The 57,191-nt window shown below is 62.9% G+C and carries 55 protein-coding genes and 1 tRNA gene (2 of these 56 cut by a window edge); 14 read left to right on the forward strand and 42 right to left on the reverse strand.

What is annotated here, in order from left to right; genetic code table 11:
• Both galK and BMY91_RS06070 read left to right on the forward strand, forming a co-directional pair.
• On the forward strand, positions 1-305 hold the end of the coding sequence (galK, locus tag BMY91_RS06065) for a galactokinase (protein WP_090819866.1). 856 nt of this gene lie to the left of the window's left edge; only the last 305 of its 1,161 coding nucleotides appear in the window; its start codon lies off the left edge, out of view; its stop codon occupies positions 303-305.
• A gap of 55 nt (positions 306-360) precedes the next feature.
• Complete coding sequence (locus BMY91_RS06070) at positions 361-1,599, forward strand: acetyl-CoA C-acetyltransferase (protein WP_090819868.1); 1,239 nt, start codon at positions 361-363, stop codon at positions 1,597-1,599.
• A gap of 127 nt (positions 1,600-1,726) precedes the next feature.
• Here BMY91_RS06070 and BMY91_RS06075 read toward each other — a convergent pair whose 3' ends face one another.
• Positions 1,727-2,638, reverse strand: coding sequence for a Bax inhibitor-1/YccA family protein (locus tag BMY91_RS06075; RefSeq protein ID WP_090819870.1), 912 nt, complete (start codon positions 2,636-2,638; stop codon positions 1,727-1,729).
• Positions 2,639-2,992: 354 nt separating this feature from the next.
• Here BMY91_RS06075 and BMY91_RS06080 point away from each other — a divergent pair, with 354 nt between their 5' ends.
• Genes BMY91_RS06080 through BMY91_RS06095 form a run of 4 tightly spaced genes read left to right on the forward strand, consistent with a single transcriptional unit; the run spans position 2,993 to position 7,124 of the window.
• A complete protein-coding gene (locus BMY91_RS06080) occupies positions 2,993-4,390 on the forward strand; it encodes a branched-chain amino acid ABC transporter permease (RefSeq protein WP_090819873.1) in 1,398 nt (465 codons plus the stop codon).
• Between the two features lie 9 nt (positions 4,391-4,399).
• Positions 4,400-5,368: a branched-chain amino acid ABC transporter permease gene (locus BMY91_RS06085; RefSeq protein WP_090819876.1), complete on the forward strand. Its 969-nt coding sequence runs from the start codon at positions 4,400-4,402 to the stop codon at positions 5,366-5,368.
• Positions 5,365-6,357, forward strand: coding sequence for an ABC transporter ATP-binding protein (locus BMY91_RS06090; RefSeq protein ID WP_090819878.1), 993 nt, complete (start codon positions 5,365-5,367; stop codon positions 6,355-6,357). The genes BMY91_RS06085 and BMY91_RS06090 overlap by 4 nt, the downstream gene beginning before the upstream one ends.
• Positions 6,354-7,124 (forward strand): ABC transporter ATP-binding protein, encoded by a 771-nt coding sequence (locus tag BMY91_RS06095; protein ID WP_090819881.1) that lies wholly within the window; start codon positions 6,354-6,356, stop codon positions 7,122-7,124. Before BMY91_RS06090 ends, BMY91_RS06095 begins: the two co-directional genes overlap by 4 nt.
• Positions 7,125-7,181: 57 nt before the next feature.
• Here the strand turns inward: BMY91_RS06095 and BMY91_RS06100 are convergent, their stop codons facing one another.
• From BMY91_RS06100 to BMY91_RS06220, 25 genes are all read right to left on the reverse strand, one after another.
• Positions 7,182-8,120: a lipid kinase gene (locus tag BMY91_RS06100; protein ID WP_090819884.1), complete on the reverse strand. Its 939-nt coding sequence runs from the start codon at positions 8,118-8,120 to the stop codon at positions 7,182-7,184.
• A gap of 123 nt (positions 8,121-8,243) precedes the next feature.
• On the reverse strand, positions 8,244-9,602 hold the full coding sequence (locus BMY91_RS06105) for an ABC transporter substrate-binding protein (RefSeq protein WP_090819887.1): 1,359 nt from the start codon (positions 9,600-9,602) through the stop codon (positions 8,244-8,246).
• 265 nt (positions 9,603-9,867) lie between these two features.
• Positions 9,868-9,941 (reverse strand) — tRNA-Leu (locus BMY91_RS06110).
• A gap of 21 nt (positions 9,942-9,962) precedes the next feature.
• The gene (locus BMY91_RS06115; RefSeq protein WP_090819890.1) at positions 9,963-10,883 is read right to left on the reverse strand and encodes an N-acetyltransferase; all 921 of its coding nucleotides are present in this window, start codon (positions 10,881-10,883) and stop codon (positions 9,963-9,965) included.
• A 106-nt stretch (positions 10,884-10,989) separates the two neighbouring features.
• Positions 10,990-12,444 carry an NAD(P)/FAD-dependent oxidoreductase gene (locus BMY91_RS06120; protein WP_090819893.1) on the reverse strand — a complete coding sequence of 485 codons (1,455 nt, stop codon included), beginning with the start codon at positions 12,442-12,444 and terminating at the stop codon, positions 10,990-10,992.
• Positions 12,445-12,482: 38 nt separating this feature from the next.
• Positions 12,483-13,874, reverse strand: coding sequence for a S8 family serine peptidase (locus tag BMY91_RS06125; RefSeq protein WP_090819896.1), 1,392 nt, complete (start codon positions 13,872-13,874; stop codon positions 12,483-12,485).
• Complete coding sequence (locus tag BMY91_RS06130; protein WP_090819899.1) at positions 13,871-14,827, reverse strand: Ppx/GppA phosphatase family protein; 957 nt, start codon at positions 14,825-14,827, stop codon at positions 13,871-13,873. Before BMY91_RS06130 ends, BMY91_RS06125 begins: the two co-directional genes overlap by 4 nt.
• Positions 14,824-15,507 (reverse strand): DUF501 domain-containing protein, encoded by a 684-nt coding sequence (locus BMY91_RS06135; protein ID WP_175538543.1) that lies wholly within the window; start codon positions 15,505-15,507, stop codon positions 14,824-14,826. Before BMY91_RS06135 ends, BMY91_RS06130 begins: the two co-directional genes overlap by 4 nt.
• Before the next feature lie 68 nt (positions 15,508-15,575).
• Positions 15,576-16,352, reverse strand: coding sequence for an FtsB family cell division protein (locus BMY91_RS06140; RefSeq protein ID WP_090819905.1), 777 nt, complete (start codon positions 16,350-16,352; stop codon positions 15,576-15,578).
• A gap of 133 nt (positions 16,353-16,485) precedes the next feature.
• The gene (eno, locus tag BMY91_RS06145) at positions 16,486-17,766 is read right to left on the reverse strand and encodes a phosphopyruvate hydratase (RefSeq protein WP_090819908.1); all 1,281 of its coding nucleotides are present in this window, start codon (positions 17,764-17,766) and stop codon (positions 16,486-16,488) included.
• Between the two features lie 116 nt (positions 17,767-17,882).
• Positions 17,883-18,563 (reverse strand): MazG nucleotide pyrophosphohydrolase domain-containing protein, encoded by a 681-nt coding sequence (locus BMY91_RS06150; protein ID WP_090819911.1) that lies wholly within the window; start codon positions 18,561-18,563, stop codon positions 17,883-17,885.
• Entirely contained in the window at positions 18,541-19,683 is a 1,143-nt protein-coding gene (locus tag BMY91_RS06155) for an adenosine deaminase (protein WP_090819913.1), read from the reverse strand. Before BMY91_RS06155 ends, BMY91_RS06150 begins: the two co-directional genes overlap by 23 nt.
• Positions 19,684-19,711: 28 nt before the next feature.
• A complete protein-coding gene (locus BMY91_RS06160; protein ID WP_090820664.1) occupies positions 19,712-20,395 on the reverse strand; it encodes a DedA family protein in 684 nt (227 codons plus the stop codon).
• 193 nt (positions 20,396-20,588) lie between these two features.
• Entirely contained in the window at positions 20,589-21,239 is a 651-nt protein-coding gene (locus BMY91_RS06165) for a DedA family protein (RefSeq protein ID WP_090819916.1), read from the reverse strand.
• Positions 21,240-21,326: 87 nt separating this feature from the next.
• Positions 21,327-22,637: a thymidine phosphorylase gene (locus tag BMY91_RS06170; RefSeq protein ID WP_090819919.1), complete on the reverse strand. Its 1,311-nt coding sequence runs from the start codon at positions 22,635-22,637 to the stop codon at positions 21,327-21,329.
• The gene (locus BMY91_RS06175; RefSeq protein WP_090819922.1) at positions 22,634-23,038 is read right to left on the reverse strand and encodes a cytidine deaminase; all 405 of its coding nucleotides are present in this window, start codon (positions 23,036-23,038) and stop codon (positions 22,634-22,636) included. The genes BMY91_RS06170 and BMY91_RS06175 overlap by 4 nt, the downstream gene beginning before the upstream one ends.
• Before the next feature lie 2 nt (positions 23,039-23,040).
• Positions 23,041-24,330: an ABC transporter permease gene (locus BMY91_RS06180; RefSeq protein WP_090819925.1), complete on the reverse strand. Its 1,290-nt coding sequence runs from the start codon at positions 24,328-24,330 to the stop codon at positions 23,041-23,043.
• Positions 24,327-25,667, reverse strand: coding sequence for an ABC transporter permease (locus tag BMY91_RS06185; protein ID WP_090819928.1), 1,341 nt, complete (start codon positions 25,665-25,667; stop codon positions 24,327-24,329). The genes BMY91_RS06180 and BMY91_RS06185 overlap by 4 nt, the downstream gene beginning before the upstream one ends.
• Positions 25,660-27,177: an ABC transporter ATP-binding protein gene (locus BMY91_RS06190; RefSeq protein ID WP_090820666.1), complete on the reverse strand. Its 1,518-nt coding sequence runs from the start codon at positions 27,175-27,177 to the stop codon at positions 25,660-25,662. The genes BMY91_RS06185 and BMY91_RS06190 overlap by 8 nt, the downstream gene beginning before the upstream one ends.
• A gap of 133 nt (positions 27,178-27,310) precedes the next feature.
• Positions 27,311-28,549: a BMP family lipoprotein gene (locus tag BMY91_RS06195; RefSeq protein ID WP_090819930.1), complete on the reverse strand. Its 1,239-nt coding sequence runs from the start codon at positions 28,547-28,549 to the stop codon at positions 27,311-27,313.
• Between the two features lie 112 nt (positions 28,550-28,661).
• Positions 28,662-29,675 (reverse strand): NADP-dependent oxidoreductase, encoded by a 1,014-nt coding sequence (locus BMY91_RS06200; protein WP_090819933.1) that lies wholly within the window; start codon positions 29,673-29,675, stop codon positions 28,662-28,664.
• The gene (locus BMY91_RS06205; protein WP_090819936.1) at positions 29,672-30,103 is read right to left on the reverse strand and encodes an organic hydroperoxide resistance protein; all 432 of its coding nucleotides are present in this window, start codon (positions 30,101-30,103) and stop codon (positions 29,672-29,674) included. Before BMY91_RS06205 ends, BMY91_RS06200 begins: the two co-directional genes overlap by 4 nt.
• Positions 30,104-30,156: 53 nt before the next feature.
• The gene (locus BMY91_RS06210) at positions 30,157-30,591 is read right to left on the reverse strand and encodes a MarR family winged helix-turn-helix transcriptional regulator (protein WP_090819939.1); all 435 of its coding nucleotides are present in this window, start codon (positions 30,589-30,591) and stop codon (positions 30,157-30,159) included.
• A gap of 121 nt (positions 30,592-30,712) precedes the next feature.
• Complete coding sequence (locus BMY91_RS06215) at positions 30,713-31,918, reverse strand: amidohydrolase (protein WP_090819941.1); 1,206 nt, start codon at positions 31,916-31,918, stop codon at positions 30,713-30,715.
• A 110-nt stretch (positions 31,919-32,028) separates the two neighbouring features.
• On the reverse strand, positions 32,029-33,126 hold the full coding sequence (locus BMY91_RS06220) for a mannose-1-phosphate guanylyltransferase (RefSeq protein WP_371261027.1): 1,098 nt from the start codon (positions 33,124-33,126) through the stop codon (positions 32,029-32,031).
• Positions 33,127-33,415: 289 nt separating this feature from the next.
• Here BMY91_RS06220 and sdhC point away from each other — a divergent pair, with 289 nt between their 5' ends.
• From sdhC to BMY91_RS06245, 5 genes are all read left to right on the forward strand, one after another.
• A complete protein-coding gene (gene sdhC / locus BMY91_RS06225; protein ID WP_089594138.1) occupies positions 33,416-33,796 on the forward strand; it encodes a succinate dehydrogenase, cytochrome b556 subunit in 381 nt (126 codons plus the stop codon).
• A gap of 3 nt (positions 33,797-33,799) precedes the next feature.
• The gene (locus BMY91_RS06230; RefSeq protein WP_090819946.1) at positions 33,800-34,276 is read left to right on the forward strand and encodes a succinate dehydrogenase hydrophobic membrane anchor subunit; all 477 of its coding nucleotides are present in this window, start codon (positions 33,800-33,802) and stop codon (positions 34,274-34,276) included.
• A gap of 100 nt (positions 34,277-34,376) precedes the next feature.
• A complete protein-coding gene (gene sdhA / locus BMY91_RS06235) occupies positions 34,377-36,176 on the forward strand; it encodes a succinate dehydrogenase flavoprotein subunit (RefSeq protein ID WP_090819949.1) in 1,800 nt (599 codons plus the stop codon).
• Positions 36,176-36,958, forward strand: coding sequence for a succinate dehydrogenase iron-sulfur subunit (locus BMY91_RS06240; RefSeq protein ID WP_090819952.1), 783 nt, complete (start codon positions 36,176-36,178; stop codon positions 36,956-36,958). The genes sdhA and BMY91_RS06240 overlap by 1 nt, the downstream gene beginning before the upstream one ends.
• Positions 36,959-37,071: 113 nt before the next feature.
• On the forward strand, positions 37,072-37,848 hold the full coding sequence (locus tag BMY91_RS06245; protein WP_090819955.1) for an alpha/beta hydrolase: 777 nt from the start codon (positions 37,072-37,074) through the stop codon (positions 37,846-37,848).
• A gap of 83 nt (positions 37,849-37,931) precedes the next feature.
• Here the strand turns inward: BMY91_RS06245 and BMY91_RS06250 are convergent, their stop codons facing one another.
• The gene (locus BMY91_RS06250) at positions 37,932-39,230 is read right to left on the reverse strand and encodes an ABC transporter substrate-binding protein (RefSeq protein WP_090819958.1); all 1,299 of its coding nucleotides are present in this window, start codon (positions 39,228-39,230) and stop codon (positions 37,932-37,934) included.
• Between the two features lie 109 nt (positions 39,231-39,339).
• On the opposite strand from BMY91_RS06250, the gene BMY91_RS06255 reads away from it, so the two are divergent.
• Positions 39,340-42,453 carry a family 43 glycosylhydrolase gene (locus BMY91_RS06255; protein ID WP_256212617.1) on the forward strand — a complete coding sequence of 1,038 codons (3,114 nt, stop codon included), beginning with the start codon at positions 39,340-39,342 and terminating at the stop codon, positions 42,451-42,453.
• Positions 42,454-42,481: 28 nt separating this feature from the next.
• Here the strand turns inward: BMY91_RS06255 and BMY91_RS23085 are convergent, their stop codons facing one another.
• From BMY91_RS23085 to BMY91_RS06285, 7 genes are all read right to left on the reverse strand, one after another.
• Positions 42,482-42,634 carry a glycine zipper domain-containing protein gene (locus tag BMY91_RS23085; protein WP_172323851.1) on the reverse strand — a complete coding sequence of 51 codons (153 nt, stop codon included), beginning with the start codon at positions 42,632-42,634 and terminating at the stop codon, positions 42,482-42,484.
• Positions 42,635-42,658: 24 nt separating this feature from the next.
• Positions 42,659-43,744 carry a YihY/virulence factor BrkB family protein gene (locus BMY91_RS06260; RefSeq protein WP_090819960.1) on the reverse strand — a complete coding sequence of 362 codons (1,086 nt, stop codon included), beginning with the start codon at positions 43,742-43,744 and terminating at the stop codon, positions 42,659-42,661.
• Positions 43,671-44,348 carry a 2'-5' RNA ligase family protein gene (locus BMY91_RS06265; RefSeq protein ID WP_090819963.1) on the reverse strand — a complete coding sequence of 226 codons (678 nt, stop codon included), beginning with the start codon at positions 44,346-44,348 and terminating at the stop codon, positions 43,671-43,673. Before BMY91_RS06265 ends, BMY91_RS06260 begins: the two co-directional genes overlap by 74 nt.
• Positions 44,349-44,352: 4 nt before the next feature.
• On the reverse strand, positions 44,353-45,471 hold the full coding sequence (gene trpS, locus BMY91_RS06270) for a tryptophan--tRNA ligase (protein ID WP_090819966.1): 1,119 nt from the start codon (positions 45,469-45,471) through the stop codon (positions 44,353-44,355).
• A gap of 20 nt (positions 45,472-45,491) precedes the next feature.
• On the reverse strand, positions 45,492-46,331 hold the full coding sequence (locus BMY91_RS06275) for an exodeoxyribonuclease III (RefSeq protein WP_090820670.1): 840 nt from the start codon (positions 46,329-46,331) through the stop codon (positions 45,492-45,494).
• Between the two features lie 10 nt (positions 46,332-46,341).
• On the reverse strand, positions 46,342-46,908 hold the full coding sequence (locus BMY91_RS06280) for a hypothetical protein (RefSeq protein ID WP_090819969.1): 567 nt from the start codon (positions 46,906-46,908) through the stop codon (positions 46,342-46,344).
• Positions 46,909-46,973: 65 nt separating this feature from the next.
• Positions 46,974-48,026, reverse strand: a complete 1,053-nt coding sequence (locus BMY91_RS06285; RefSeq protein ID WP_090819972.1) for a LacI family DNA-binding transcriptional regulator — start codon at positions 48,024-48,026, stop codon at positions 46,974-46,976.
• A gap of 166 nt (positions 48,027-48,192) precedes the next feature.
• Between BMY91_RS06285 and BMY91_RS06290 the strand changes: the two genes are divergently transcribed.
• Together BMY91_RS06290 and BMY91_RS06295 are read left to right on the forward strand one after the other, a co-directional pair.
• A complete protein-coding gene (locus tag BMY91_RS06290; protein WP_090819975.1) occupies positions 48,193-49,278 on the forward strand; it encodes a C45 family autoproteolytic acyltransferase/hydrolase in 1,086 nt (361 codons plus the stop codon).
• A 48-nt stretch (positions 49,279-49,326) separates the two neighbouring features.
• Positions 49,327-50,652 (forward strand): MFS transporter, encoded by a 1,326-nt coding sequence (locus BMY91_RS06295; RefSeq protein ID WP_090819978.1) that lies wholly within the window; start codon positions 49,327-49,329, stop codon positions 50,650-50,652.
• 28 nt (positions 50,653-50,680) lie between these two features.
• Here BMY91_RS06295 and BMY91_RS06300 read toward each other — a convergent pair whose 3' ends face one another.
• From BMY91_RS06300 to glyA, 8 genes are all read right to left on the reverse strand, one after another.
• Positions 50,681-51,514: an ABC transporter permease gene (locus BMY91_RS06300; protein WP_090819981.1), complete on the reverse strand. Its 834-nt coding sequence runs from the start codon at positions 51,512-51,514 to the stop codon at positions 50,681-50,683.
• A complete protein-coding gene (locus tag BMY91_RS06305; RefSeq protein WP_254779615.1) occupies positions 51,511-52,245 on the reverse strand; it encodes an ABC transporter permease in 735 nt (244 codons plus the stop codon). The genes BMY91_RS06300 and BMY91_RS06305 overlap by 4 nt, the downstream gene beginning before the upstream one ends.
• A gap of 136 nt (positions 52,246-52,381) precedes the next feature.
• Positions 52,382-53,311, reverse strand: a complete 930-nt coding sequence (locus BMY91_RS06310) for an ABC transporter ATP-binding protein (protein ID WP_090819988.1) — start codon at positions 53,309-53,311, stop codon at positions 52,382-52,384.
• A gap of 148 nt (positions 53,312-53,459) precedes the next feature.
• On the reverse strand, positions 53,460-53,780 hold the full coding sequence (locus BMY91_RS06315) for an SHOCT domain-containing protein (protein WP_143054040.1): 321 nt from the start codon (positions 53,778-53,780) through the stop codon (positions 53,460-53,462).
• Positions 53,781-53,930: 150 nt separating this feature from the next.
• On the reverse strand, positions 53,931-54,596 hold the full coding sequence (locus BMY91_RS06320; RefSeq protein ID WP_090819991.1) for a response regulator transcription factor: 666 nt from the start codon (positions 54,594-54,596) through the stop codon (positions 53,931-53,933).
• Positions 54,593-55,753: a sensor histidine kinase gene (locus tag BMY91_RS06325; RefSeq protein WP_090819994.1), complete on the reverse strand. Its 1,161-nt coding sequence runs from the start codon at positions 55,751-55,753 to the stop codon at positions 54,593-54,595. Before BMY91_RS06325 ends, BMY91_RS06320 begins: the two co-directional genes overlap by 4 nt.
• 98 nt (positions 55,754-55,851) lie before the next feature.
• Positions 55,852-56,745, reverse strand: coding sequence for a bifunctional methylenetetrahydrofolate dehydrogenase/methenyltetrahydrofolate cyclohydrolase (locus tag BMY91_RS06330; protein WP_090819999.1), 894 nt, complete (start codon positions 56,743-56,745; stop codon positions 55,852-55,854).
• Positions 56,746-56,877: 132 nt separating this feature from the next.
• Positions 56,878-57,191, reverse strand: the final stretch of a protein-coding gene (glyA, locus tag BMY91_RS06335; protein ID WP_217639209.1) for a serine hydroxymethyltransferase. The gene runs 979 nt beyond the window's last position; 314 of the gene's 1,293 nt are visible here — the last part of the coding sequence; its start codon lies beyond the right edge, outside the window; its stop codon occupies positions 56,878-56,880.

Raw genomic sequence — 57,191 nt, forward strand, 5'->3', positions numbered from 1 at the left:
TCCTGGGCACTCAGGGACCCGCCAGCATCGGTGCGTTGCTGGACGCCAGCCATGTGTCCATGCGGGACGATTTCGAGATCTCCTGCCCGGAGCTGGACCTGGCCGTAGATACCTCCCGCGCGAACGGAGCTATCGGTGCCCGCATGACCGGCGGCGGTTTTGGCGGTTCTGCCATCGCACTGACCCCGGTAGGCCAAGAGCAGCAGGTGCGGGACGCCGTCGTGCGTTCATTTGCAGAGGCAGGCTACGCGGCCCCGGACATCTTCACCGTGACCCCGGCCGCCGGCGCACTTCGCCTGGCCTGAAGCCCTCCCGGCCTACGCCCGGCGTCCGCCCAGACGCCGGGCGTAAGCTGGGGCCATGACTGAGGCCGTCGTAGTTTCCACAGCCCGAAGTCCTATTGGCAGGGCTTTCAAAGGCTCCCTCAAGGACGAACGCCCGGACGATCTGGCCACCGCCATGGTGCAGGCGGCCCTCGACAAGATCCCCGGGTTTGATCCCGCTGCGGATGACGGGGGCGGACTGGATGACATCCTCCTTGGCTGCGCAGAACCCAGCGGTGAGGCAGGCTCCAACATGGCCCGGGTGGTGGCTGTCCTTGCCGGACTGGATCGGGTACCGGCTGCCACCGTCAACCGTTTCTGCGCCTCAAGCCTCCAAACCCTGCGGATGGCATTCCACGCCATTAAAGCCGGCGAAGCCCACGCGATCGTCTCCTCCGGAGTGGAGAGCGTGTCCCGGTACCAGAACTGGGCCGGTGCCGGTGAGACCGATACCGCCAACCACAACCCCCTGTTCAGGGCAGCTGCACAGCGGACGGCGGCCCGCGCGGCGTCGAACATTCCCTGGACCGATCCCCGGCTGGGCGGAAGGCTCCCGGATATCTACATCGCCATGGGCCAGACAGCCGAGAACGTGGCTACCACCTATGGGATCAGCCGGGCCGAGCAGGACGAATGGGGAGTACTGAGCCAGAACCGCGCCGAAGCCGCCATAGCCTCCGGCTTTTACGCCCGCGACATCACGCCATACACGCGCAAGGACGGCACAGTGGTGGACCAGGACGACTCTCCCCGGGCAGGGGTCACCCTCGAAGCGGTATCGGCCCTGCAGCCCGTGTTCCGCACGGAAGGCACCGTGACGGCGGGCAATGCATGCCCACTCAATGACGGCGCGGCCGCGATGGTGGTCATGAGCGACTCCCGCGCCCGCGAACTTGGCCTTGAACCATTGGCACGGGTGGTCTCAACCGGCGTTAGCGCCCTCTCTCCCGAGCTCATGGGCATGGGACCGGTGGAGTCGTCGCGGCGGGCTCTGGCGTTGGCCGGGCTCACCATGGACGACATCGACCTCGTGGAGCTCAACGAAGCCTTCGCCGTGCAGGTTATTGCCAGCGCCCGCGAGCTGGGCATCGACCAGGCAAAGCTCAATGTCCACGGCGGAGCGATTGCCCTGGGACACCCGTTCGGAATGACTGGCGCCCGAATGACCAGCACCCTTTTGAATGGGCTCAAGGAACGCGACGGGACGCTGGGCCTGGCGGCGCTGTGCGTGGGTGGCGGGCAGGGAATGGCGGTTGTCTTTGAACGCCTGAGCTAGCTCGGGCGCGGGAGCCGGTGTGAATCCTTGCGCCCGTTTGGGCCTCGCAGCGAAAAGTTCCCCAAGGACACAAAAATGCCCCCGAAGTATCTTCGGGGGCATTTCGCGTTGACGGACTCCGATGGAGTTAGTCGTCGCCCCGCAAAATTGCGAGCAAGCGGATGATTTCGACGTAGAGCCACACCAGGGTGACCGTCAGTCCGAAGGCAGCAACCCAGGAGTAACGTTCCGGGGCGCCGGCGCGGACGCCTTCCTCAATGCTGGTGAAGTCCATGATGAGCGAGAACGCTGCCAGGCCAATCGCGAGGATGCCGATGAAGACACCCAGCGGAATGCCTGCAATGGTGATGCTCGAGCGGAGGCCGAAGGGCTCCTGCACTGCGCCGGTCCACATCATCACCATGTTGATCAGGGCGAAGACTGCGTAACCGATGGTGGCGATCATGAAGAAGCGCACCATCTTGGGTGTGGCGCGGACCTTACCGCTCTTGAACAGCACCAGCGTCACGCCGAAGACTGCCAGGGTCCCGATGACGGCCTGCAGGCCAACGCCCGGATACATGCCATCCAGGATGCGGGTGAGGCCACCGAGGAACAGGCCCTCGAGTCCGGCGTAGGCCAGGATCAAGGCCGGTGACGGCTGCTTCTTGAACGTGTTGACGAGGGCAAGAACGAATCCGCCCAGCGCACCAACGATCATGAGCATGGTGGAGAGTGCGGGAGCCACGAACAGCGTGACGCCTGCGCCGAGAACCAGGACCACGAGGCAGGCGACGGTCTTCATGATGACGTCGTCATAGGTCATGCGTCCGGTATCGGCCGGCCCAGCCGAAGGCTGGTTGTACATCTGCTGCAGCTGTTCATTCGTCATGTTCTGCTGCTGGGCCGACCATGCTGCCTGGCCGTCCATGACCTGTCCGGGTGCCCGGCCAGGTGCCTGGCTAAATTGCTGGCCGTACGGATTTTGCGGTACAGGCGGGGCCTGCTTTGCTCCACGGAAATTCTTTCCGTTGAAGACTGGGTTTCCGCCAAGTGCCATTGCGGTTGTCCTCCTGAAAAAGGGCTAAGTGATAATTCACGGTACCAATTACCACGCGCGCGCGGCAGGGAAAGTTCCCTTGTTCACCCAGACGAAACGCAACCGTGACACGAAAAGGGCACAGTGGCTGGATGGGCCGCCCGGTGGAACGTTTAGTAACACCCTTAAACAACAAAGGTTTACTTAAGCACAGCTACATTGCTTGTTGCCTATAGCTTCACAGTTGTTATCCGATCGCGATCTTCGCACCCCCGAACTGGGCATTCTTTCCGCCCACCGAGCGGTAACATAGGCCACACATGGGTGACTTAGATCACAATCGAGGCAGCTAGGCAAGAACCGTTCACAAGCCCCATGACCGTTCGCACCGGCTGCAATGGCGCAGCCGGGACCACCCCCACTGTGGAGGTTTCCATTTTGAGAAGCACACTGCGCGACCCGTCCAACAGACGGTCCAAGGGACTACAGAGAGTCGTGGGGGCATTTTTCGCCGCCCTCATCGCCACTCTGTTGATCGCCGCCCCCTCGGCACAGGCAACCACCCCCTCGCCTTCGCCGTCACCGACGACATTCCAGAACAACATCAGCGGTTTCCTCCGCGATGACGCCAGGGCCCCCATACCCGGCGTCAAGATCAAAGCCACAGGCAATGGGTTCGAAGGTGACGCCACCTCCGGAGCCAATGGAGCGTGGTCCATCGGCGTTCCCGTCCAGGGCACCTACACCATTGAGCTGGATACCTCCACCTTGCCGGAGGGCATCAAACTTGCCGATGGCCAGGACAATCCCCGCGATGTCACCTTCAGCCAAACATCCAACCTGTCGGTGATTTTCGCCTTCGGCAAAGGCATCGTTGTCCAGCAACAAGACTTCGGCCAAAATCTCCTGAACCGCTTGGTTGCGGGCCTGAGCTTCGGTCTGCTCCTTGCACTCGCCTCCGTGGGCCTCTCCCTGATCTTCGGAACAACGGGCCTCACCAACTTCGCCCACGGCGAGATGGTGACACTCGGCGCGGTGCTCGTCTTTATGTTCAACGGCTTTGGACTGCCTTTCTGGCTGGCCATCCTGCTGGCGCTGGTAGGCGGCGGGCTGTTCGGCTATGTCCAGGACGCCGGGCTCTGGCGGCCACTGAGGAAACGGGGATCCGGACTGGTCCCCATGATGATCGTCAGCATCGGCCTTGCCTTGGCCATCCGCTACGTCATCCAGTTCTTCTTTGGCGGTGCAACCCAGCAGCTGCCGGGTGCCCAGAGCGCCGAGATCCAGATTGGGCCTGTTTCCATCTCGCCCAACAACCTCTGGTCGCTGGTCATCAGTGCCGTGGTCATCGCCTTGATCGGCATCGTCCTTTTGAAGACCCGACTCGGAAAGGCGACGCGTGCCGTAGCGGACAACCCCGCCCTGGCAGCAGCCTCCGGCATCGACGTGGACTCCGTGATCCGCATCGTGTGGATTGTGGGTGGCGTGCTCGCCTCCCTGGGCGGCATTCTGTGGGCTTACTACCGCCCAGGCGTCACGTTCGACATGGGATCGCAAATCCTGCTTCTCATCTTCGCCGGCGTGACTCTCGGTGGCTTGGGAACAGTCTTCGGCGCACTGATCGGCTCTATTGTCGTCGGCATCTTCGTGGAACTGACTACCGTGTTCGGCCTTCCTGCCGACCTCAAGTACGTTGGGGCCCTTTTCATCATGATCGTTGTTCTTCTGTTCCGACCGCAGGGTATCCTCGGCCGGCGTGAGCGTGTGGGTTAGGAGCGGGCCATGGATTTCGGATTTATTCTCTCCAGCGCCCTTGGCGAACTATTCAGTCCAACGACGGCGGCCTACGCACTTGCCGCTTTGGGCCTTGCCGTTCACTTCGGCTACTCGGGCCTGTTGAACTTCGGCCAGGCCGGTTTCATGGCAGTGGGAGCCTATGGCTTTGCCATCTCCACCCTGACGTTCGACGCCCCGTTCTTCCTGGCACTGATCATCTCCATTCTGTGCTCGGTGATCTTCGCCTTCATCCTCGGTATCCCCACGCTTCGGCTCCGCGCCGACTATCTGGCCATTGTCACCATCGCAGCGGCAGAAATTGTCCGCTACGTGGTCACTACCAACCAGCTCACCAGCGTCACAGGTTCGGCAAACGGTTTGGCAGCGTTTGAGAACACGTTCTACGCCATGAACCCCTTCCCCGAGGGCTCCTACATGGGCATGAACAACCGCGACTTCTTCATCCGCGTAGTCGGCTGGGGACTCGTGATCGTGTGCTGTGTCTTGGTGTGGCTCCTCATGCGCAGCCCGTGGGGTCGCGTCCTGAAGGGCATCCGCGAAGACGAGAACGCCGTCCGCTCGCTCGGTAAAAACGTCTACGCCTACAAGATGCAGGCCCTGGTCATCGGCGGTGTCCTGGGCGCCTTGGCGGGCATGATTTTCACCCTTCCCCGCGGCGCTGTCCAGCCGTCCAACTACGGCACGGAACTGACATTCTTCCTGTGGACCTGCCTCCTGCTCGGCGGTATGGCCACAGTCCTTGGGCCGGTCATCGGAGCCATGATCTTCTGGGTTGTCCTTTCGCTGACCCAGAGCCTGCTCTACGGCCTCATTGAATCAGGGGCCGTCACTTGGCTGACAACTGTCCAGGCGGGCCAGTTGCGCTACATCCTGGTGGGTGTTGCCTTGATGCTCCTGATGATCTTCCGCCCGCAAGGCGTCTTCGGCAATAAGAAGGAGCTTGCTTTCGCATGAGTGAGACCAACCAAAACAACACCGAGAATATCGACTACATGACCGACTCGCGGCCCATCGCGGTCGGGGAAAATACCCCTGGTTGCAAGAAGCGCGATCCCATTGTGGTGGCAGAGGACGTGACCCGTTCCTTTGGCGGCATCAACGCCGTGGACGTGGAATACCTCGAGATCCCGCGCCATAAGATCACCGCATTGATTGGTCCCAACGGAGCCGGCAAAACCACCCTGTTCAACCTCCTCACCGGCTTTGACACTCCCAACACGGGCAAATGGCAGTTTGAAGGCAGCAGCCTGGCCGGCGTCTCCTCTTACAAGGTTGCCCGCATGGGCATGGTCCGCACGTTCCAGCTGACAAAGGTCATGGGCAAGTTGACGGTCATGGAGAACATGCGCCTGGGAGCAGCAGACCAACCCGGCGAACGTCTTTCCAAAGCCCTGTTCAAGGGCATGTGGGGCGGCCGCGAAAAGGAGATCACCGCTCAGGCAAACGTGCTGTTGGAGAAGTTCAAGCTGGATGCCAAGAAGGACGACTATGCAGCGTCCCTTTCAGGCGGTCAGCGGAAGCTCCTTGAAATGGCACGGTCCCTGATGGTCAAGCCCAAGCTGGTGATGCTCGACGAGCCCATGGCTGGTGTGAACCCGGCGCTGACGCAGTCACTGCTGGACCACATCAAGAACCTCAAGGCAGAAGGCATGACCGTCCTCTTCGTGGAGCACGACATGAACATGGTCCGCCACATTGCTGACTGGGTGGTGGTCATGGCCGAAGGCAAGGTTGTTGCCGAAGGACCTCCGGGCGAAGTCATGAAGAACCCCGCGGTCATCGACGCCTACCTCGGCGCCCACCACGATGTGGACCTCGGTGACGCTGAAGGCATCAAGGTGCTCGAGGCAGAACTCGAAGCCGACGAAGAGTCGGTGGTGGGAACCGAAGATGCGGGCATCCTGTCCGAAATCGTAGAAACCAAGAAGGAGGACGGACAATGAGCAACACCAGCGCAATGCCCGCCTCGGCAGATGCCCCCGCGTCCGACTCGGTGGTCAAAGTCACCGATCTGGTGGCGGGCTACATTCCCGGCGTCAACATCCTCAACGGCTGCAGCATCGAGGCCCGCAAGGGCGAACTGATCGGCATCATCGGGCCTAACGGTGCGGGCAAGTCCACGCTCCTGAAAGCCATGTTCGGCTTGGTGAAGGTCCACTCCGGCACAGTGGTGGTACGCGGCCAGGACCTCACAGGGTTGAAGGCCAACAAGCTGGTTACCCAGGGCGTGGGCTTCGTGCCGCAGACCAACAACGTCTTTGCCACGCTGACCATTGAAGAGAACCTGCAAATGGGGATGTTCCAGCGGCCCAAGGACTTCTCCGAACGCTTCGACTTTGTGACCAGCCTCTTCCCGGAGTTGGGTAAGCGGCGTGCCCAGCGTGCAGGCTCCCTCTCCGGTGGTGAACGCCAGATGGTGGCCATGGGCAGGGCACTCATGATGGACCCGGCTGTGCTGCTGCTCGATGAGCCATCGGCAGGTCTCTCCCCCGTCAAACAAGACGAGACGTTCCTGCGGGTGCACGAGATCAACCGCGCCGGCGTCTCGGTGATCATGGTGGAACAGAATGCCCGCCGCTGCCTGCAGATCTGCGACCGCGGATATGTCCTGGACCAGGGCAAGGATGCGTACACCGGTACAGGCCGGGAGCTCATGAAGGACCCCAAGGTCATCCAGCTCTACCTGGGCACCCTGGCCGACGAAGTCTAACGACGTCAGTCACGAAGGCCTGGTTCCGGTGTCGCCGGAACCAGGCCTTCGCTGTTTTCAGCTGCGTCCCTCGAATGTCGCGCTGTTGCTGTTCTTCGGCACCACCACATGAACCGCATTCCGCTCAACAGTGAAGTCCGCGGGCGTGCTGGTTGCGATCTCGCCGTCGAGGTTTACCGGCAGCGGCGGATTGGTGACCAGCCTGACGCTCCGGCTGGTGAGGTGGTACACCCGCTCGTTTTCCACAAATTTGCCATTCTTGAGCGAACGGGCGATCTTGGCCTGCTCCCGCAGCGGCGCAGCCAGGATCGCATAGATGTCCAGGGTGTGATCGTCAATCCCCGCCGTGGGAGAGACCGCGTTGCCGCCGCCGTAGTATCTTCCGTTCCCTACTGCCACTTGAAGCAGGTCCTCCAGCTCCACGGGCTCATGGTTCCCCTCCGGGAACTCAAGGCGGGCGTGGAAGGGCCTGTGCTTGGCGTAGGAGCGCAGGGTAGCCACACCGTATGCCAAGGGGCCAATGAGACGCTTGAGGCGCGGACTGAGCGCCTCCGTGACTGCCACGGAGAGGCCGGCCGAAGCCACATTCAGGAACGGCTGACCGTTGGCCCGTCCGAGGTCGATGTCCACCACTTTTCCCTCCGCGAAGGCAGCGCAAGCGCGGCTCAGTTCCCGGGGGATCTCCAGGGTCCTGGCAAGGTCATTGGCGGTGCCTAGAGGAAGGACACCAAGTACGACGTCGGTACCGGCCACGAGCCCGGCTGCGGAGGCAACCGTTCCGTCGCCTCCCCCCACCAGCACAAGATCGTGCCCGCCGGTAACCGCCTGCTCCAGGGTGCGGCCGAGGTCCCCGCCTCCGTCCACCGTATATACGGCGGAGACCGGGAGCTCCGCCCTTTCCAGGCTCTGGGTCACCAGCTTTCGAGCTGCGGCACCTTTGCGCGAACCGGTGTTGATGACCACCGCGATGGAGCGGGCTTCCCGGGTTAGCTTCATGAGGACATGGTAGGTGTACCGCCTGTGTAATAGCTTTGGACGTCATGGCTTTGGACGCAGAACGGGTCCCCTTCCTTACAGGAAGGGGACCCGTTGCTAACTGCGGTTCAGCGTGAGCTTGGCTTAGAGCTTGCCGAACTCTTCGCGGACCGGCTTGTAGGTGTTGTCATCCTGGTACTCGTAGATGCCGATGTATGCCTCGGTGGGGTCACCGGCATCGGAGAACGTTACAGGACCGGACTGGCCGTCGTAGTCGATGTCCTTGCCCTCGCGGAGCAACGTGACACAGGCTGCGAAGCTGGTGCACTTCTCGCCGCCCTCAGAGACTTCCTTCAGCTTGGCTGCGATATCCGTGCCCTTGGTGCTCTTGGCTGCCTCAGAAGCCAGCGCGATCAGGTTCACGGCGTCGTAGGACTCGCCTGCGTAGCTGTAATCCTTCAGTGCGGGATCGATAGCGAGGAGCTTCTGCTTGAAGGCGTCCTTGGCGAACGTACCGGGAATGGTTCCCTGTGCGCCCTTCAGGGTGCCTGCCTGGAAGTCCTTGCTGTAGTCCGAGGTGTTGCCATCAACCATGAACAGCTGGGTGGGCTTGATGCCCTTGCCAGTGATCAGGGGGACGATGCTCTTGGCTTGGTCGAACGTGATCAGGGCGATGGCGTCCGGCTTGGCTGCGAGGACCTTGTCCACCTGGCTGCTGAACTGCGAATCGCCCTCGTTGAAGAGTTCTTCAGCAACAACCTTGCCGCCGGCTGCCTCAAAGGCTTCCTTGACGTTCTTCTGGAGGCCGGTACCGTAGGCGTCGTTCAGAACGATCATGCCGACGGTCTGGGCGCCACAGGTAGCCATGTAGTTGCCCAGGACCTTGCCCTGCAGCACGTCGGACGGTGCAGTGCGCCAGTACAGGCCCTTGTCATCCCACGTAGTGAAGTCCGGGGAGGTGTTCGCAGGCGAGAATTGGATGACTCCAGCGCCGGTGATCTGGTTGATGACCGTCTTGGAAACACCGGAGGATGCGGCACCGATCACGGCGCTCACGCCCTGTCCCAGCAGGGCGGTGGTGGACTGGGTTGCGATGTCAGTCTTGGTGTCACCGGAATCGCGGTGAATCACGGAGACGGGAGCACCCAGGACGCCGCCGGCGTCGTTAACTTCCTTGATACCGAGGTTCACACCGGCAATTTCGGGCGGACCGAGGAACGCCAGCGACCCCGTTGTCGGCAGGAGCGATCCAAGTTTAAGCGGCGTTGACGTGGTGGTGGTCGAGGGAGGTACAGGTCCCGTGTTGGTGGCAGCCTGGCTGTTGCCGGCTCCCGCCCCGCTGCTGGGTGCCGGGCAGGAGATGCCTGCTGCGGCGGCGGCGGATGAAGACCCAGTCTGGGTTGGAGTCGAAGACCCACCACAAGCTGTGGCCAAGAGAGCGACCCCAATGCCAAGCGCTGTTAGCTTGGCGGCTCGGGGCGCCGCTGGGGAAAGATCAAACATTCGTTGTCTCCTCGATCGAAAGGTGCGAACTGCCTTTGATGCGATTACTCAGGTGTTCCTGATTAAGACTCAAACTAGTGCAATTGATCCACGAACATAAGTGATTCAGGTCACATCCCTATAACACTCGTTGCCTGTGGGGAATCTACGAGCATGCTGGGAAATCTCACTGAAGTAGGGGGAGGCTCCAACGCAAGGGAGAATTCGCTCTCGCCTACAGAACAGGGCACTCCCCCAAAGAACAGTGCCCTCCGCCAAAGAACAGTGCCCCAGGTGGGACTCGAACCCACAACACGCGGATTTTAAGTCCGCTGCCTCTGCCAATTGGGCTACTGGGGCGCCCGGACCATGGTATCCCAGCTACAGCTGGTTGAACGGCTCAGCATAGCGGAAGGTGCCGCTGACGCCGTCGGGCCATCCGGGGAGCGTCAGCAATTGGAAGTGATCACCCCACACCGTTTCCGGCGGTTCAATGCCCAAGGAGGTGGCCGGAACGTACCCGAAGCGCGGGTAGTAAAGAGGGCTGCCGAGCAAGGCGATCCCGGGCTCTCCGAGGGCAGTGGCCCGGGCAGCCGTCTCGCGCATCAACGCGGAACCCACTCCGCGGCGCTGGAACGGCGGAAGCACGCCGATCGGACCGAGGGCAACAAGCTCCAACGCTCCCACCCACCCCCGGGTACTGATGGCATGACCCACAATTTCTCCGCCCATCTCCGCCACGATGCTGAACTCCGGAATGTACTCGCCGCACTCAAAAAGCTCCCGCAGCAGCCCCACTTCAACGGGAGTGCCCACCACAGGCTCGCCGGTCACAGGTGAAACGGAGAAGGCCCGGGCAGTCAGCTCCAGGATCTCTTCCCGGTCCTCGGGCAGCTCGGATCTCAGGACCACCCCACGGGCCAGCAATCGCAGCACGTCCATGGCCCGGCCGGCATCAGCTGTGGGCACCAGCAGGTGGTCGTGGTGGAACCCGGCCAGGACGTTGCAGCTGATTCCCGAGTGTGTCAGCGCTGCACTCACCGCCGCGGTCAGTCCTACGGCTTCGAGGGCCGAGTGAACCTGCAGCGTGATCCAGGTGGCCACGAAATCGTAGCTGAGGCCCAACGAATCTGCTTCATCGCGGTGAAGGACAACCGTCAGGCCTTCAGCCTCCCGAACGGCCGCTTCGATGCCGCCTTCCAGCGGCCGGCCGTGCGGCCAGAGAGCGTACACATACTCACCGTCGCGGGCCACAGGGTGCAGGGATTCCAGAAGCGTCTTCAGATCGGTTTCACCGGACATGGGAACAGTCTAGGGGCACCGCAAACACTGCAGGCCAGGAAAGTCCAGTGGTTAAACGCCGACGGCGGCCACTCCCCTGAAGGGGGCGGCCGCCGTCGGGCGTGTACTACTTGGCGTCAGCAGTTACCGGGGTCTTGGCTTCCTCGGCAACAGGCTTGGCTTCAACGGGTGCCGGTGCAGCTGCAGGCTTGGGAGCCGGCGTCGCTGCGGCCACGAAGGCACCGCGGGGGTTGTCCAGGTCGATCAGCTGCGTGGTGTCGCGGCCTGCGAAGAATGCAAGGATCCAGCCGAAGATCACGCGGAACTTGCGCTCAACGGTGGGCATGGCCATGCCGTGGTACCCACGGTGGGCCAGCCAGGCGAGGCCGCCCTTGAGGCCGATGCGGCCCAGCAGGTTGATGTTGGCAACACCCTTCCACTCGCCGAAGCCGGCAACAGCACCAAGGTTCTTGTGCTTGTAGTCGTGCAGCGGCTTGTCCCAGCGGGAAGCCCAGAGGTTCTTGGCGAGCTTCTTGGCCTGGCGGAGTGCGTGCTGGGCGTTGGGGACGCAAGTGCCGTCCGGCAGGCCCTTGCCCGTGAGGTCCGGGACGGCGGCGATGTCGCCGGCTGCCCAGGCGTTCTCCACGATGCCTTCGTCGCCTGCGATGCGCAGGTCCGGGAGGACGCGAACGCGGCCACGCGGTTCCAGCGGGAAGTCCGTGGAGCGGATCATCGGGTTGGCCTGCACACCGGCAGCCCACACCAGGGTGTCAGCTTCAACTTCCTGTGCCGGGGTCTTGTCCGGGAGGTTGATGAGCTTGAGGTTGCCCTCGGCGCTGTCCAGGGAGGTGTTCAGCAGAACTTCGATGCCGCGGCTGCGGAGGTGCTCCACAACCCATTCAGCCTGCGAGGCGGTGACCTCGGGCATGATGCGTCCCATGGCTTCGACCAGGATGAAGCGGACTTCTTCCTGGCGGATGCGCGGGTTGTTACGCACGGCGGCGCGGGCGAGGTCTTCCATTTCGGTGAGGCACTCAATGCCGGCAAAACCGCCACCGACAACAACGAACGTGAGGGCCTTGGCGCGCTCTGCGGGGTCCGTCATGGTGGAAGCGGCTTCAATGCGCTCCAGCACCTTGTTGCGCAGTGCAACAGCTTCCTCGATGGTCTTCAGGCCGATGCCCTTGTCCGCGAGGCCCTTGATGGGGAACGTACGGGTGATGGCGCCTGCTGCAATGACGACGTCGAAGTACGGGATTTCGAAGTTTTCGCCGCCATCGGACGGAGCGATGACCGCAGTCCGGTTGGCGTGGTCGATGCTGGTGACGCGGCCCTGGATGAGCTCAGTCTGCTTCAGGTGCTGACGGTGGGAGACGACGGCGTGCCGTGCCTCGATGTTGCCACCTGCAACTTCCGGGAGGAAGGGCTGATAAGTCATGTAAGGCAGTGGATCCACGACGGTGACGATGCCACCTGCATTCGCGATCTTCTTCTGCAATTTGAGGGCTACGTAGAGGCCGACGTAGCCGCCGCCGACGACGAGAACCCGGGGACGGTCAATGAGCTCAGGGGTGGTTGCCATGAGACCAGAGTACCGTACTTTGTGAAAATCTTCACTAACTACTTTTTGACGGGTGGATCCACCTTCATCATCGCGCCCGTTTCGGCTTCCTCGGGCACCGCCGGCGGGTTCTTCGACACCCTCCGCAACTGGATCGCGGCTCCGGTGACAAGAGCGATAAACAGCGCACCAAACCCAAGCACGACGGCGGCGGGAAGGGCATCGTCCACAGTGGCCGGCGTCTTGGCTACAGGGACGGTCGGATCGGCAAGCGTGGGTGCCGCGCTGGTAGGACTCGCAGCGGGTGCCTGCGACGGCGTACTGAAATCACCACGGCGGTGCACACGGATCCAGTCCGCAATGGAACCCAACGGGTTGCTGCTGGCCGTGGGCACGTCATCCTTCAGCGCCGCCTCGGCATTCAGGATCCCGTAACCGTAGAGCGGATCCTTGCCCGGAGCGCCTGCGTCCTTGGCCGTGCTGACAATCCTGTTGATGACCTGTGTGGCACTCATCTCCGGCCATTTGGAGCGGATCAGTGCGGCAACGCCGGACACGATGGGCGCTGCACCGGAGGTACCAGCCCACTCGGCGTAGCCGCCCCCGGGAATGCCGCCCACCAGATTCTCTGCAGGTGCGGCCACCCCGATGCTGATGCCTTGGGAGGAGGAGTCCACGCTGGCCCGCCCGTCGCCGTCCAGTCCGGCAACCGTAAGGACACCGGGGATGGTGGCCGGAGCTCCCACCTGGATGTTGCCGCCCACGCGGTTTCCGGCAGCGGCGACGATCACGACGTCCTTCTGCTCGGCGTACAAGAACGCGGCGTCCCAGCTCTGTGGCCAGTCCGGGGATGTACTTCCCAGGGAAATATTGATGACCTTGGCACCGTTGTCCACTGCCCAGCGGACGGCGTCCGGAATCTGCTCCTGATCCGATTTACCGCCGGGGTTGGGCGATCCGAGCCACGTTGACACGGCCAGGATCTCCGCTTCAGGTGCCACACCCGTGATGCCTTCCGGTCCCCCGGCTGGAGGGACCGTGGGTGGGGCAGCGGGAGTTGCTGACGCAGATGGTGACGGCGATGCCGTAGGGGTCGTGTGGCCACGGCCGGCCAGCATGGTAGCCACCAGGGTTCCGTGCTCGGTCTTGGCCCCGATGCTCTTCTGCCCGTTGGGAGCGCCGGCTCCGGAGACGTCCGTGCCACCCACCACCACACCCTTCAGGTCAGGATGGTTGCCGTCGATGCCGCTATCGATGATGGCCACCTTGACCCCGGCACCCTTGGAAACCTGCCACGCGTTGGTGACTCCTGATTCCTTGAGCCAGAACTCCTTGTCCCGCCAGGCGTCCGCGCTGGCGGCCGGAGCCGTCAACAATGCACCCGCCAGCGCGCTGCCGGCCATGAGGGTGGCCAATCCGGCGGAGAAGGTGCGGCGGTATCGCACCGTCATTCGGCGTCCCGGATACTCAGTGCGATGCCGTCCAGGATGTCGTGCTCGCTGGAGACAGCCACAGTAATCCGGCCATCGCTGACGGTTGCCAGCCGGTCCAGGATGCGACGCCATACCAAGGCGCCGGCGCCGATGACATCCACGCGGCCGGGGTGCATGAAAGGAAGTGCCGCACGTTCGTCGCGCGTCATTTCCAGCAAGCTGGTGCAAGCGTCGCTGATGGTCTGCAGATCCAGTGAAGCCCCGTGGATCCGGCTGGGCGAGTATTCGCTCAGGCCCAATGCGTGCGCCGTGATGGTGGTGATGGAACCCGCCACGCCAACCACAGCGGTGGCGCGGTCAAGCGGCACCTCTTGCCCGGCAAGGTCAAGCGCGGCATCGACGTCGGACTCTGCTGCAGCGATTTCCGCTGCGGTGGGCGGATCACTGCGAAGGTGACGCTCAGTCAGCCTTACGCAGCCAATATCCACCGAGCGGGCAGCGATGACGCCATTGGAGTCACCCAGCACGAATTCGGTACTGCCGCCGCCCAGGTCCACCACAAGGATGGGGTCTGCCCCGGTAACCGGCAGGACACTGCTGGCGCCGGCGAAGGACAGAGCAGCTTCCTCGTTACCCGAAATTACTTCCGGTTCCACGCCCAACAGTTCACGAATGCCGTCCACAAAAACCTGGCGGTTGCGGGCATCGCGGGTTGCGGACGTCGCAGCGAACCGGACTCGTGTGGCACCGTGGAGCTGGATAAGCCCGGCATAGTCCTTTGTAGCTGCGAATGTGCGTTCCAAGGCCTCGGGGGCGAGTTCGCCGGTGGCATCAACACCCTGGCCCAGCCGGACCACGCGCATTTCACGCACAACATCGGTCAACGGTCCCGGCGCTCCATTGGCTGAGGCGTCTGCGATGAGGAGGCGGATGGAATTGGTTCCACAGTCGATCGCTGCGACGCGGCTCATGCAGTGCCTTCCTGCTCGCCCGGAGCACTGGTTTTTGCTGTCCTTACCGGCGCGGGACGTCCAACGATGTCCGGCAAGCCCTGCGGGCCGTGGCGGCTCAGGTCCTTCGAGGGGGCCTCGCCTGCGGTATCCCAGGCGCCGTCGCAATAGCAACGGTCTTTGGTCCACCACTCAGTGATGGACTCCAAAGCCTCGTCACCCAGCGGATTCACCCCCGGACCCGCGGCGAGCGAATGGCCCACCAAAACATGAAGGCACTTGACGCGGGTGGGCATGCCGCCGGCAGAGATGCCGTCAATCTCGGGCACCGCGCCGGTTCCCGAACGGCCGGCGATGTCGTTGCGGGCCTGCAGGTAGGCCTCGTGGGCGCCACGGTAGGCTCCAGCCAATTCCTGGTCTGCGGTCAACCGCTCGTTCATCTGGTTCATGAGCCCTGCCGCTTCCAGCCGCGACACAGCGGAGGTGATGACCGGGTGGGTCAGGTAAAACGTGGTGGGAAACGGTGTTCCGTTGCTCAACCGGGGCGCGGTGGCCGCAACCAGCGGGTTGCCGCATACGCACCGCGCCGGGATCTCAACGACATCCCGGACCGGCCTGCCGAGCTGGCGGCTAAGGACCTCGAGATCATGTGCTGATGGCTGGCGGGATTCCTGCGGCACGGCTGCCGTGTACTCTTCCACTTGCGCTGCCAACCTTCCTGCCCTCTTAGCCGCGTCCTCTCAGGACACGACGGCGGCGGGCACCGCTTCTAGTCAGTTGCCGATCGTCTGATGGACTCCCAGAGAGCATCCACCCAGGGCAGATTCTCCGGGTTTGCAGAAGATCCGGAGCCGGTGCGGCCACCCGGCGTGCCGGCGGCTTCTTCTCCCCCAAACACCCAGTAACCTGTTTCACCCGGCATAACCATGTTAATGCGGTCGCGGGCCTGTTGTTTCACGTAGTTGGGGTCCTGCCACCGGGAGATCTGTTTGTTGAGCTCAGTTTGCTCCGCTTTCTTGCCGGCAATCTCGCCCTCCAGCGCGGAAATCTCGGCTCGTTTCTCCAGGAAGATCTTTACAGTGGGGGCCAACATGATGGTGATGGCAATCATCACCACGGCCAGCGCCAGCATTCGTCCGGAAAACGCCTTGGCCGGAACGGGGTCGAGGTGGTGGTCATCCTTGGCTGCGGAACCTGCTGTACCCGGGGACTTCGCTGTCGTCTTGTTCGAACCGCCGGCTGAGCTCCTGCCGGTCGTCGGCTTCTTCCCGGCAGCTGCCTTGCCCGCCACAGCATGTGTGGCAGCAGCGCTGTTCCGGCCAGCGGCCGACGTCGAGGTTTTGGGGGCAGCGCGCGTGGCCCCGAACTCCCCCTTGATGACGTCTGCCCCGTCCGGATTTCCGCCGTGCGGATTTGCAGCATCAGGAGCTTTAGGCGCAGGACGCGGGGTTCCGTTGGGAGGCCGGGTTCCACTGGGAGGCGTAGCTTGGTGGGCAGGCCGGCCAAGGGCGTCGGCCCTGGGGACCTTGGGACGACGGGTGGCCATGACACTCCTGTAATGCCCGGTGCTTGCCTGGCGGGGTTGCTGCTCTTGCTTGTTCTGACCAGGCCAGCGTTAAACAGAACCGGTGGCCATGGTCTTTCCACCATAGCCACCGGTCAGCTGTTTTTGCTGAAGGCTAGCCCTTGAAACGCGGGAACGCGCTGCGGCCGGCGTAGCGTGCGGCATCATCGAGTTCTTCTTCGATGCGCAGCAGCTGGTTGTACTTGGCGACGCGCTCGGAGCGTGCCGGGGCACCGGTCTTGATCTGACCTGCGTTGGTGGCAACGGCGATGTCAGCAATGGTGGTGTCCTCGGTTTCGCCGGAGCGGTGCGAGGTGATGGTGGTGTAGCCGGAGCGCTGGGCCAGGGAAACGGCGTCCAGCGTCTCGGTCAGGGAACCGATCTGGTTGACCTTGACCAGCAGGGAGTTGGCCGTGGCGGCGTCGATGCCCTGCTGCAGGCGGACCGGGTTGGTGACGAAGAGGTCGTCGCCCACCAGCTGGACCTTGTCACCAATGGTGTCGGTGAGGGTCTTCCAGCCTTCCCAGTCGTTCTCGTCCAGCGGGTCTTCGATGGAAACCAGCGGGTAGTCGGCAACCAGCTCGGCGTAGTACGCGCTCATCTCGGTGGCAGAGAGTGCCTTGCCTTCGAACTGGTAAGCACCGTCCTTGAAGAACTCGGAGGATGCAACGTCCAGTGCCAGGGCGATGTCCTTGCCCGGGGTGTAGCCGGCGTTCTTGATGGCTTCCTGGATCAGGTCCAGTGCAGCGCGGTTGGAGGGCAGGTTGGGGGCGAAGCCGCCCTCGTCACCCAGGCCGGTGGAGAGGCCCTTTTCCTGAAGAACGGACTTGAGGTTGTGGTAAACCTCAACGCCCCAACGCAGGCCTTCGGAGAAGGTCTCGGCGCCGATCGGAGCGATCATGAATTCCTGGATGTCCACATCGGAGTCGGCGTGCGAGCCACCGTTGAGGATGTTCATCAGCGGAACCGGCAGGACGTGGGCGTTTGGGCCGCCCAGGTACTTGTACAGCGGCAGGTCAGCGGAGGCTGCGGCAGCGTTGGCAACGGCCAGGGAGACGCCCAGGATGGCGTTGGCGCCCAGCTTGCCCTTGTTGGGGGTTCCGTCCAGGTCGATCATGGCCTGGTCGATGCTGCGCTGGTCTGTGGCGTCGAAGCCAATCAGTGCCGGGGAGATCTCGTCGATAACCGCGTCAACGGCCTTCTGGACACCCTTGCCGAGGTAACGGCCCTTGTCGCCGTCGCGAAGCTCAACGGCCTCGTGCTCACCGGTGGAGGCACCGGAGGGTACTGCTGCGCGGCCGATCTGGCCGTCGGAGAGCAGAACCTCAACTTCTACGGTCGGGTTTCCGCGGGAATCAAGGATCTCGCGTGCGTGGATGGCATCGATAAGCGCCATGGATGTGCTCCTTATGGGCGAATTACAGGAATGTGGAGGGAAATTCTCAACGTCCTCGTCGCTACTAGCGTAGTCGAGAGTGGCTTAGGTTACGGCACGGCTTCCAACGGCTCACGTCATGAAGGCGACGCGTGGTCTTTCTGAAACGATCGAACTGCAGCGCGAAGGGCCCGCTCGGCGTCCAACCCCTGTTCCCGGGCACCGGCGACGACGGCGAGCAGCAGCTCGCCAAGCGCCTCTTCGGTTGCGGGAATGACGGGAAGTACGACGGCGGATTGCCCGCCTGCCGCTCCAACGGGCAGGCCGGCGCGGGCCGCCCTGTCCATGGACTTTTGTGCCGCTGCCAACGCCGGAAGGTGCGGGGGTATGCCCTGGAAAGGGTCCTTCCGTTCAGGCATTTCCGCCTTCTTTGCCGCGTCCCACGTGACGATGATCTCCTCAACGCTGGCCGGAAAACTTTCCCGCAAGGATCCGTCAGGCGTGAAAACGTGCTGGTTGCGCCGGATCATCTTTTCGTTGATCCCCTTGGCTACGGCATCGAAGTCAAAGCTGCCGCGCTCCTCGGCGAGCCGGGCGTGAAGCACTACCTGCAGCAGTACATCGCCCAGCTCGCCGCGGAGCTCGTCGTCAACATCGCCGGCCTCGATCGAGTCCACCACTTCGTAGGCTTCCTCAATCAGGTACTCCACCAGCGACTCGTGCGTCAACGCACCCATCCACGGGCAATGTTCACGCAGCTCAGCGATCGTCCCCAGCAGCTGGTCCAGAGGAGAATTAGCCGAGGTTGGCGTAGGCATCGTTGATGTACTCAACCAAAGCTTCACGCTCGTCCAGCGGCAGGAAAGCTGCCTCTGCGGCGTTAAGGGTCAGTTCGAGCAGATCATCAAGATCGTAATCGAAGGTTTCCACCAGGAGCTCAAACTCATCCGTCAGGGTGACACCGCTCATGAGGCGGTTGTCAGTGTTGATGGTGACGTTAAAGCCGAGCTGGAAAAGCATGTCCAGCGGGTGGCTTTCAATGCCCTCGCCAAAGCCGGAAATGGCGCCGGTCTGGAGATTGGACGACGGGCAGATCTCCAAAGCGATTCCGCGGTCGCGTACCCAGGCGGCAATGCTGCCGATGGTCACCATGCCAACAGTGTCCTCGCCGTCGTCGTCCGAGTTGTCCTCGAACTCCACCGTGATGTCCTCGGCGATCCGCACGCCGTGGCCCAGGCGCAGCGCGCGTCCATCCACGAGTGCGGACTGGATGCTCTCCAGGCCGGCGGCTTCACCAGCGTGGACGGTGGCCGGGAAGTTGTTCTCGGCCAAGTATGTGAAGGCGTCCTTGAAGCGGGAAGGCAGGAAGCCGTCTTCAGCACCGGCAATGTCGAAACCAACGGCGCCGTTGGCCCGGTGACGAACAGCGAGTTCCGCGATTTCCTGACCACGGTCAGCGTGCCGCATGGCCGTGATCAGCTGACCAACCTGGATCTGCTGGCCGCGCTCTTCTGCCGCGTCGACGCCTGCTTCCAAGCCAGTCTGGACGGCTTCGACCACCTCATCCAGGGTCAGGCCCTTCTGCAGGTGCTGCTCGGGCGCCCAGCGCACTTCGCCGTACACCACGCCGTCCTCGGCAAGGTCTTCCACGAACTCCTTGGCGACCCGGAACAGGCCTTCCTTGGTCTGCATGACGGCAATGGTGTGGTCAAAGGTTTCGAGGTAGCGAACCAGGGAGCCGGAGTCGGCAGACTCGCGGAACCATTCGCCCAGCGCGACGGGATCGGTGGAGGGCAGCGTGTGGCCGACGGCCTCAGCCAACTCAATGATGGTGGCGGGGCGGAGTCCCCCGTCCAGATGGTCATGGAGGGAAACCTTGGGAAGGCTCTTCAGATCGAAGTCAAGGGCAGGGGCAGCGTCAAGTATGGGCTCAGTCACGTACTAACTGTAGGGGGACTGCAGGAGCTTAGCCAGCAGGCTTGGAAGCGTCGACGCCGGCAATCACGTTCGTGGAGGCCTCATTCGAAGGGGCCTCCGGGTTCAGGGCGGCACCACGGGCGGCGTCCTTCTTCTCCAGATATTTATGCCACCAGCGCAGGGCATGATCCACCACGATGCCCAGGACCACTGCGAACGCAACGGCGATGCCAACCCCCAGGAGCGGGTTGTTGTGCACCCATTGCCCCGCCAGCAATCCAATGCCGATGGAGTATGCAACCCACGTGACGCAGGCAAAAGCGTCCAACCAGAAGAAGGTCCGGTGGCGGAACCCCGTTTGCCCGGCGACGTAGTTCACCGCAACGCGGCCCCACGGAATGTAGCGGGCCGTGAAAATCAGGACGGCGCCGCGCTTGTCCAGCTCATACTGGGCCCAGGCGAACATCTTTTGGACCTTGGGCCTGCGCATCCACTTCCAGCGGGTCAGTCCGATCTTGCGGCCAAGCATGTAGGCCATATTGTCGCCGGCCATCGCCCCCACCAACGCTGTGGCCCCAAGGATCCACAAGTTGGGTTCTCCGCTGTGAAGTGACAGCGCCGAGAGACCCACAATGGCTGTTTCGCTGGGGAGGATGGTGGCAAATCCGTCAATGAAGAAGAAGACCAGGAGGACCGGGTATATCCAGGGCTGCCCGGCTGCATGCTCGAGCATTTGGTTCAAAAACTCCACGCGGCGGTAGCTCCTAGGCGAATATGACTTGACACTGTGACGGAAGTCGCTCTTAGTGTCCCATGGCCGGGACGTCGTTCGCTACGTCCCAGCCTTGGGATCACGCGTTTAACGCTATACGTGCTGATAAGGTGCCGTCGTCAACCGCGGGGCTGATCTTCCGGGGCCGGAAGCGTCATACCGTGGGTGGAGTCTGGGCGTCTTCCTCGGGGATGTTTTTGCCGTCCAGTGGAACTGATCCGCGGACTTTACTGATGATGCGATCGATGATGACCCCAAGAATCACCGCCACAACTATGGCGATGACTGCACCCAGCAAGTGGTTGTGCTCGAACCAGACCCCGAAGAAGTACCCCAGCACCACTGAATACGAGGCCCACAGGATAGCCGACATGGCCGTGAGTGCTACGAAGCGGCGGTGGTTGAAGTGTGTTGCCCCGGCGGTCAGATTGACGGCCACCCTGCCAATGGGGATGAACCTGGCCACCATGATCAGCGAGGCAGCGCGACGTCGAAGTTCCTTGCCTGCCCATCGGAAGGCACCCTGCATCCGCTGCGTGCGCATCCACCGCCAGCGGTGGATGCCGATCCGGTGGCCAATGATGTACGCGATGTTGTCGCCGGCGAAAGCTCCCAAGGCTGCCATCACGCCAAGCAGCCATACGTTGGGCGAGCCGCTGCTGCCGGACACGGCACTCAGGCCCACCACCACGGATTCGCTGGGAATTGGCGGGAAGAAACCATCAATCACACAACAGGCCAGCACAAGGAACAACACCCACGGCTGCTCCGCCGCGGCGAGGATGAAATCGTTGATGCCCTGCACGGTTTCCTTAAGGTAGCCGGCTCCCCCACAGGCGCCGGATGACTGGTGTTCCGGGCCGTCCGTGCGGACAACCCGGAACACTTAAGCCTAGGCGATGCGATCGATGATGAGCTGATGGGCCGGGCGCGAACCCTCAGGGGCAATCACCACGGCATCCTGCAGCGCTTCCTTGGCCCGTTCAAACTTCTCCGGGGTGTCCGTCAGCAATGTCATCAACGGCTCTCCGGCACGGACCAGCGCACCAGGTTTCGCATGCAGGCGAACACCTGCTCCGGCCTGGACTTGGTCTTCCTTGCGTGCCCGTCCTGCGCCAAGGCGCCAGGCCGCCACCCCAACGGAGAGCGCATCCAGTTCCACCAGGACTCCATCCGCCGGCGCGTAGACAACCTCGGATTCCCGGGCCACCGGCAATGCAGCCCGGGGGTCCCCACCCTGGGCTTCGATCATCCTGTTCCAGACGTCCATGGCGCGGCCGTCCTTGAGTGCGGCAGCAGGATCGGCGTCATGGATGCCGGCACCGGCCAGCATCTCCTCAGCAAGGCGGACGGTCAGCTCGACGACGTCTTCCGGCCCACCCCCGGCCAGGACCTCAACGGATTCCTCAACCTCGATGGCGTTTCCAGCAGTCAATCCGAGCGGGGTGGACATGTCCGTGATCAGCGCTACCGTGTGCACGCCTGCGTCCTTGCCCAAGGCCACCATGGTCCCGGCCAGCTCGCGGGCCCGGGCTTCATCCTTCATGAAGGCGCCCGAACCAACTTTGACGTCCAGCACCAAAGAGCCCGTGCCCTCCGCGATCTTTTTGCTCATGATCGAGGAAGCGATCAGCGGAATGGCTTCCACGGTGCCCGTTACGTCGCGGAGTGCGTACAGCTTCTTGTCGGCAGGCGCCAGCCCCGAACCTGCGGCGCAAATGACGGCTCCCACGTCCTGGAGCTGCGCCATGATCTCGGCGTTGCTCAGGTTGGCGCGCCATCCCGGAATCGCCTCAAGCTTGTCCAGGGTGCCGCCGGTGTGCCCCAGGCCCCGGCCCGACAGCTGCGGCACCGCGACTCCGAAGACGGCCACCAGGGGTGCCAGAGGCAACGTGATCTTATCCCCCACCCCACCGGTGGAGTGCTTGTCGCTGGTAGCCTTCTGACCGCCGTCGGGCCTTGTCAGGGACGAGAAGTCCATGCGCTCGCCCGAGGCGATCATGGCGGAGGTCCACCGCGATATCTCGGCGCGGTCCATGCCATTGAGCAGGATGGCCATATTCAGTGCGGCCATCTGCTCCTCGGCAATCACGCCACGTGTGTACGCGTCGATGGTCCAGTCAATCTGCTCGGGTGAGAGGGTGCCCTTGTCCCGCTTGATGGAAATGATCTGGACGGCGTCGAACGCTTCAGTGCTGGTCACGTGGTTTCCTCCAGGTTTTCGGGACCGAAGGCGTCAGGCAGCACCTGGTCCATGGATTTGATTCCCTGCGTCGTCATAAGCTGCATTCCCGGCGCCCTGAATTCGTAGAGCAGCTGACGGCAACGCCCACACGGCATGAGGATGTTGCCTTGGCCGTCAACACAATAGAAGGCGGTCAGCCTGCCACCACCGGTCATGTGGAGCTGTCCCACCAGCGCGCATTCGGCGCAGAGGGTCAGCCCGTAGCTGGCGTTCTCCACGTTGCAGCCGCTGACAATCCGGCCGTCCTCGGTGAGGGCCGCAGCCCCCACCGGGAACTTCGAGTACGGCGCGTAGGCATTGTGCATGGCCTGCTTTGCCGCCTCTTCCAGTGCCTGCCAATCGATGTCATTCGCCGGCATGGTCAACCCTTCACGTACGGTATGCCGCTTGCGGCCGGTGGCCGCGACTTACCCACCAAACCGGCGACGGCGAAGATGGTCACCAAGTACGGCAGCATGGCCATGAACTGGCTCGGCACCGGGGTACCGATGATGCCCAGGATCGACTGCAGGTTGTAGGCGAAGCCGAACAGCAGCGAGGCCAGGAAGGCCCCGATGGGGTTCCAACGGCCAAAGATCAGGGCCGCCAAGGCAATGAAGCCGCGACCGCCGGAAATGTCCTTGGTGAAGGAGTCGATGGTGACCAGCGTGAACACAGCGCCACCGATACCCGCGATGGCTCCACCCAGGGTGACGTTCCAGAAGCGGGTGGCGTTGACGTTGATGCCGAGGGTGTCGGCGGCCTGCGGGTGCTCGCCGACAGCGCGGACACGAAGTCCCCAGCGGGTCTTGAACAGGCCAAACCACACCACTGCCACGGCAATGTACATGAGGTAACCGGCAATGGACTGCTCGAACAGGATGGGCCCGATGATGGGGATGTCCGAAAGCAGCGGGATCGGCAGGATGTCCAGACGGCCCGGGGTGTTGAACTGCTCTTTGTTGGGAACCATGAGGGTGCCATAGAGGAAGCCAGTGAGGCCCGAGACCAACACGTTCAGAACCACACCAACGATGATCTGATTGACGAGGTACTTGATGCTGAAGACCGCCAGAACCATGGACACAGCGGCACCGGCGGCCGCAGCCGCTATCAGGCCGATGTAAGGGCTCCCTGTCATGGTTGCCACGAGTGCGGCAGTGAACGCTCCGCCCAGAAGCTGACCTTCGATGGCAATGTTGACTACACCCACACGCTCACAGAGCACGCCCGAGAGAGAACCGAAGACCAAGGGCACCGCCAAGGTCACCGAACCGGCAACAAGACCGGCCAGGGAAATCGACGGCTGGCGGGCACCTGCCACAATCCACACCAGCAAGGCGAAGACGAACACCACGGCAAACGCAATGGGTAGCCACTTGGGTGACTTTTCGCCCTGCGTCCAGAGGTAGACCGAGTAGGCAGCCATGGCGAGCAGCAGGATGCCAAAAACAATGCCCCCTACCTGTCCCGGAATCATAAGTGCCGGAACTGCAACGGCGTCGCCGGCATCGCTGATCTTCATCTCGGCGGTTTGGTCCGGGCCCATAAAGCCAAAGAAGAACAGGGCGATGAGCGCCAGGACGCCCAGCGAGACGGGAACCTTCAGGGAAGGCCGGAACACAGGCAGGGCCGTTGAACCCGGCTTGGGAGCGGTGGTTGTCGCGCTCACTTGGCACCTCCAGAGGCGTTGGCAAGGGCAGCCTTCGGGGCGGCCTTGGGCGTCTTGTTCTTCTTTTTGGGCTCAAGCCGGAAGATGGACCTGATCAGCGGTGGGGCTGCGATGAAGAGGACGATCAGGGACTGCACCACCAGCACGATGTCGATGGGTGTTCCAGTCTGGATCTGCATCTGCACTGCACCTGCACGGAAAGCTCCGAACAGCAAGCCCGCGAAGAAAGTTCCCCACGGTGTACTGCGGCCCAGCAGGGCAACGGTGATGGAGTCGAAGCCGATCTGCGCGGCAACACCGCCGGTGAGCACCTTTTCGGTACCGGCCACCTGGGCCACACCGCCGAAAGCCGCAAGGGCTCCGGCAAAGGCCATGACCAGAATGGTGGCACGGGAAACCTTGACGCCGGCTGTGCGCGCGGCCACCGGATTGGCACCGACTGCACGGAACTCAAAACCGATGGTGGAGCGGTTCAGCATCCACCACACGCCAAATGTCAGGGCAACTGCTACCAGGAATCCGAGGTGGAGCCGGGAACCAGGGATGAGTACCGGGTAGGTTGCCGTTTCATCCAGGCGGGGTGAAATCGGGCTGTTGTCCCCCGGCCGGCGGAAGGCAGCGGTGTTCAACAGGAAGTCCAGGAGGAACAGCGCCACATAGTTCAGCATGATGGTCACGATGACCTCGTGCGCGCCGGTTCTGGCCTTGAGGATGCCGACAATCGCACCCCACGCTGCTCCGCCCAGGACACCCATGATGATGACCACCAGCAGGTGCAGTCCGAACGGCAGGTGCCAGGCGAAACCGACATACGCCGCGAGGGTGGCACTAATGATGATCTGGCCCTGCGCGCCGATGTTGAAGAGACCGGCACGGAAAGCAAGTGCCACACCCAAACCGGCACAGATCAGCGGCGTTGCCACCGTCATGGTCTCAAGCAGGGGCTTGAAGCCCTCGCGGGCATTGAACACAGCGCCTTGGAACAAGGCCACATAGCTCTCGGTCATGGCAGCCCAGAGAGCCTGAAGGAAGTCACCTGGGCGTGCCAGGAAATAGCCCGCTGTCTTGGCTACCTGGCTATCAGTGCTGGCTATCAGCAGGCCGCCGAGGAACAGAGCCACGATGACCGCCAGGACAGAGACGAAGCCGTTGCCCATGACGATCCTGCGCAGGACGTTGCCTTCCTGGTGGCCGGGATCACCGCTCTGAGAGGAAACCGGCACGATGGACGGCCCCATCGCGCCACCAGCGGTATCAAGTGCAACATCAGCCGCACGCACTTCCGCGCTGGGAACGTCAGGGGTCTGGTCTTTGCTGGATTGCCCGTTGTTAGTCATCGGAGCCTCCTTCGGGGCCGACTCCGGCCATCATCAAGCCAAGAGTGTCGCGGGGTGTTCCCGCAGGAACGATTCCCACGAGCTTTCCCTTGTAAAGCACCGCGATGCGGTCCGCGAGCTCAATGACTTCATCCAGTTCTGTGGAAACAATCATGACCGGGGTTCCGACATCCCGTTCGGCAACGATGCGCTTGTGCAGGAACTCGATGGAGCCGACGTCCACACCGCGCGTGGGTTGGCTTGCGATGAACAATCGGAGAGGCCGGGAAAGTTCCCTGGCCATGACTACCTTTTGCTGGTTGCCGCCGGAGAGTGTGCCGGCCGCGGAACCAGCCGAAGGTGTCCGGATATCGAACTCCTCAATCTTGGCTTTCGCGTTCTCCGCCACTTTGGCAGGCTTCATGCTGATGCCGCTCGCAAACGGAGCCTGGTCGTACAGATCCAGTACCAGGTTCTCGGCCACCGAGAAGGGACCCACCAGCCCGTCCACGGTTCGGTCTTCCGGCACGAAGCCGACGCCGGAGCGCAGGACATCCTTGACCGGAAGTCCCAGCAGTTGTTTGCCATCCAGCGTTACCGATCCGGTCACGTGCTCTTGCACGCCGAGGATGGCTTCCGTCAGTTCCGTTTGGCCGTTTCCCTGGACACCGGCGACGGCGAGGATCTCGCCTTGCGCGATGTCAAAGCTGATGCCGTCCACCACATTGGTGCCATTCGCGGCGCGGACCGTGAGGTTTTCCACCACAAACGTGGTTTCTTTCGGCTGCGCAGGAGCCTTGTTCAAGCTCAGGCTCACCGGGCGGCCTACCATCATGGAAGCGAGTTCAGTCGCGGACGCAGTGGGCGGCGCGTCCCCCACTACCTTGCCGCGACGGATCACCGTGATGACGTCTGAGACAGCTTTTACTTCGCGAAGCTTGTGCGAGATAAAAACGATGGACGTTCCGCCTGCTTTGAGCTGGCGCATGATGTCCAGGAGTTCATCCGTTTCCTGCGGCGTCAGCACAGCGGTAGGTTCGTCCAGGATGAGGACCTTGGCTTCGCGGACCAGGGCCTTGATGATCTCGACACGCTGCTGGACTCCCACGGGGAGATCTTCCACCAGGGCATCAGGATCTACGTCAAAGCCGTACCGATCCGAAATTTCCCGGATCTTCTTCCGGGTTTCGTCGATGCTGAGGACACCGCCGAATGTTGTAGGTTCCGCGCCGAGCGCTACATTCTCTGCCACCGTAAAGACGGGGACAAGCATGAAGTGCTGGTGCACCATGCCGATGCCAACGGCCATGGCGTCACCAGGGCCGCGGAAATTGACGGCCTGATCGTCCACCAGGATCTGGCCCGCCGTGGGCTCGTACAGCCCGTAGAGCACGTTCATGAGTGTTGATTTACCGGCACCATTTTCGCCAAGGAGGCAATGGATTTGGCCGGATTCGACCACGAGGTCGATGTCTTGGTTGGCGTAGAAGGTCCCGAAGGCTTTCGAGATCCCCTTCAATTCGAGTTTCACAACTCCCACCGTTCTGTGAGTCCGAGGGACAGCTGAACAGCTCCAAAGCCACGAGCTTTGGGTTCAGCCTAGTCAGGGCAAAAACGCGCCGCCAGTACCGAGGCTCGGTACTGGCGGCGCGTCCAGGAATTGCTTACTTCTTGGGGCTTGCCTTCGACTCGACAACCAGCTTGCCGGAGATGATGTCCGCCTTCAGGGCATCGAGTTCGGACTTGGTCTCGGCAGAAACTGCAGAATCGAGGTCGTGGAACGGAGCGATGGCAACGCCGTCGTTCTCCAACGTGCCAACGTAGGCCGTGTTGCTGAACTTTCCGTCCTTGTCATCCTTCACTACGGTTTCAACGGCCTCGCCCATCTGCTTGACCACGGAGGTCAGCATGAGGTCCTTGTACTCGGGAGCCGTCAGATAGCCGTCGGAGTCAACCCAGATGAGCTTGACGTCCTTGCCGGCGGCCTTGGCTTCCTTGAGCGCGGCGCCTGCACCCTTGCCCACCGGGCCGGCTACGGGCATGACGATGTCCGCACCCTGGTCCAGAAGGTTGATGGTGACCTGCTTGCCGGTGTCCTGCTTTTCGAAGTCACCGGTGAATGAGCCATCCTGGGTGTTCTTGTCCCAGCCGACAACCTGGACTGACTTGTTCTTGGCCTTGTTGTAGGCCTGGACGCCGTCGTAGAAGCCATCCATGAAGATGGTGACGGTAGGAATCTTGATACCGCCGAAGGTACCCACCTTGCCGGTCTTGGTGGTGGCGGCAGCGGCGTAGCCTGCCAGGTAGGCAGCCTGGGCGGTGTCGTAGACAACAGGCTTCACGTTGGCGATCGGAGCATCGTAGGCGAAGTCGATGATCGCGAAGTGTTTGTCGGTGTTCTTCTCAGCAGCAGCCTTGGTGGCATCGCCCAGGAGGAAGCCGACGGTGACCGTAAGGTTGCAACCTGCCGAGACCATGCCGTTCAGGTTGGTCTCGAAGTCGCTGTTTGCCTTGGACTCGGCCGACCGGACCTGGATTCCGAGGTCCGTCTCAGCCTTCTTGAGGCCTTCGAATGAGGACTGGTTGAAGGACTGGTCGTCGAATCCGCCTGAGTCGGAGACGATGCATCCGAGGAAGTCGCTCTTGGTCGCCGCGCCGGATCCGGCGTCGGGAGCCTGGCCGCAACTGGTCAGCAGGAGCGCTGCTGCGCCGAGAGTGGCAACACCGGCCATGGAACCGCGCTTCAGGGTGGCACGCAGTGGTTTCTTCAATTTTCCTCCAGGAAGAAAGTGATTGGCGCTACGACGGATGGTCAATGAGTGTCCGTTTCCTATACCTGAGGCAGAAATTCTGTTTTCACTGATGCTCGCAGCTGCGCCTAAGCGCATTGATGACACCAACACTAGTGGCCTGGAACACACCCGGATAGCACAAAGTACTACTCCTGGTCAGATTGTTGACCTTTTGTTACCAAGCAGTAGCCGGGCGCGCAAGTCACACCCGGCTACCGCCGCGTCACAACCGGACGAGCATCTTTCCGGTGTTGGCACCGTCCAGCAAATCGATGAACGCCTGCGGCGCATTCTCCAGTCCATCAACGATGGTCTCGTCATAGGAGACGCTTCCGTCGGCGAGCCAGCCGGCCATCTTCTGCGCGAACTCGGCAGCGTGCTGGCGCTGGCCGCCCACCAGGAAACCACGCAGGGTCAGCTGCTTGCCAATGGCAACGGCCAGGTTCCTGGGCGCTACTGCGGGCTCGGTGGAGTTGTACTGCGCGATTGCGCCGCACATGGCCACACGGCCGCCAACAGTGAGCGTGGCCAACGCGGCTTCGAGGTGTTCGCCGCCGACGTTATCGAAGTACACATCGATGCCGCGCTCCCCCGCCGCTTCGCGCAGCTGATCGAGCACCGGGGCGTCGTTGTAGTTGAACGCAGCGTCAAAGCCGAGCTCCAGCAGGCGGGCCACCTTCTCCGGCGAACCAGCGCTGCCAATGACCCTGGATGCGCCCATCGCCTTGGCAATCTGCCCCACCATGGAGCCAACAGCACCAGCCGCACCGGAGACGAAGACGACGTCGCCTTCCTTGAACTCGGCCACCTTCAGCAAGCCGGCATAGGCGGTCAGGCCGGTCATGCCCAGCGCTCCAAGGAACGCCGACGTCGGGGCAAGCCCGCTGGGCACAGGGGTGGTTGCCGCTGCATCAACCACTGCGTGTTCGCGCCACCCCAGTTGATGCACGACGACGTCACCCACCTTGTGCGCGTCCGACCGGGACGCGATCACCTCACCTACTGCACCGCCGTCGAGGGCTGCGTCGAGGCGGAATGGCGCTGAGTAGGACTTGACGTCGTTCATGCGGCCGCGCATGTAGGGATCCACGGACATGAACTGGTTCTTCACCAGGATCTGTCCCTCGTCGAGCTCTGGGAGCTGTGCTGCTGCCAGCCGGAAGTTCTCCGGGGCCGGACGGCCAACGGGGCGGGAGGCCAGCTGGATTTCGCGGGTTTCGGTGGCGACGGCGCTCATGCTGCGAACTCCACGAGCTTGAGGTCCACGGCCATGTTGCCGCGGGTTGCGTTGGAGTAGGGGCAGATCTGGTGCGCCTTCTCCATCAGCTGCTCTGCCGTGGAGCGGTCCAGCGCCGGCAGGGCAATCTCGAGCTCGGCAGCCAGACCATAGCCTTCGCTGTCCGTCAAGGCACCGAAGTGGATCTTGGCAGCAACCGCCGAATCGCTGAGGTCAACGCGTTCCTTGCGGCCCACCAGGCGCAGGGCAGAGTGGAAGCAGGCAGCGTAACCGGCAGCGAAGAGCTGCTCAGGGTTGGTTCCTTCACCGTTGCCACCCAGTTCCACGGGGCTGGCCAGAGCAACGTCCAGTTTGCCATCGTTGGTGCGGGCGTTGCCGTCCCGGCCTTCGCCGGAGGCGAGTGCCTCGGCAGTGTAAAGAGTCTTCATGGTGTTTCCGTTTCTCTTTGGGAATGGATGGCCCGGGATTCTCCGGGAGTCTGTCAGAGTGAGCTGTTCAGGGCCGCGGTGAGCTTGCCGAGAGTGGCATGAAGCTGTCCGATTTCCTCGGGCGAAAGCCCGGCAGCGTCCGCGAGGCGCTGTGGCACGGCCTGAGCGCGGTCACTCAGAGCACTGCCGGCGTCTGTCAGTACGACGTCCACGCGGCGCTCGTCCTCGTCCGAGCGGCGACGCTCCACGAGCCCCAGGCCTTCAAGGCGCTTGAGCAGTGGTGACAATGTGCCGGAGTCGAGGCCCAGTTCTACACCCAATTCACGGACACTCCGCGGTTCCTGCTCCCACAGCACCAGCATCACAAGGTACTGAGGGTACGTCAGCCCCAGATCTTCCAGCACGGGGCGGTAGACCGCCGTCGCAGCTTTTGAAGCCGAGTACAGCGCAAAGCAGACCTGGTGGCGGAGGCGGGGTGCATCACTCATGGATAAAACGATAGTGCACAATTCAATTGTGCACAACTCATTCCCGCCGAAAGCACCGGGTGAGTCGCAGTTCAGTCCGTATTGTGATCTCACAACGGACTGAACTGCGAGTCAGCTGGGTCTACTGGTTGAGGTCCCGGATCGTCCGGAGGGCGGCGGCGGTGAGAACGCGGATGGCGTAGCCCAGGGCGCGCTCGTCCACGATGAAGTCACCACGGTGGAGATCGTATTCCTCGCCACCCGGCGTATGCGTGCCCAGGCGCATCATGGCACCGGGGAGGTCCGCCAGGAACCACGCGAAGTCCTCGCCGCCCATGGACTGCGGGGTGAGGACCACTGCGTTCTCGCCCAGCTCGGCGCGGGCGGAGGCTTCGATAAGGGCCGTCTCATGCTCGGAATTCACCACGGGCGGCACGCCGCGGGTGTGCTCAAGGTGCACGTCCACGCCGTAAGGAGCAGCAACCTGCCTCACAACATCGTCCAGCAGCTCCCCTGCACTATGCCAGGCATCGCGATCCAGGCAGCGCATGGTTCCAGCCATATAGCCGGATCCGGGAATGGCATTCGGCGCCGAGCCGGCCGAAATCTGGCCCCAAACCACTGATACGCCGCTGCGGACGTCCACGCGACGGGAAAGAACCGCCGGGACGTTGATGGCGATCTGCGACAAAGCGAAGACCAGGTCCTCAGTCAGGTGCGGGCGGGAGGTGTGGCCGCCGCGTCCGGAAAGTTCAATCTTGATGGTGTCCGACGCCGACGTAATGGCGCCGATGCGCGTGCCGATCTGACCCACGTTGATCCGGGGATCGCAGTGCAGCGCCAGGATGCGCGGCACGCCTTCAAGCACGCCCTGCTCGATGCAGGACAATGCGCCACCGGGCATGGTTTCCTCGGCAGGCTGGAAGATGATCCGGACCGTGCCACCCAGCGGATTGTTCTTGTGCATCCGCTGCAGCGTCAAGGCAATGCCCAGCATGGCCGTGGTGTGGACGTCGTGCCCGCAAGCATGGGTTACGCCATGGTTCTTCGACGCGAACGGCAGGCCGGTTTCCTCAATGATGGGCAGTGCGTCGATGTCGCCGCGAAGGGCTGTGGCAATGGGGCCCTCACCCACGTCAACCGTCAGCCCGGTCTCCTCGAGCCGACGCGGTTTCAGTCCGGCCGCTTCAAGCCGCTCCACCAGCTTGTCCGTGGTGCGGAATTCCTTGAAGGACAACTCCGGGTGCGCATGGAGGTCACGCCGGAATTCGATAAGTCCGGGAAGCAGTTCATCAACCCAAGGACTCACCACGGGAGCAGGCTCGGTTTCAGTCGTGTAATTGCGCACGTCACAACTCTAGCCATGCGTGGCCCCCGAAGAACGAAAGCCACCTCTTGGTTACGCTGCGTTCAGCGGCAGGACAACCAAAGAGGTGGCTCACGGTATAAGAGGAAGTACTAGAGCACGTCCGTATCGCCGCTGGCTTTCAACGCGTCAACGGTGCCTTTCACCAGTTGCGCGTGTTCCTTGGTGGTGACCAGGAGCGCGTCCGGGGTGTCAACGATGACCACGTCCTTGATCCCGATCAGCGCGATCACGCGCTTGGTATCGGAGACCACAACACCACTGGCATTCTCCGCAAACACGCGGGCGCCTTCACCGAGCACCGTCACTTCATCGACGTCGCCGGCGTTGTTGAGGCGGCCGATGGCGGCAAAGTCACCAACGTCGTCCCAGCGGAAGGTGCCAGGTACGACGGCGACATCGCCGGCTGCCGCTGCAGGCTCGGCTACCGCGTAGTCAATGGCAATCTTGGGCAGGGTGGGCCAGACACGTGCTGTCACTTCTGCGCGCTGCGGAGTATCCCAAGCCTCGGCGATCTCCTGCAGGCCGGCAAAGAGCTCCGGCTGGTTGGCTTCAAGGTGCTTGAGCATGAGGGCCACAGGGGCCACGAACATGCCGGCGTTCCAGACGTAGTCGCCGGCCTCCACATACTTGTTGGCAACTTCCTGGCTGGGCTTCTCCACGAACTCCGCTACGGCAAGCGCGTTCGGTGCACCTTCAACGTTCAGGGCTGCGCCGGAGCGGATGTAGCCAAAGCCGGTGGAAGGGTGTGTGGGCTTGATGCCGATGGTGACGATCTTGCCCATGGCAGCGGTATAAATCGCCTCGCGCACAGTTTCCTGGAAGAGGTCGTCGGGGCTGATGACCTGGTCCGCGGCGAAGGAACCCATGATGGTCTCCGGATCCCGGCGATACAGGATGGCAGCGGCCAGACCGATGGCGGCGCCGGAGTCCTTTGGCTCGCTCTCCAGCACCAGCTCGTCATCTCCCACCTCGGGGAGCTGGCGGCATACGGCGGCACGGTGTGCCTCGCCGGTTACTACGAGCACGCGTTCGCCTGCCAAGGGCTCAAGGCGGTCGTAGGTGGCCCTCAACAACGTACTGCCGGAACCGGTCAGGTCGTGGAGGAACTTGGGCGCAGCGGCACGCGAGAGTGGCCACAGCCGGGTGCCCACACCGCCCGCCGGAATAACCGCATGGAAGCGGTTCATGGGCGATTCCGGGTATTTCGCGTCTTCTGTACTCACCGCAACACTTTATCCGACGCAACCGGGAAGCCCCGCAGAACGCCACGCATGTGGTGTTCGTCTCAAGCACTACGCAAAATTGCCTGAATACGGGCAGGAAACATGGAATTAACAAGCAAAGAAGCCAGTCCTAAATTGAATATGCTGTGAGCGAAGCCTAGATTTAGGCGTGAGCTACGAGTGCTCTCGCAGCAGGCGTTCCCCCCGCGTGGATCCCATGCCAGCGCCGCTGTGTTGCAGGAAGGTTTAATCAGTGCCGACAAAACCAGCTGGCACCTTGTACCGCGGCCGTGAAGGCATGTGGTCCTGGGTTGGACACCGTATTACCGGTGTAGTGATCTTTTTCTTCTTGTTGGTCCATGTGCTGGACACCTCATTGGTGCGCGTGTCCCCGGAGGCCTACACGGCCGTTATTGGCGCTTACAAGAACCCCCTCATGGCCCTGGGTGAAACGGGCCTGGTCGCCGCGATCATCTTCCACGCCTTCAACGGCCTGCGTGTGATCGCCATCGACTTCTGGAAGAAGGGCGCGAAGTACCAGCGCCAGATGCTGTGGATCGTGCTTGCGCTGTGGCTGGTCACGTTCGCCGGCTTCGCTATCCGCCACCTTTCCCTCGCGCTGGGAGGCCACTAAGCCATGACAACCATCGAATCTCCGCGCAGCGGAAAAATCAGCAGTGGCAAGATCGCACCGAAGTACAACCGCACGGGCTCAAGCCGCGGCAACTTCGAAATGATCGCCTGGCTCTTCATGCGCCTCTCCGGCATCGTCCTGGTGGTGCTGATCTTCGGCCACCTCTTCGTGAACCTGTTGGTGGGCGAAGGCATCCACGCCATTGACTTCGGCTTCGTTGCCGGCAAGTGGGCCGATCCCTTCTGGCAGTTCTGGGATCTCGCCATGCTCTGGCTTGCCATGCTGCACGGCACCAACGGCGTCCGCACCATCATCAACGACTACGCCGAGAAGGATTCCACGCGCTTCTGGCTCAAGATGGTCCTTTACGCGGCCACCCTGGTCATCATCATCCTGGGCACGCTGGTGATCTTCACCTTCAACCCGTGCCCCGTGGTGGACGGCGTTCAGCTTCCTGGCGGGTTCTGCCCGGCCCCGTAGCGGCCGGGCCACAGCGGCGATGCCGGCTTGATCCGGCACGCCTGACGTAGCGGAGCAGCCTCCGCGACCATCTGAATTTTTGAAAGAGAGAGCATCTGGTATGCAGGTCCATAAGTACGACGTCGTCATTGTCGGTGCAGGTGGCGCCGGCATGCGCGCCGCGATCGAGTCCGGTCAGCGCGCACGCACAGCGGTACTGACCAAGCTCTACCCCACCCGTTCGCACACCGGTGCAGCCCAGGGTGGAATGTGTGCAGCACTGGCCAACGTCGAAGAAGACAACTGGGAATGGCACACCTTTGACACCATCAAGGGTGGCGACTACCTGGTTGACCAGGACGCAGCCGAGGTCATGGCCAAGGAAGCCATTGACGCCGTGCTGGACCTGGAGAAAATGGGTCTGCCGTTCAACCGCACGCCCGAGGGCCGGATCGACCAGCGACGCTTCGGTGGCCACACCCGTGACCACGGCAAGGCACCCGTACGCCGCGCCTGCTATGCAGCCGACCGTACCGGCCACATGATCCTGCAGACGCTGTACCAAAACTGCGTCAAGCACAATGTTGAGTTCTACAACGAGTACTACGTCCTTGACCTGCTGATCGTCGAAGAAGACGCAGTGCGCGAAGACGGTACCCCGTACAAGCAGAAGCGCGTAGCCGGCGTGGTCTCCTACGACCTCGCTTCCGGTGAGCTTCACGTGTTCCAGGCCAAATCCGTTGTTTTCGCTTCCGGTGGTGCCGGCAAGGTCTTCAAGACCACGTCCAACGCCCACACGCTCACGGGCGACGGCATGGGCATCGCGTTCCGCCGCGGTATCCCCCTGGAAGACATGGAGTTCTTCCAGTTCCACCCGACCGGCCTCGCCGGCCTGGGCATCCTCCTGACCGAGGGTGCACGTGGTGAAGGTGCCATCCTGCGTAACTCCGAGGGTGAGCGCTTCATGGAGCGTTACGCCCCCACCATCAAGGACCTCGCACCCCGTGACATCGTGGCCCGCGCCATGGCGAACGAAGTGCGTGAAGGCCGCGGTTGTGGTCCGAACAAGGATTACGTCCTGTTGGACCTGACCCACCTTGAGCCCGCCCACATTGAGGCCAAGCTTCCGGACATCACCGAGTTCGCCCGCACCTACCTTGGTGTGGAACCGTTCACCGATCCTGTCCCCGTTTTCCCCACGGCCCACTACGCCATGGGCGGCATCCCCACCAACATCACCACCGAAGTGCTGCAGGACAACGACACGATCGTGCCGGGCCTCTACGCAGCCGGTGAAGTTGCCTGCGTGTCTGTTCACGGCTCCAACCGCCTGGGTACCAACTCCCTCCTGGACATCAACGTCTTCGGCAAGCGCGCCGGCATCGCCGCTGCGGAGTACTCCAAGACGGCCGACTACGTCGAGCTGCCCGAGGACCCCGAGGCAATGACCCGCGGCATCCTCAATGGCCTCCTCACGGGCAACGGCACCGAGCGCGTTGCGCAGATCCGCAAGGAACTGCAGGACACCATGGATGCCAACATGCAGGTGTTCCGCACCAAGGAATCGCTGGAGCAGGTTCTGAGCGACATCGCTTCCTTCGAAGAGCGGTACAAGAACGTCACGGTCCAGGACAAGGGCAAGCGCTTCAACCTGGATCTCCTGGAAGCAGTGGAGCTGGGCTTCCTGCTGGACATGGCCAAGGTCATGACCGTCGGTGCCCTGCACCGTGAAGAGTCCCGCGGTGGCCACTACCGCGAAGACTTCCCGGACCGCAATGACGAAAAGTTCATGAAGCACTCCATGGCTTACCTGGACAATTCCGTCACCGTCGACTCCTCGGCGGAATCCGTTGCGGGCATCCGTCTGGAGACGAAGCCCGTCATCTTCACCCGTTACGAGCCGATGGAGCGTAAGTACTAATGACGACCGAAATGGCAGAGCCCGCTTCCAAGATCGAGCTCCCGGCAAGCGTTGCCGGCGACGGTGAAATTCCCACATTCCACATCACGCTGCGCGTGCGCCGCTACGATCCGGAAATCTCGGACGAAGCACGCTGGGATGACTACAAGCTGACCATGTATGGCACTGACCGCGTGTTGGACGCCCTCCACAAGGTCAAGTGGGAGATCGACGGCAGCGTTTCCTTCCGCCGCTCCTGCGCGCACGGTGTGTGCGGTTCCGATGCCATGCGCATCAACGGCCGTAACCGCCTCGCCTGCAAGACGCTGCTGAAGGATCTGGATACGTCCAAGCCCATCACTGTGGAACCGATCAAGGGCCTCCCTGTGGAGAAGGACCTGATTGTGGACATGGAACCCTTCTTCCAGTCCTTCCGCGAAGTCATGCCGTTCCTGATTAACAAGGGCCACGAGCCCACCAAGGAACGCCTGCAGTCCGTTGAGGACCGTGAGCGCTTTGACGACACCACCAAGTGCATCCTTTGCGCTGCCTGCACCTCGTCCTGCCCGGTCTTCTGGACCGACGGCCAGTACTTCGGTCCGGCGGCGATCGTCAACGCACACCGCTTCATCTTCGATTCCCGTGATGACGCCGGCGACATGCGCCTTGAGATCCTCAACGACAAAGAAGGCGTGTGGCGTTGCCGCACCACCTTCAACTGCTCGGAAGCATGCCCGCGTGGCATCCAGGTGACCAAGGCAATCGCTGAGGTCAAGCAGGCCATCCTGTCCCGCAAGATCTAGTTCGCCGTTCCTTCAGGAACAGCACGACGACGGCGCCGCTCACCTACGTTGGTGACGGCGCCGCCGTCGTTAATCACTTTCCCTACCGGTCATCTCGACACAAGGAGACCAGCGTGTCACGCTCCGAAAAGATCAGCTTCACTGGAAGCACCGGCGATTCGCTGGCTGGCATCGTGGACGTTCCCGAGGGTCCGGTGCGGGGCTGGGGCGTGTACTCCCATGGCCTCACACTGGGCAAGGACAGCCCTGCGGCTTCCCGTATCTGCAAGGGCCTGGCCGACCAGGGCGTGGGGATGCTGCGATTCGACAACCTGGGCTTGGGCGGCTCTGCCGGTGAATGGTCTGCGGGGTCCTTCAGCGTGAAGGTGGCCGACACCATCCTGGCGGCCGGATTCATGCGGGAGCAGGGCCGGGACATCTCCCTGCTGGTGGGCCACTCGTTCGGCGGTGCGGCCGTTCTTGCAGCAGCCCGCGACATTCCCGGGTTGAACGCCGTGGTAACCGTGGGCGCGCCCTACGAACCCAAACACGTTGAGCATATGTTCGACGCTGAAATAGACGACATCCTGCGCGATGGCAGCGCTGTGGTGGACCTTGGAGGGCGGCCCATGGAGGTCCGCCGCCACTTTGTAGAGGATGTGGAACGCGCAGATCTGCGGGACTGCATCCGCACACTCCACAAGCCGCTGATGGTGATGCACTCCCCCACTGACAACACCGTGGGAATCGACAACGCCAGCGAGATCTTCCGTACTGCCCGGCACCCCCGGAGCTTTATCTCCTTGGAGGGCAGCGAGCACCTCCTCACAGGGAAGGGCCAGGCAGCCCGGGTTGCGCGCATTATCAGTGCCTGGGCAGATCCTTACCTTGAGGTCCGGGACGCCGGTTAAGGGCCCCCTGCCCGCCACAGCCGGGCAGCAATAGAGCGCGTTCCGGTAACCCACAACGCGCTCTACTGTGTCCCGGCCGGTACCTACTTGCCGATAGCCGCTTTACTTTCACTCAACCACTGCTCGGCGGCCTTCTCCGGGCTCAGCCTCTTGAACAGGACCTCGGTGTTGATGCGTGCCGTGATCTCGGAGACTGCCGTCGAACCGGTGGGACCAATGAATGTTGGCGCAAAGTCCATCTTTCCGATCTGGTCGATGTAGGCGGCCTCCACCTTGCCCTGGGGCGTCAACAGATCCTGGATGGCCGTGCGCATGCCGGAGTTACTGGGCACGCCACGGTCGCTCTGGATGATCTTGGCGGCAGCCTCATTGTTGACGAGGAAGCTGACCAGCTTGGCTGCAGCATCCGTGTGCTTGCTGCGGGCGGAGATGGTGTAGAACTGCGATGACTGAAGCCAGATGCCGGGGGTTGGGGTCTCGCCGGGCAGCTTCAGGAGCTTCAACTCCGCCCCGGAAGCCTTGCTCAGCGCCGAGAGCGAGTTGCTCCACGTGAGCATCATCCCGGCCTGCCCCATGCCCATCAGAGTCTGTTCGGTGCTGACGTTGAGCTTTTCCACAGTCTCGGAAGCGCTGGGGGCGGCGCCGGATTCACTGAGTTTAAGCGAGTAGTCGAAGTACGCCTGAACAGTGTCCTTGTCCAGGCCGAGCTGCCCGTCCTGGGTGTAGAGGGACTTGCCGCGCTGGCGGGCGAAGGCGTCCAGGGAGTCATGGGTGAGGACGGTAGCTGTGCCGTAGGTGCCCTTGGGGCTCTTGGCGGTGATCTCCTCTGCGATCCTGGCGAACTCATCCCAGGACCACGTGCTGTCATCCGGCAGTGAAACACCGGCAGCTTGGAAGACGGCAGGATTCACGACGATGGCCAGAGCGTTGGCGCCGGTGGAGACTCCGTATTGTTTTCCCTGGACCTGCCCGTTCTCCAGGGCTCCCTGATCCAGCTTGGACAGGTCCAGGGACGCATCGACCTTTGACAAGTCCAGAAGTGCGCCGCGATTGGCGTACTCGGCCGGGTAGGCGCCACCCATGGTGATGACGTCGGGAGCATCGTTCGCTGCCACCTGCGTGGCGAGTTTGTCGAAGTAGCCCGTGATGTCACCGTACTCGGGCTTGACCTTGATGTTGGGGTTTGCTGCCTCGAACTCCTTGATGGCCTTGTTGGTCAACTCGGCACGGTTGGCGTTGCCCCACCAGGAGAACCTGATCTCCACGGGGCCATCTTCAGGCTGGTTGGAGGAGCTGGAGCAGGCTGCTGTGAGGCCAAGGAGGCCAACAGCTGTGACGAATGCGATTGATTTTCGGATACCACGGAGAGATTTACGCGCCATTGGGTAAGCTTCTTTCAGACTCAAGAAAACGGTTCCTGAAACGTATCAAGGCAGTGTATATTCGTCAATAGTTTGCACTATGAACTATTTCCCACAGGAGGAACCACCCATGTCCCAGCCCCTGGAACAGATCCAGATCCGGGATCCATTCGTCCTCACCCTGCCGGAGTCCCGGGACTATTTGCTGTTCGGCAGCACAGACAAGAACATCTGGTCGGGACCGGCCACGGGTTTCGACTGCTACCGAAGCACCGATCTGGAGACATGGGAGGGGCCGCACCCCGCCTTCCGCCCCGCAGCGGACTTCTGGAGCAAGGAGCAGTACTGGGCGCCCGAGGTCCACGAATACCAAGGGCGCTACTTCATGTTTGCAACGTTCACAGCGCCTGGTCATGTCCGAGGAACGCAGATACTCTCTGCAGCCAAGCCCGAGGGCCCCTACGAACCGTGGAGCGCTGGCCCTGTAACGCCCGGCGACTGGGAGTGCCTGGACGGGACGCTCCACGTAGACAAAGAGGGAACACCCTGGATGGTGTTCTGCCACGAATGGAAGCAAGTACACGACGGCGCCGTGGCGGCCCAGCGCCTCAGCCCTGACTTGAGGGCTGCCGAAGGTGATCCCGTTTTCCTCTTCAGCGCTTCCGAGGCGCCTTGGTCCCGTGCCCTGGACGTCCCTTCCGTCAAGGACCGGGAATTTCCGGTGTACGTCACCGACGGTCCGTTCCTTTTCCGTCTTGCCAGCGGAAAGCTCATCATGCTGTGGTCCAGTTTTGGCGACCATGGCTACGCCATGGGAATCGCGCGCAGCGGATCCGGAACGGTTTTGGGACCATGGATTCAGGAGCCGGAACCACTCTGGAGCACCGATGGCGGCCACGGCATGATCGGCCGGAACCTCGATGGCGGCTTGTTCCTGACACTCCATCAGCCCAACAAAAGCCCCAACGAGCGGGCAGCATTCTTCCCCCTGCGGGAACTCGAGGACACGGTGGTCCTGGGGTCAGAAGGCACTGCGTCAGTGTCCCCCATCGATCGCCAAGCCTTGGTCCAGCGCCATAATGTCCGGCAGCAACATCTCGACCCACGAAGCCCGGTATCCGTGGGCAACGGCGAATTCGCTTTCACCATGGACCTCACCGGGCTGCAGTCTTTGCCTGACGCCTACCCCGTTGGCGCCCGCGACGACCTTCCCCCGGGAACGCTTTTGGGAACCCAGGCCCAATGGGGTTGGCACTCCGTCCCGCCGGAACAGCCTTACGACCTGGCCGGATCCACCGTCCTTTACGCCTCGCCCCGGGGTCCTGTGCCGTATGTAGACATGGTGGGCGAGATCGTCAACGACCGCGAGACAGATACCTCCCAGGCAGAAACCTGGCTCCGGGCCAACTCCCATCGATTGGACCTGGGGCGCATTGGCTTCCACTGGCTGGAGAACGGCACCGAACGGCCCCTCACCACGGCAGACATCGATGACACCGAACAAACGCTCGACCTCTGGACGGGAGTGGTCACCAGCCGCTTCGCAATCGCCGGTCACCCTGTCACGGTCACGACGGCGTGCCACCCCGACCGCGATGAACTCGCCGTCCGCGTTGAGTCGCCGGCGCTTGCTGCCGGTTTGGTGGTGGGCATCGGTTTCCCCTACGGCTCTGAAGCCTGGCATGACGCCGCGGACTGGAACAGCCCGGAAGCGCACACCACCTCCCTCGGCGCGCCCGAGGCGTCCGTAACCTACCCCGGCGCGCGGGCCTGGACCACCCACCGCGAACTGGACGAGTCCCGTTATCAGGTGAGGATCACCGGGCAGCAGCTAAGTGTCGAACAGACAGACCAGCACATGCTCCGGATAGAGCCTTCAGGGACAGTCAGCCCGGCCAGTGCCAGCGTGTTGGACTTTTCCGTAGCCTTCCTCTCCTCCGGCGACGGTGACTGCCTCCCACGGGGCGACCACAGCGCAGCCGACCCGGCCCCCGACGCGAGGCGCCACGCCGGCGGAGGCAGCGGCGTCGTGCTGTCACCAGCGGATGCTGTGGCCGCAGCATCGGCAGCCTACTGGCCGCGGTTCTGGTCCTCAGGAGGGGCGATCGAACTTGATGCAACCGATGACGCCCGCGCCAAGGAACTGGAACGCAGGATTGTGCTGTCCCAATACCTGACGGCGATCAACTGCTCCGGCTCATTGCCACCGCAGGAGACGGGCCTCGTCTGTAATTCGTGGCGTGGCCGCTTCCACTTGGAGATGCACTGGTGGCATGCCGCGCACTTTGCCCAGTGGAACCGGGTGGAACTCCTTCTGCCCTCCTTGCGGTGGTACTCCACGGTTCTGGAAACATCCCGGCAAACCGCCAAGGCCCAGGGTTTCGATGGGGTGCGCTGGCCCAAGCAGGTAGGGCCGGACGGACGTGAGAGTCCAAGTCCCATTGGGACATTTCTGATCTGGCAGCAACCACACCCCATCTACTTGGCTGAGCTTGTGTACAGGGCCAACCCCAGCCAGGCGGTGCTGGAGCAATTCGCGGAGATCGTGTTCGATTCGGCAGCCTTCATGGCCAGCTTTGCGCATCCCACATCGCGCGGTTTTGAGCTGGGCCCGCCCCTGATCCCGGCGCAGGAAAGCTACGGCTCAATCCGGGCCACCGTCACCAACCCAACGTTTGAGCTGGCCTACTGGCAGTGGGCACTGAGGACTGCTGCTGCGTGGCGTGAGCGGCTGGGCCTGGCGCCTGTGGAGGAATGGTCAGAAGTAGCGGAAGGCATGGTGTCGCCCCGCGTCATGGACGGCGTGTACGCGGCGATTGACGTGGAACCCTTCACCATCCGCACGGACCACCCTTCCATGTTGTGCGCACTCGGTGTCCTCCCCCAGACTGACCTCATTGATCCGGACATCATGCGTGCCACCCTTTCGGACGTCCTTGCCGACTGGGACTGGGCCAGCACCTGGGGCTGGGACTACCCCGTCATGGCGATGACCGCAGCGCGGCTTGGGGACCCGGAAGCAGCCGTCGACGCGCTCCTTCTGAGCGCTGGCAAGAACACGTTCCTCGCCAACGGGCACAACCGGCAGACGGACTCCCTGCCGCTGTATCTGCCTGGCAACGGTGGTTTGTTGGCCGCAGTGGCGCTGATGGCGGCGGGCTGGGACAACGGACCGGAGCGTCACGCCCCGGGCTTTCCTGCAGGCTGGACCGTCGCTTGGGAGGGACTGGTGCAGGCACCCTAATTGACTGCGGGGTCAGTTGGCAGCTGGGTCAGCTGCGGCGGGGTCCCACCGCAGCCCCCACAAGGGCCCCCAATCCGACGCCGATGAGGATGCCCAGGAACGGCGAGTTGAAGATCAACTGGCCGACAATGAGGCCCACCGCCGCCCCGAGGAGACATCCGATCCACAGTTGATTGTTCATGGCGCCTCCCGGGAATGAGAACTGTCAGGTGCGGGGCGCTGCGCGCCGCGAACCAAGGACCTTCTTCCGCGGGGTCTCCCCCGCATCCGTATCGGCCTCACGGATGGCCGACCACGATGCTGATACCAAGTACACCTGGCTCACCAAGTTGAACCAGATCAGGAGGCCGATGATGATGGCAAATGATGCCAGGACGGGATTGGCGCCCGCCCTGGCAAGGAGCTCGGTGCTGAAGAACTGGAGGAGAGTGGTGCCGACGCCCGCCAGGACCACCCCTTCCAGGAGCGCGCGGCGCCCCAGCGTGAGGCCGGAGGCGATACGGAACAGAACTGCCGCCGTCGCACAATTCAACAGCAACGGGACCACGATTTTGATGACGGCGGCCACGGGCGCCGCGGTAGCCTCATCCACTTGTAAGCGCTCAAAGACCCAGTCGGCGGCGGTGCCGAAAACCACCGACGCACCAGCGCTGACAACCAGGATGACGCCCAGCAGCAGGAGCGTACCGGCGTCGATGAGCTTCTGCAGGATGGCGTTGCGAACCAAAGGATCGGCGTTCATGACTCCGCGGAGGCCCTCCCTGATGCTGGCGATCCAGCCCAGGGAAACGAAGACCGTCACAACAGCCGCAATCAGGGCAGTCCACCCAAGACCGGACGGGTTGAGCAGGGATTGCGGATCCACCAATCCTTCGCCGCCATTGACTTGCAGCAGTCCGGGGGCCGCAGCGGCCACGCTGTCGATCACCGCGTCCTGCAGTGCCGGGTTGCCGCCCAGTACGATTCCTGCGATCGCGAAGCCGGTGGTGAGCAAACCGGTGACGGAGAAGAACATGTTGAAGCCGATGCCTGCGCTCAGCAGGGGGCCGTGCTGCCGTGAGTAGTGCTGGAACGCACGCATGGCCCGGTTGGTGTTGAGCCTGGCCATGAAGAGGGCGAAGAACGCACCGGCTTTCTTGGGCAAGGCGTCGCCGGCACGTTTGGCCTGACCCCAGTCTTGCCGCTTGCGGAGAAGCTCCAGCTTGAGCTTGGCCAGCTCAGTTGGCAGCGGAGGAGCGTCCGCCTCTGTGGCGTGAATCCGCTTGCTGTTCTTCGTCAGTATCGCCGCCAAAGTCGAGCTCTTCCCGTAGCTGCCAAATTCCATTGGTGTCGTGCTCGTAAAGTCCCATGCTAACCACTGGGAAGGTCGCCCGGTAATCTCTGAGCACCGTTTCGGCTTCGTCGAGGTTTTCCTGCGCGACGTCGTGCGCCACTGTGACGTGGGGGTGGTACGGGAACGGAAGCATCCGTTCGAGTGGCCCACGTTGAAGTTTCTCGTGCAACTGCACGCATTCCTCAAAGCCTTCTTCGACGTTGACGAACACCACCGGTGAGACGGGCCGGAAGGAACCTGTGCCTGAAATGGTGATGTTGAACGGTTCCTGCGTCCTGGCGACGTCCCGAACGTGCTCCTGGGTTGCGTCCCAGTCCTGGGTTGGCGTGGTGGTGATCAGAGTGATGTGGGCAGGAATCACCTCGGCCATGGGATCCCCGAAGGATGCCCGCCATTCCTGGAGTTCACGGGCGATTTCCGGTGGGAATCCAAGGATGACACCCACGCACATGGCGTCACCGGCACCACAGTCGGCGCCGGTGACAGCCGGCTGGCTGGAATCGTCCGGACCGGCACCACGACGGGCGTCGGTCTTGACGTTGAACTGGCCAGCAGAGCACATGGAGTTAGCGGGCTCCCTGCTCGACGCCTGCGGCTCCGCGGTACGGCAGGAACCCGACCTTGGAGTAGACGTCGGCCAAGGTGGCAGAGGCAATATCGCGGGCCTTGTCCGCCCCGAGGGCCAGGAGCCGGTCCAACTCCGCCGGATCCGCCAGAAGTTCGTTGGCGCGTTCCCGGATGGGAGCCAGGTGGCCGGAGACCAGCTCTGCGAGGTCAACCTTGAGGTGGCCGTACATCTTGCCCTGGTAGTCCGCCACGATCTTCTCCACCGGTGTGCCGCTGATGGCTGAGAAGATGGTCAGCAGATTGGACACGCCGGGCTTGTTTTCGCGGTCGTAGCGGATCTCAGTCTCGGTATCCGTGACAGCCGATTTGATGCGCTTGGCTACGGTCTTGGGATCATCCAGCAGGTTGATCAGGCCAGCGGGCGACTCCGCCGACTTGGACATTTTGGCCGTGGGGTTCTGGAGATCGTAGATCTTTGCCGATTCCTTCTGGATGAAGGCCTCGGGAACCTGGAAGGTCTCCCCGAACCGGCTGTTGAACCGGTTGGCGAGGTCGCGGCTGAGTTCCACGTGCTGGCGTTGGTCTTCACCTACCGGCACACCGTGCGGCTGGTACAGGAGGATGTCGGCGGCCTGCAGGATGGGGTACGTGAACAGGCCAACGCTGGCGTGGTCCGAACCCTGCTTCTGGGCCTTGTCCTTGAACTGGGTCATCCGGCCCGCTTCACCCATGCCGGTGATGCAGTTCAGGACCCATGCCAGCTGCGCGTGCTCCGGAACCTGCGACTGAACGAACAGGGTGCACTTGTCCACGTCCACGCCACCGGCAATGTACTGGGCCGCGGTGACACGCGTGCGGCGTGCAAGTTCCGCGGGATCCTGCGGGACGGTGATCGCGTGGAGGTCCGGGATGAAGTAGACGGCGTCGTACTCGTCCTGCATCCGGACCCAGTTGACCAGGGCGCCCAGGTAGTTGCCCAAATGCAGGGAGTCGGCGGATGGCTGCATGCCGGACAGGACACGGTGCTTGGCGCCAACGGCCAGCTTGGTGGACGTCACGGGCTTGGGATCGGTCACAGCGGCAGCGGTGCCGGTTTCAGTCGTGGTGGAACTAGTCATGGAGCAATACCTTAGGAAGCTTAGAGCCGGTAGTCGACTACCAGCGGTGCGTGGTCAGAGAAGCGGGTGTCCCACGAAGGCGCCCGGTCCACTACAGCCGAGAATGCGGCAGTTGCGAGACCAGGAGTGGCCAGGTGGTAGTCGATGCGCCAGCCAGTGTCAGTGTCAGTGTCAAAGGCCTTACCGCGCTGGGACCACCAGGTGTAGGGGCCGGCGACATTTCCTGCCAGGCCCCTGTGGACATCCCTCCATCCGATTTCTTCGCCGAGGAAGCGGTCAAAGTACGCACGCTCCTCCGGGAGGAAGCCGGCACGCTTGACGTTGCCCTTCCAGTTCTTGATGTCGAGTTCAGTGTGTCCGACGTTGAGGTCGCCAACTACCAGCGCATGGTCGCTGTGCTTGGCAAGTTCCGGCAGCCGGATGCTCATGGCGTCCAGGAAACGGAATTTGTCGTCCTGCTTGGGGGTTCCCACTTCTCCGGAATGCACGTAGGCGCTGACGACGGAGAGAGTGGCGGGTTCGCCCGCACTGTTCTTGACGGAGAAGTCCGCCTCAACCCAGCGGCCTGACTTATCGAAGTAGTCGTCACCAATGCCTACGCGGGTTGCCGTGGGTTCCTCGCGGGACGCGATGGCCACGCCGGCACGGCCCTTGGCTTCGGCCTCGGAGTGAAGGATGTACCATCCTTCGCCGATCAGCTTCCTGACGATGTCGTCCGGCGCGCGGACTTCCTGCAGGCAGAGAATGTCTACCTCGCGAGGCTCCAGCCATTCCGCCATGCCGTTCTTGTAGGCAGCCCGCAGGCCATTGACGTTTACTGATGCGATGCGAAGGAAGTCCTTCTTCAATGCCGTACTCACCCGGTCCACTCTAGTCGATGATGGTGCCGGCCATGGGCTCGTCCGAGCCGCCGGAGGACTTGATCATGTCCCTTGCGTTGGTTGCTGTAATGGCAATGGTTTCCAGGGCGCGGTTGATGGTGTCCTGGTCCGCCGCTGCGCCCTTGGCCCGTTCCTCGTCGACCACCCGGACCTGCACTTGGACGATCTTGAACGAGTGGTCCAGCTTGAGGTCGCGTACCTCGTCCGCCTGGCTGCGCTCGGCAACCACCCGGGTGCCACCATTGTCCGCCGTGGACGACGACGGCGCGCGGCCGGCTGCTGCGTTGAAGGCATTTTGCGCTTCGGTCAGCTTTGCACCGGCCCGCTGCGCGGCCCTGCGGATGCTCAGCACAACAAAGGCTGCGAGGGCCAGCCAGCCAAAGGCAACCACCGCCACGATCCAACCCACAACATCGTTCTGGTTGGCGGCGAAAATGACGGCCACCAGGAAGGCGATGATGACGACAGTCATCCCCAGGCCGCCAATGCGGAAGCCCTTGAACATGCTTTTGCCAGCGGGGGACGTGGACGGGTGCGGGTCACCGAGAGATTGCATGGCTCAATTGTCTCAAACGTGGAAAGGTGCCCACGCCCGCTTCCACGGACGGCGAACAGGCCCGCCTAGGATCCCGGGCGCGGTTTGGTCCGCCCCTTGACGGGTGAGGTGGATTTACGGTGCAGGAACCGTGCGGCCAGGAGTACCGGCTCCGGCTCCGACGCTCCTTCCATGACCTCGCAAAGCCGCTGGACCAGTGCCGCCGCCGCGGCTGGAATATCCACGTCGAGGGCGGAAATTGGGGGCTTGTGTTGCCGTGAGTGTTCGGAATCCGATCCCGTACAGACCAGGAGATCCCCCGGAATGCGGACCCCCCGCTCTTGCAGGGCCTGGGCTGCGCCACTGGCGTGCCTGCCCGTCAGGCAGAACACCGCACCGGGTAACCCATCGGCCAGGATCCGTCCGCCCACCTCTTGGCCACCCTCCACGCCGTCCCGTTCGGGAACGTGGTAGATCCTTGGCTCAGCTCCGGTTTCCAGGCACCACGCCACATAGGCGGCCTCGCAATCGAAATTCCAGGCATTCCTGTCCGTGCCGCCCACGTAGGCGATGGAACGGGCACCTGCCGCTGCCAGATGGTCCAGGACGGTCCGCGTCGACGCGGCGTCATTATGTGCCACCCAGTTCCGGAAATCGGGGCGGCCCGGGTCGCGATCCCAGGTCACGTAAGGGATTCCCCGTTTCTCCAGCAACGCCACCACGGGGTCGTCCAAATGCGGGGCGAAGACAATGTACCCGTCCAGGGACATGGAGAACGGTGGCAAGGGTCCGCGGCTCAGGTCCGGGACCAGCATCAGGCCAAGGTTCCGGTTGAGCGTCTCCGATGCTGCCGCTCCGGCAAGTTTCATGAAAACGTCCACACCGTTGGGGCCGTAGTTGCCCAGACTGTCCAGGGACCGGAAAACGAGCCCGATCGCATTCATCTTTGAGCTTCGCAGCCCACGCGCCATGGCATCCGCCACATAGCCCATCTCCGCTGCGACGGCACGAACCCGCTCCCGGGTGGCCTGGCTGATGTTGCCTTTGCCATTGAGGGAGTGCGACACCGTGGTGATGGACACTCCGGCCCTGCGGGCGACATCCCAAATGGTGGCTCCGTGCTGAAGTTCGCGGGCCATTGGCTCCCAATCTGTGGTTCCTGGGGATCAGACGTGCGACCACAAGAATAAATCTTCGGAACCAGCTACACAAAAACGTTTTTGTTCCGTACTTTGAGCGTCACAAGTGATCCACATCATTCCGGCGCCGTCCGTCCCAAGCGGGCTGGCGCCCTCAAGGAGACCAATGCAGCTTCACCGCCATACTTCCGCCGCGCTCAATCCCCGCGAGCGCGGCCTGGATATCGGCAGCACCTGGAACGCGCAAACACGCAACACCGCAAAGCTCTACGGCGATTTCTTCGCTACCCTCGGCATCGATGCCCGGACGGTGCGCACCATCGCCGAGCAAAGCCACCAGGCCCTGAGCGCCTGGAGCCCCGCTCTCGCCGAAGAAGCGGAGGGATGGGCTGAAGGTGCCGGACTGGAAACCTGGCAGCTGAGTGTGGTGAACTCCCGTACCGAGATTTTGGCTGCCGCCCCGAAGAAGCCCGGCTCTCATGAATGTTCGACGGCGGTTTACGTACCTGCCGGGGCGGCGGCCCCGCAGACCCTGCAAACCTGGGACTGGCACCACCACCTCGCTCCAGAGGGACTGCTGCTGGAGGTGACGCCTTCTCCGGGACGAATCACCAAGACCTTCACGGAGTTCGGGACGCTGGGCAAGATCGGCGTGAACAGCGAGGGCCTTGGCCTGCACTTCAACATCCTGGCTCATCGCAGCGATGACGAGTCCGCCGGCGTGCCCGTCCACGCCATCGCCCGCCGCATCCTCGATGAGGCATCCAGCATCGACGACGCGATCGCCATCGCTTCGTCAGCCAGGGTGAGTGCCTCCACTGTCTACACGGTGTTCACGGCAACCGCTGTCAGCACCACGCGCCGGGCTGTGAGCATCGAGGTTTCCCCCGCCGGCACCGCCGTCGTGGATACCGGCAGTGACGGTTGGCTGCTCCACACGAACCACTTCCTCGATCCGCACTTGGCGCAGGGCGACGCAATCGACGACGGCGCGTTGTCGCCCCAGCGACTGGCCCACCTTGGGCGGGTGCGGACAGAGCTGACCGGTCTGGGCGTCACCGACAGGGCCAAGCAGTTCTGCTCTTCCGAGGGCGCGTCCTCCGTGGTCTGTTTCCATCCCGACGCGTCCGCCCCGCGGCATGAACAGTGGCAGACGCTGCTGACCATCAGCGTCAATGCCAGCGACGGCTCCCTGGACTATGCGGCCGCAAATCCTGCCGACGCCGCTTCCGCAGGTTTCCAAACTTTCTGACATCTTTCCCCAACCACCCGCACCACTACTCAAACGAAAGGCACCTCCATGCCGCCATCCCTTCGGCCCGACGTCGCGCTGGAACCGCAAGCTCCTCAGGCCAAGCGCTCCGTATCCGCACTGCGCACCTTCTTTGTCTCCTGCTTTGGAACCGCATTGGAGTTCTATGACTTCACCATCTACGGCTTGGCCGCCGCGTTGGTGTTCCCGCAAGTCTTCTTTCCCAGCCTGGACCCGCTGACCGGGACATTGGTGGCATTCGCCTCCTTTGGTGCAGGCTTCCTGGCCCGTCCCTTGGGCGGAATAGTCCTGGGTCATTTCGGGGACCGCCTCGGCCGGCGCAAGATCCTGATCCTGACACTCTTGCTCATGGGCAGCAGCACGTTCCTGATCGGCTGCCTCCCCAGCGCGGACTCGATCGGTGCGGCAGCTCCCCTTCTGCTGATTGCTTTGCGCCTGGTCCAGGGGTTCTCTGCCGGCGGCGAATGGGGCGGGGCTGCCCTGGTGGGAATCGAAGCGGCACCTGCAGGCCGACGCGGCTTCTGGGGCAGTTTCACCAGCATGGGCATCGGACTGGGTGTGCTGCTGGGGTCTGGAGTGTTCTCGCTGACCGACGCCGTTGCCGGTGGCGACGTGGCCGGTTTCGCTTGGCGTGTACCGTTCTGGATCGGCGGATTGTTGGTCGTAGCTGGCCTGGTGGCACGTTTGACGCTCCCGCAGGACGAGAGGCCCTCCACTGCGGAAACACCCCGCATTCCACTGCTCGCTGTCATGAAGTCGCACCCCCGCCGGATCCTGATGTCCATCGGCGTCAGCTACGGCTACAACACCTTCACCTATATCGCCACCGTATTCTTGATGTCGTACGTACTCCAGCACGGCTACACGGGCAGCGAATCGCTGCAGTTCCAGTTATGGGGTGCGGTGGCCAGCGTCATCTCCGCACCCCTCGCCGCGATCCTTTCGGACAAGATCGGGCGCAAACCGGTGATGGTGGGCGGCGCGGCGATGCTCATCATCTACTTCCTGGCGTTCTTCCCTGCCATCGAGACACACACAGGGTGGCTGGCCCTGCTGATGTTCACGTTAGGCGGCGCACTCAACACGGTGCCGCAGGGGCCCCTGCCCGCTTTCCTGAGTGAACAGTTCCCGGCAGCATCCCGCTACTCGGCCATCTCGGCCAGCTACCAGATCGGCTCAGCCCTGGGTGGCGGTACGGCAGCCACCGTGGCCACGGCTTTGCTGATAGCCACCCACGGTGACCCGATCGGCGTCGTGATTTACACCGTCTCCGCACTGGCCGTGATGGGTCTCTGCTCCTGGGGCCTGCGCGACAACGCCAAGCTGACCATGGCCGAGATCGAGACGGCCTAGAGCCGGTCCGGGCTGCGCCGGCCGGTTCCTATTTCAGGAACAGCTGGCGCAGCCTTCCGGTGGTCAGCATGATGCCCAGGGCGATCATCACCACGTAGTACCCCACATGAATGGCAGTTGCCGGACTGAACGAGCCAACGCTGATCTGCCGCAACAACTCCACGCCGTGCCACAGGGGCATGGCCTGGATGAACCACTGGATGACCTGCGGGTAGACGCTCAGCGGGTAGAACGTGGCACTGAACAGGAACATGGGCAGCAGGAAGAAGTTGATCCAGTCCATTTGTTGAAAGGTCTTCATGAAGCTGGTGATACCCATCCCGAAGCTCGCGAAGCCGAACGCGATCAACACCGAGGCGGGAATCACCAGGATGGCCCACCAACTGGTCAGCAACCCCATCACCCCCATGACGGCGGTGAATCCTGTGGCATACAGCAACCCGCGCAGGAGGGCCAGGAAGATCTCGCCAATGGCTACGTCCAGCGGCCCCAGGGAGGTGTAGAGCATCCCTTGGTACAGCTTGGCGAAGTTCATCTTGAAGAAGACATTCCACGTGGAGTCGTAAATGGCCCCGTTCATGGCAGAGACCGCCAACAGTGCGGGGGCAATGTAGGCCGCGTAGCTGATCTCCTCGCCGCCCGGCCCCTCAACCGTTCCCACAATCGAGCCCATACCCACGCCCATGGCCAGCAGGAACAGCACTGGCTCGAAGAAACCGGACACCATCACCAGCCAGGTGCTGGACTTGGCCGCCATGAGCCCACGGCCCACAACAGCCTTCGCGTTGCGGGAGTACAAGGAACCGAACTTCCGCTCGCGGGCCATGTCTGTGGCACTGTGGCCACCTGTCAGGACACTCATGAGCCCATCCTTTTGACGAACTGGCGCCGGACAAGCACCCAGCCAACAGTGGCGGTGGCCAGCAGGAACACTACGTGGGTGATGGTCAGCAGTGGATCCTGGTCCATCCCGTAGGTGAACACCCTGCCCAGCTCGGTCCCATGCCACACCGGTGATATCCAGCCGATCCAACGCACCGCGATCGGCAGTGAATCCAGCGGGAAGAACGTCCCGGAGAACAGGAACAGCGGCATCACAACGAACCGTTGAACCAAGGCGAATTGCCCCTTGTCCTGGGTGATGCTTGCGGCATAGGCCATGAGCGGCAAACCAAAGCTCAGCGCTGCCACCGTTGCCACGATGGCAGACACCCAACCCCACGGGCTCGGTGAAGCACCAAACAAGGCAACCACCACGAAGTAGACCACCGATTGCAAGAGAAACCGCAAGGAGCTGGCCATGATGTGGCCGCTGGCGATCTGCTGCGGAATCAGTGGCGAGGCATGCGGACCGTAGAACACCCGTCGCCACTTGAAGCCGTCCATGATGGGATAGGAGAACTCCCCCGAGGCCGTCATCACCGCAGCGGAGACCAACAGTGCAGGCGCCACGAACTCCAGGTAACTGACACCGCCGAACGCGGACTCGCTGTTGGCATCCACCAGGCTGGCCAGGCCCACGCCCATGGCAAACAGGTACGCCACCGGCTGTCCCACGCTGTACAGGACCACGGACCAGCCGTAATTGCGCATGACACGAAGCACCTGCTCCGCGTAGAAGAAGGCACCCCAACGGCGCGCCCGGGCAGCCGAAACCTCAGGTGAGTGGGCCCGTAACGGAGGCGCCGGCGTCGTGCTTGGATTGTTCGCCTGGTCAGTCAGCTGTCGCCTAATCAACGAGGCTCCTGCCGGTCAGCCGAAGGAACACGTCCTCCAGCGACGAGCGGCGCACCAGCGACGTCATGGGACGCAACCCGCGGGCAGTGACCTGCTCCAGCGCGGCCTCGCCGTCGTGCGCGTAGATGAGCACGCGGTCCGGCAGCGTTTCAAGCCGCTCGCCGATGCCTTGAAGTTCGACGCCGATGGTCGCGTTCCGCTCGGACCCGAACCTGAGCTCGAGTACTTCGCGCGATGAGTGCTCGCGGATGAGGTTCGCCGGTGAGCCCTCGGCCATGATGCGGCCCTTGTCCACCACGATCAGGCGATCGCAGAGCTGCTCGGCTTCGTCCATGTAGTGGGTGGTGAGAATGAGGGTCACGCCGCTTTCCTTGAGCCGGAACAGCCGGTCCCAGAGGATGTGCCGGGCTTGGGGATCGAGGCCCGTGGTGGGCTCGTCGAGAAGCAGGATCCGTGGCTCGTTGATGAGCGACCGCGCAATGGTGAGCCGCCGCTTCATGCCGCCGGAGAGCGCGTCCACTTTGGAATTGGCCTTGTCCGTCAGCTGCGCGAACTCCAGGAGTTCGTCGGCTTTTGGCCGCAGGTAGCTCAGCGGTAGGCCGAAGTAGCGCCCGTAGACGATCAGGTTCTCGCGGACCCTGAGTTCCTCATCCAGGTTGTCCTGCTGCGGGACCACGCCCAGGTGCGCCCTCACTTCGGGGCCATGGGATTCGGGATCCAGGCCCATGATGGTGAGCGCGCCCGAGGTTCGCTGGGAGACGCCACCGATCATCTTCATGGTGGTGGACTTGCCCGCGCCGTTGGGTCCCAGCAGGCCGAAGGACTCCCCCGCGGGTACATCGAAGGAGATGTTGTCCACGGCGGTGAGGACACCATAGGCCTTGGTGAGGTTCCGCGCGCTGATGACGGTGGGTGGGTTCATGTCACGGCTGGATAGCGACGATTCTGAAGGGTTTGCAGAGCGGATTGCTTCATTGTGCACCCTCAGCAGACTAGTAGCGCCCCCTGACATGTGAAAGGGCTCTTGCAGATATTTTCGCAAGAGCCCTCTCAGTTCGTTGGGGGATGGTTCAGCTGCCGGGCTGCGAGCGCAGTACCTCCAGCCGCTGCCGGAACTCGGTCTCGTCAATCTCGCCGCGCGCGTACCGCTCACGCAGCACCCCCTCGGCGCCCTGGGTTGCGGCCCAGTGGTGGTTGCGGCGCCAGGTACGGCGGCCCACGAAAATAAGTGTGCCGATCACGAGGATCCAGAACAGCGGGAACAACAGGAAGAAGGGCCAGGCAGCACCGTCTCCCCACGGACCGTGCGCGGCGACGGTGGCCGGTATCTGTGCCAGCGCACCCCCAAGTGTGGTGGTCTCCCCGACGATTGAAGTCAATGCGGTGAACATGTCAGTGATCCAAACTCTCTCCGCCGGTGCCCGGCGTGAACCGTCTTTCGGCTCTGGTTCGAGTCTGGTCGCGGGCTGCCGGTGACGCGTCCGCCGTCGGGAGTCACCTCGGGGTGGCCATCTACTCCCGGTGGAGTCTCCCCTGTGGCGTCAACTGCTCCAGCCCGGCCTCACCAGTCCGGATTCGTAGGCCAGGACCACCAATTGCGAGCGGTCGCGGACCATCAGCTTGGTCATGATGCGCGAAACATGGGTCTTGGCCGTCAGCGGCGTGATGAACAGTCGCTCGGCGATTTCTGCGTTGTTCAAGCCCTCCCCTACCAGGGCCAACACTTCGCGTTCGCGCTCCGTGACTTGCTCCAACTGGACCGCCTTGGCCGCAGCCCTGCTCTGCGACGCCAATTGGGCCATGATGCGCCGGGTCACCGACGGTGAAAGCAGCGCGTCGCCGTCGTGCACCACCCGGACGGCCCGGATCAGCTCAGCCGGTTCGGTGTCCTTGACCAGGAAGCCAGCGGCACCGGACCGCACGGCCTCCGCGATGTACTCGTCAAGTTCGAAGGTGGTGAGGATGATGATGCGCGTACCGGCCAGGGTGGGGTCACTGAGGATTTCCCGGGTGGCAGTGAGTCCGTCGTCGTCCGGCATGCGGATATCCATAAGGATGACGTCCGGCTTGTCCCGTGTTGCACAGCGAACGGCGTCCCGGCCCGTGCCGGCTTCGCCCACCACCTCCATGTCCGGTTCGGCGTCCAGGAGGGCGCGAAATCCTGCACGGATGAGCGTTTGGTCGTCGGCGAGGAGGATGCGGATCACGGCAGGTTTCCTTCTGGTTCTGTGGGCAAGGTTGCTTCGACGCGAAGGCCTGGTTTCAGTTCATGCAGGGTGAGCGTCCCGCCCAAGGCGGCTGCCCTCTCCCGCATCCCCGTGAGGCCGTTGCCGGGGAGCGCCCCGCCCATGCCCGCGCCGTCGTCGTCTATGGCCACGGTGAGCGCCCCCGCGGTTTGGATAACACGCACGACGGCGGATCGGGCACCTGAGTGCCTCCCGACGTTGGTCAGGGCTTCCTGGATGATCCGGTACGCGGCTTCCTGTTGGGCCGGACCGACGGATTCCGCGTTCGACAGATCCTGCAGCGTCACTTTCAACCCGCCGAGCTCAGCGTTCTGGATGAGTTCCGGGAGTCTTGCCAATGAAGGCCGCGCGGCCGGGGCCAGCGGAACATCCTCCCGCAGGACTCCCAGGAGTTGGCGGACCTCGGTGAGCGACTCCTTGCTGGCAGCTTTGATGGCCTCCAGGGCAGGTCTGAGCTTGTTCGGATCGTCCGCTCCCACGTGCAAGGCCACTGATGCCTGGACGTTGATCATGGAGAGGGAATGAGCCACCACATCGTGGATGTCCCGGGCCAGCGTCAGACGGTACTCATCGCGTTCGGCCTTCCGGGCTTCCTCGCTGCGGCGTCGGAATTCAGCTATCCGTTCGCTCCGGCGTCGGAATCCCTGCCCTATCAGCACCAGGATGGCTGCCCAGGCGACGCCGGCGGACGCCCGCAGGGGCCAGTTTTCATCACCCGTCAGGGTGGCGGCCGTGATGACCGCGGCTGCCGCGATTCCGGCCCCCGTCCATGCTTGCCAGCGCAGTCCCGCCGCGGCAGTCAGGACGATGCCCAGCGCCAGGGAGAGCACGATCGGACCCCACGCGTAGCCCAGGGCCAAGTAGGCCCCTGTGGCCGTGAGGGCAACGGGGAGCATTACCTGCGGAGCCCGTCTGCGGAACGCCAAGCCTGCCGGTCCGGCCAGGAGCAACAGGATCGCGAGCCCATCGAGGGGACGCGGTGCGTCCTGATGACTCGCCGAAAAGAGCGTTCCCACTACCTGGATCACAGCTACCGTCATGACGAGGAAGCTGGTGGGAGGGCCGGCGAACCGGCGTGCACCCGGAATTCGCTGGGGTCCAAGTGAACGGGGCTGCATACACCGAGCCTAGCTTTGGAGCGGCTGTTCGTCGTCGGGTTAACGGATCAGGGCGCCTACTCCCGGAGGAGTAGGCGCCCTGCTGCAGTTCGGAGAACCTAGGCGATGCCGGCCTGGCGCTCAGCGCTCTCCACGACGTTCGCGAGCAGCATGGCGCGGGTCATCGGACCTACGCCGCCCGGGTTCGGGGACAGCCAGGCGGCGACGTCGGCAGCTGCCGGGTCCACGTCTCCGGTGACAACCGCCTTACCGTTGCCATCGTCCACGCGGCTGACGCCGACGTCGAGCACTATGGCGCCCGGCTTGAGGTCCTCAGCCTTGATCATGTGCGGCACACCGGCAGCGGCAATCACGACGTCGGCCTGCTTGAGTTCTGCGGGCAGGTCCACCGTTCCGGTGTGGGCCAGGATGACCGTGGCGTTGACTTCCTTGCGGGTCAGCAGGAGGCCAATCGGGCGGCCGATGGTCACGCCGCGGCCAACCACCAGGACTCGCTTGCCCTTGAGCTCAATGTTGTGGCGGCGGAGCAGCTCCACACAGCCCTTGGGTGTGCAGGGCAGCGGGGACTTCATGTCGCCGTTGACGTTGGCCACCAAGCGGCCAAGGTTCATGGGGTGCAGGCCGTCGGCGTCCTTCTCAGGGTCCATGGCTTCCAGAATGACGTCCTGATCGATGTGCTTGGGCAGCGGCAGCTGGACGATGTAGCCGGTGCACTCCGGGTTGTCGTTGAGCTCGCGGACAACCGTGAGGAGGTCTTCCTGGCTGATGTCCTCGGGTAGGTCGCGACGGATGGACTGAATGCCCACTTCGGCGCAGTCCTTGTGCTTGCCGCCGACGTACCAGGTGCTGCCGGGGTCCGAGCCCACCAGGATGGTGCCCAGGCCGGGGACGATTCCCTTGGCGGCCAGGACGGAAACGCGAGTGGTCAGTTCTGCTTTGATGGCTGCGGCGGTGGCCTTGCCGTCGAGGATCTGTGCGGTGGACTGTGTCATTCCATCTGCTCTTTCTGGTGGGTGACCTGTTGGCTCATGCCAACGGGACCCGCCGCCGTAGGTGTGGCGGCGGATCCCGTTAGCTCCGGTTCAATGCCGGGGTGATGCGTTATTTATCCGCTGGGATGCGGATTACCACTGCTCGTGCTGCGGGTACAGCGGGAAGTCAGCGGCGAGCTTGTCCACGCGGGCCTGCAGCGACTCGACGTCTGCCGAGGAACCGGCCTTGAGCGCGGTGGCAATGATCTCGGCAACCTCGGTGAACTCAGCGGCACCGAATCCGCGGGTAGCCAAAGCAGGCGTACCAATGCGGAGGCCGGAGGTGACCATCGGCGGACGGGGGTCGAACGGAACGGAGTTGCGGTTCACGGTGATGCCCACGGAGTGAAGGAGGTCTTCGGCCTGCTGGCCGTCCAGCTGGGAGTTGCGGAGGTCAACCAGGACCA

The organism is Arthrobacter sp. yr096 (assembly GCF_900108925.1).
Classification (GTDB): Bacteria; Actinomycetota; Actinomycetes; order Actinomycetales; family Micrococcaceae; genus Arthrobacter.

Coding starts and splice junctions, on each gene's coding strand:
- BMY91_RS06070 (WP_090819868.1), top strand. CDS start 361: ATGACTGAGGCCGTCGTAGTTTCCACAGCCCGAAGTCCTATTGGCAGG.
- BMY91_RS06075 (WP_090819870.1), bottom strand. CDS start 2,638: ATGGCACTTGGCGGAAACCCAGTCTTCAACGGAAAGAATTTCCGTGGA.
- BMY91_RS06080 (WP_090819873.1), top strand. CDS start 2,993: ATGACCGTTCGCACCGGCTGCAATGGCGCAGCCGGGACCACCCCCACT.
- BMY91_RS06085 (WP_090819876.1), top strand. CDS start 4,400: ATGGATTTCGGATTTATTCTCTCCAGCGCCCTTGGCGAACTATTCAGT.
- BMY91_RS06090 (WP_090819878.1), top strand. CDS start 5,365: ATGAGTGAGACCAACCAAAACAACACCGAGAATATCGACTACATGACC.
- BMY91_RS06095 (WP_090819881.1), top strand. CDS start 6,354: ATGAGCAACACCAGCGCAATGCCCGCCTCGGCAGATGCCCCCGCGTCC.
- BMY91_RS06100 (WP_090819884.1), bottom strand. CDS start 8,120: ATGAAGCTAACCCGGGAAGCCCGCTCCATCGCGGTGGTCATCAACACC.
- BMY91_RS06105 (WP_090819887.1), bottom strand. CDS start 9,602: ATGTTTGATCTTTCCCCAGCGGCGCCCCGAGCCGCCAAGCTAACAGCG.
- BMY91_RS06115 (WP_090819890.1), bottom strand. CDS start 10,883: ATGTCCGGTGAAACCGATCTGAAGACGCTTCTGGAATCCCTGCACCCT.
- BMY91_RS06120 (WP_090819893.1), bottom strand. CDS start 12,444: ATGGCAACCACCCCTGAGCTCATTGACCGTCCCCGGGTTCTCGTCGTC.
- BMY91_RS06125 (WP_090819896.1), bottom strand. CDS start 13,874: ATGACGGTGCGATACCGCCGCACCTTCTCCGCCGGATTGGCCACCCTC.
- BMY91_RS06130 (WP_090819899.1), bottom strand. CDS start 14,827: ATGAGCCGCGTCGCAGCGATCGACTGTGGAACCAATTCCATCCGCCTC.
- BMY91_RS06140 (WP_090819905.1), bottom strand. CDS start 16,352: ATGGCCACCCGTCGTCCCAAGGTCCCCAGGGCCGACGCCCTTGGCCGG.
- eno (WP_090819908.1), bottom strand. CDS start 17,766: ATGGCGCTTATCGATGCCATCCACGCACGCGAGATCCTTGATTCCCGC.
- BMY91_RS06150 (WP_090819911.1), bottom strand. CDS start 18,563: ATGCCTACGCCAACCTCGGCTAATTCTCCTCTGGACCAGCTGCTGGGG.
- BMY91_RS06160 (WP_090820664.1), bottom strand. CDS start 20,395: ATGCTCGAGCATGCAGCCGGGCAGCCCTGGATATACCCGGTCCTCCTG.
- BMY91_RS06175 (WP_090819922.1), bottom strand. CDS start 23,038: ATGCCGGCGAATGACATCGATTGGCAGGCACTGGAAGAGGCGGCAAAG.
- BMY91_RS06185 (WP_090819928.1), bottom strand. CDS start 25,667: ATGACTAACAACGGGCAATCCAGCAAAGACCAGACCCCTGACGTTCCC.
- BMY91_RS06200 (WP_090819933.1), bottom strand. CDS start 29,675: ATGAGCGCCGTCGCCACCGAAACCCGCGAAATCCAGCTGGCCTCCCGC.
- BMY91_RS06205 (WP_090819936.1), bottom strand. CDS start 30,103: ATGAAGACTCTTTACACTGCCGAGGCACTCGCCTCCGGCGAAGGCCGG.
- BMY91_RS06210 (WP_090819939.1), bottom strand. CDS start 30,591: ATGAGTGATGCACCCCGCCTCCGCCACCAGGTCTGCTTTGCGCTGTAC.
- BMY91_RS06220 (WP_371261027.1), bottom strand. CDS start 33,126: ATGAACCGCTTCCATGCGGTTATTCCGGCGGGCGGTGTGGGCACCCGG.
- BMY91_RS06230 (WP_090819946.1), top strand. CDS start 33,800: ATGACAACCATCGAATCTCCGCGCAGCGGAAAAATCAGCAGTGGCAAG.
- sdhA (WP_090819949.1), top strand. CDS start 34,377: ATGCAGGTCCATAAGTACGACGTCGTCATTGTCGGTGCAGGTGGCGCC.
- BMY91_RS06240 (WP_090819952.1), top strand. CDS start 36,176: ATGACGACCGAAATGGCAGAGCCCGCTTCCAAGATCGAGCTCCCGGCA.
- BMY91_RS06250 (WP_090819958.1), bottom strand. CDS start 39,230: ATGGCGCGTAAATCTCTCCGTGGTATCCGAAAATCAATCGCATTCGTC.
- BMY91_RS06255 (WP_256212617.1), top strand. CDS start 39,340: ATGTCCCAGCCCCTGGAACAGATCCAGATCCGGGATCCATTCGTCCTC.
- BMY91_RS23085 (WP_172323851.1), bottom strand. CDS start 42,634: ATGAACAATCAACTGTGGATCGGATGTCTCCTCGGGGCGGCGGTGGGC.
- BMY91_RS06265 (WP_090819963.1), bottom strand. CDS start 44,348: ATGTGCTCTGCTGGCCAGTTCAACGTCAAGACCGACGCCCGTCGTGGT.
- trpS (WP_090819966.1), bottom strand. CDS start 45,471: ATGACTAGTTCCACCACGACTGAAACCGGCACCGCTGCCGCTGTGACC.
- BMY91_RS06280 (WP_090819969.1), bottom strand. CDS start 46,908: ATGCAATCTCTCGGTGACCCGCACCCGTCCACGTCCCCCGCTGGCAAA.
- BMY91_RS06285 (WP_090819972.1), bottom strand. CDS start 48,026: ATGGCCCGCGAACTTCAGCACGGAGCCACCATTTGGGATGTCGCCCGC.
- BMY91_RS06290 (WP_090819975.1), top strand. CDS start 48,193: ATGCAGCTTCACCGCCATACTTCCGCCGCGCTCAATCCCCGCGAGCGC.
- BMY91_RS06295 (WP_090819978.1), top strand. CDS start 49,327: ATGCCGCCATCCCTTCGGCCCGACGTCGCGCTGGAACCGCAAGCTCCT.
- BMY91_RS06300 (WP_090819981.1), bottom strand. CDS start 51,514: ATGAGTGTCCTGACAGGTGGCCACAGTGCCACAGACATGGCCCGCGAG.
- BMY91_RS06305 (WP_254779615.1), bottom strand. CDS start 52,245: ATGCGCAATTACGGCTGGTCCGTGGTCCTGTACAGCGTGGGACAGCCG.
- BMY91_RS06310 (WP_090819988.1), bottom strand. CDS start 53,311: ATGAACCCACCCACCGTCATCAGCGCGCGGAACCTCACCAAGGCCTAT.
- BMY91_RS06315 (WP_143054040.1), bottom strand. CDS start 53,780: ATGTTCACCGCATTGACTTCAATCGTCGGGGAGACCACCACACTTGGG.
- BMY91_RS06325 (WP_090819994.1), bottom strand. CDS start 55,753: ATGCAGCCCCGTTCACTTGGACCCCAGCGAATTCCGGGTGCACGCCGG.
- BMY91_RS06330 (WP_090819999.1), bottom strand. CDS start 56,745: ATGACACAGTCCACCGCACAGATCCTCGACGGCAAGGCCACCGCCGCA.